Raw genomic sequence first — 57671 nt, 5'->3', positions numbered from 1 at the left:
CCTACTTTTCAGCGGCGCCATTCATCGGCGCGGCGATTTCTCTACTGTTCTTGCATGATGCCGTGAGTCCCCTGTTCTGGCTCGCCGCCGGATTAATGGTGCTTGGCATCTGGCTGCATCTCAGCGAAAAGCACCAGCATGAACATACGCACGAGGAAACCGAACACGGCCATAGCCACAGCCACGACCTGCACCATCAGCATCAACACGATTTCGACTGGGATGGCCGCGAGCCACATAGTCACTCGCACCGTCATTTTCCGATTAGCCATAGTCACGCGCACTATCCGGATATTCATCATCAGCACAGCCATTGAAGAGTTGATGGATCAGAGCTGAGGGATTCTCGAAGCCAAAGAAAATGGACCGGATAATCTACGCAGCAAAACTGCGTGAATTAACCGGTCCACATATACTTCAGCAAGACCGCGCCAAGGCAAGGGCCTTACTTAAACCATCTTCAGCCTATTGATTTATTGATTCTTTGCGCTCAACACCCGGCGCGCGAAGACCCAGGCTACCGCCACAAACACGATCAGACCCAGCCATTGCGCCGTGCCTTCAAACGCCGGACCGACCAATGCCAGCGGCGAATCGCTGCCGCTGAAACCGATAACTCCCGCCAGCACCACGCCAACAAGGCTCTCTCCGACGATCAGGCCGGAGGCCAGCAACACGCCGCGGCGGTTGGGGGCTTCGGCAAACTGCTCGTAAGCCACGCCCTGCTTTGCCGCGCGCTTCTTGAGAATGCGTTCGATACCCCATGCCAGCAAAGTACCCAGCACCAGCGTCGACGCCACGGTTGGCGGCAGATAGATGCCGATACCGACAGCCAGCACCGGCAAACGTGCGAAGCCGCCGCGATGACGCAGAATCTCATCGATAATCACCAGCACCACACCCAGCCCGAGGCCGATCAGGATCATGTCCCAGTTCAGCTGGTGGGTGAAAATACCGGTGGCGATCGCTGTCATCAGCGTCGCTTGCGGCGCCGACAAGGCATGCGCCACATCCATGTCCGCACGCGGCATGGCGCCGGCAAAACCATAGGCGTTGTACAGCAGTTCCAGCACCGGTGGAATCACCACGGCGCCGACTACGCAGCCGATCAGCAAGGCCACCTGCTGACGCCATGGCGTAGCGCCAACCAGCCAGCCGGTTTTCAAATCTTGCAGGTTATCGTTCGAAATGGTCGCCACGGCGATCACTGCCGAGGTAGTGAAGATCGCCAGCGCAATTCCCAGCTTGTTGCCGGTTTCGGTCGCCAGCAGGCCGTCAGCGCTGCCAACCAGCAGGATCAGCAGCGATACCAGCACCACGGCAACGATACCGACGCCGGAAATCGGGCTGGCGGAAGAACCGATCAGACCCGCCATGTAACCGCAGGCAGCCGCGATCAGGAAACCGAAGATCACGGCAAACAGGACGCTGTAAGCCACCAGCCCCCACATGACGCTCGAACTCAACGGCGCGGCGCTCAGGAAGCTGCCGAAGGTCGCTACCAGGATCGCCACCAGCACCAGTGTGATGCCGATGATCCAGGCCGGCGACATATCTTGCTCGGTGCGCGGAATATTGATCCGTCCCTTGCCGCCACTCAGCGCCTGGAAGGATGTCTTGACACCTTCCAGCATAGGCTTGAATAAAGTAATCAGCGTCCATACCGCAGCCACGCCGATGGTACCCGCGCCGATGAAGCGCACGTCCTTGCTCCACAAGCCAGTCGCATATTTAGCCAGAGTCATGCCGTCCGGGATCGTGTGCATGGAAGTCAGCACCGGCACCGCGACACCCCATGCAATCAGCAAGCCGATCAGCATGGCGATACCGGCGACGATGCCGATCAGGTAGCCGGCGCCTAGCAAGGCCAGCGAAAAGCCGCTGGAAATCCGCAACACCGCAGGTCCTGCCGCAAACCACAGGCTGATGCCTTCGCTGAGAACGCGGAAACCAGAGGATGCCAATGTGACGACTGCCGCCACCAGGCCGCCGGCCATGATGTCGACAATGCCGGTTTCGGTTTTTGCGCCGGGCTTGCCATTGGCGTCCAGCTCGACGTCGGCGCTGCCGACACGCAGGATTTCAGCCGCCGCCACACCCTCTGGATAAGGCAGATCGCTCTGCACCACCATGGCGTGCCGCAACGGGATGGTAAACATCACCCCCAGCATGCCTCCGGCGGCGCAGATCGCCAGCGTTTGCCAGTAAGGAAAGCCTTGCCAGTAGCCGATCATGACCAGGCCCGGCAGGATAAAGATAATCGAAGACAAGGTGCCGGCCGCGGAAGCCTGGGTCTGCACCATATTGTTTTCAAGGATATTGGCGCTCTTGAACATGCGCAGCACGGCCATGGAAATCACGGCGGCAGGAATCGCGGAAGAAAAAGTCAGACCGACTTTCAGGCCCAGGTAGACATTGGAGGCGGTGAAGATGACGGTTATCAAAGCGCCAAGAATGATGCCCCGCACCGTCAGTTCGGGCAGAGAAACATTATCGGCAATACGACCTGTTTTGTTAAAAACTGCGGACATCGGAACTCCATCACTAAAAATTGCAATGCGCTAATTATCCTCGAAACAGTTGCTTTCCATCCAAAAATTTGACTTCGGTCTACAATGCCCCGATGCAAGGCTGCCCCGCCGGAATCAAAACCGGATGTGGAAATTGATGTTATCAATTCAGCCACGCAATGACGAATAAACGCCATCATTAGGTTATCAACCCCAAGCTGGAAAGGTAGAAACACCATGACAAGCCTGAACATCAACGGCAAGCAACACGAGATCAACCTCCCCGAAGACACCCCGTTGCTATGGGCGCTGCGCGACGATGTCGGTCTCACCGGCACCAAATTCGGTTGTGGCATGGCGCTGTGCGGCGCTTGTACGGTACATCTGGACGGCGACCCGATCCGTTCCTGCATCACGCCGATCAGCGCCGCCGCAGGCAAGAAAGTCACCACCATCGAAGCCATGGCCGAAGACAAGGTCGGCCATGCGGTGCAGGAAGCGTGGATCGCGCTGGGCGTGCCGCAATGCGGTTATTGCCAGGCTGGCCAGATCATGTCTGCTACCGCGCTGCTGAAAACCACGGCCAAGCCGACCGACAAGGAAATCGACGACGCCATGAGCGGCAATATCTGCCGTTGCGGCACTTACACCCGCATCCGCGCGGCGATCAAACAAGTTGCGGATAAAGGAGTCGCCAAATGAGCGCCGCTTTTGATTTCGATAAAGATAGCGCTAACACTGAAGCCTCGCCAACAGTGGCTTCTGTGAGTCGCCGTACCTGGCTCAAGGGCGTCGGGGCATTCACCGGCCTGGCACTGACAGTCGGCGTGAATGGCCTGGTGCGCGCCGCAGACGCAGCCGCTCCCGCGAAAAAATACGGCGGCGCCGGTATGCCCGGCGGCACCGTCAACGATCCGCTGGTTTTCGTCACCATAGGCGCCGACGGCATCGTCACCATCATCGCCCACCGCTCAGAAATGGGCCAGGGTATCCGCACCAGTCTGCCGCTAGTCGTCGCGGACGAGCTCGACGCCGATTGGGGCCGCGTGCGCGTAGTGCAAGCCAATGCCGATGAAAGCCGCTACGGCAACCAGAATACCGACGGCTCGCGCAGCATGCGCCACTTCTTCACGCCGATGCGTCAGGTTGGCGCAACTGCGCGCCTGATGCTTGTGTCGGCGGCGGCGGCGCGCTGGTCCGTGCCGGCCGCTGAAATCACGACAAAAAACCATGAGGTGTGGCACGCCAAGAGCGGCCGCAAGCTAGGTTACGGGGAACTGGCGGTCGACGCCTCCAAGCTGCAAGTGCCGGTCCAGGCACCGCTAAAAGATCCGGCGCAATTTCGCTATATCGGCAAAGATGCCTTCAACAGCGTCGATTTCCGCGACATTGTCACCGGCAACACGCACTACGGCATCGACACCCGTCTCGACGGCATGCTGTATGCAGTAGTCGCGCGGCCGCCGGTATACGGCGGCAAAGTAACAAGCTTCGATGCCGCCGAAGCGCTGAAAATACCTGGCGTAGTGCGCGTGATCGAACTCAAAGGCAGTCCGCCGCCTGCCAAATTTAATCCGCTAGGTGGCGTTGCCGTGATTGCGCGCAACACCTGGGCCGCGATCAAGGGCCGTGAAGCCTTGAAGATTACCTGGGACAACGGTCCGCATGCCGGCTACGACTCCACCGCGTTCAAGACCACCTTGCAGGAAGCCGCGCGCAAACCGGCCAAGGTAGTACGCAACAACGGCGACACCATGGCCGCGCTGGCGCAAGCCGGTAAAAAAATTGAGGCGGAATACTACATCCCGCACCTGGCGCATGCCACCATGGAGCCGCCTGCGGCAACCGCCCGCACTGCCAACGGCAAATGCGAAGTCTGGGCGTGTGTGCAAGATCCACAGGCTACGCGTGATACCGTCGCCGGAAAACTGGGCTGGAAAACCGACGACGTCAAAATCAACGTCACCTTGCTTGGTGGCGGTTTCGGCCGCAAATCGAAGCCTGACTTCGCAGCTGAAGCTGCATTACTGTCACAGGCGATGGATGGCGTGCCGGTCAAGGTCACCTGGACACGAGAAGACGATCTGCGTCACGACTATTTCCATACCGTTTCGCTGGAACACTTGGAAAGCACGCTCGACGCCAAGGGCAAACCTGTCGCCTGGCTGCATCGCAGCGCGGCGCCAACCATTGCTTCCACCTTTGTGGCTGGCGCCAAGGGTGAACAGCCGGGCGAGCTCGGCATGGGCGCGATCAATATTCCGTTCATGATCCCGAATATCCGCATCGAAGCGCCTGAAGTCGAGGCGCACACACGGATCGGCTGGTTCCGATCGGTCTACAACATCCCGCACGCGTTCGCGGTGCAGTCGTTTGTCGCCGAACTGGCGGCGGAAGCCAAGCGCGACCATCGGGAGTTCCTGCTGGAGCTGATCGGACCGGCGCGCCAAATCAATCCGCAAGACATGTCGGACACCACCAACTATGGCGAATCGCCGGTGTTGTACCCGCTCGACACCGGACGCATGCGGCAAGTGCTCGAACTGGCCACCAAGGAAGCCGGCTGGGGCCGCAAGCTGCCCAAGGGACATGGACTTGGCCTGGCGGTTGCCTACAGTTTCATGTCGTATGTGGCGGCGGTGATCGAAGTGGTGGTCGGCGCTGACGGCGAGATCAGCATTCCGCGGGTCGACATGGCGATCGATTGTGGTCCGCAGATCACGCCGGACCGCATCCGCTCGCAAGTGGAAGGTGCCTGCATCATGGGCTTGAGCCTGGCGATGACGGGGGAAATCACTTTCAAGAACGGCAGCGCGGAGCAAGGCAACTTCCACGAGTACGAAGTGCTGCGCGCCTTCAGCGCCCCGCGTGACTTGCGGGTGCACATGGTGCCCCACAAGTACGACATGCCGCTGGGCGGTGTCGGCGAGCCCGGCACACCGCCGATCGCGCCGGCCTTGTGCAACGCCATCTTTGCAGCGACTGGCAAACGTATCCGTAACCTGCCGATCAGAGACCAGTTGAAGAAGAGTTAAACAGAAAACCGGAGTTATGCAAAAACGGCCATGCGACTTATCGTGCATGGCCGTTTTTATTCAACGGTTTATATTGAATATGTTGAATATGCCGGTAGTGCGCCAGTTCTGTGACTCAGGCCGTGTTTGCCAGTTTCTCGCTAGCCACCAGCACGCCATCGGCATCTGCATAGATCCAGGCGCCGGGCGCTATAGTCACGCCGGCGATCGAAACGCTGATATCGCGCTCCCCTACACCTTTGCGAACACTGCGCTGCGGATGCAGGGCCAGCGCGCGGACGCCGATATCGCAGGCATTCAGCTCCGCCGAATCACGCACGCAGCCATTCACGACAATGCCGGCCCAGCCGTTCTTTTGCGCCAGGACGCCGAGATTACCTCCGACCAGAGCGCAGCGCAGGCTGCCGCCGCCGTCGACCACCAGCACCTGGCCATCGCCGGCAGTTTCCAGCGTGCTACGGACCAATACGTTATCTTCATGTACTTTGAGAGTACGCGCCGGGCCGCTAAATACCTGGCGCTTGCCGAAAGAAATAAACACCGGCGGCAAGACGGCCAATGCCGCAGTACCGAGCTTGTCTTCGTTGGCGTCGCACAGATCGCAGGTTGCAAAAGTCATGACATCTCCATCGCAGGCAGTATTGTTCAAGATGCGTCTTCAGGCGGAGGCGACGAAAACGTCATTCCGCCAAATTTCTTGACACTATACATCCGCTTGTCAGCCACTTTCAACAAGGTTTCCAGATCGAGCCCGTCGGCTGGATATAAGGCACCGCCAATCGACGCGCCAATCTGGCAGTGGTCGCCATTGGTCATCAGGATCGGCTTGTTCAGCACAGCATAGATTTTCTCCGCAATCGCCAGCGCCGATTCCTCGTCAGCCACGCCCGGCAGGTACACGATGAATTCGTCGCCACCGAAGCGCGCCACCTCGTCTTCTTTGCGCAAGGCGTTTTGCAAGCGCAGACCGACTTCGATCAAGACCTGGTCGCCTTCATCGTGACCATAGTGGTCGTTGACCTGCTTGAATTTATCGAGATCGACGAACAGCACTGCAAACCGGAACAACTGTGGCTCTACGTCCGTACGCCGTCGGAATTCGATTTGCGCTATCAGGGAATCTCGGTTCAACAGGCTGGTCAGGCGGTCTGTACGCAGATGGCGCTCCATCTCCTGGAAGCTCTCCGCCAGTTCGCCGATTTCATCCTTACGGTCGATATTCAGCTTGGCAAACGGTCGGCCGCTGCCGATGCTGCGTACCGCCAGCGTCAGTTTGCGGATATCGCGCAAAGCCCAGCGCAATATCGCGTAGCCGACCAGCAAGGCCAGCAAGATCACCAGCAAGCCGAGGTACAAACTTTTGTAGACGCTGGAATTGATCGCTCCCCAGAAATCAGAGCGCGGCAAAGCCACCACTGCGACCCATTCCAGACCAGCGGCGTCGCGATGGAGCTGTGCGGCCACCTCGATCTGTCCGTGACTGCTGGGAAAGGCGCCGATGATCAGTTTGCCGGGCTTGGGCGGATTAATGGTCGACGGGATCACCGGGTCGGTAATCGGCACTACGTCGGGATGCTTTTGCAGATAGGCTTGCACCAGTTGCCAGCTTTGCTGCATGAATGGCGAAGCGGCGTTTGAGAGCGTATTCCTGACATGCTCCGTCTTTCCTCCCGGGCCAACATCGGGACCCTGAATGAAAACATTTTCGCTGTTGGAAGAAGCGACCAGCCCGCCATTGCGCTCGGCAATATAGGCGACGCCATTTCTATCCATGGACAGCGCCTGCAAATATTCTCGCAGCGGCTTTAATGACAGTTCCCTGGCCACCACGCCGAGCACATCCTTGTCGGCGCCAAACACTGGCCGCGCCAGCATCAGTACCGGCTCATTGCTGCTGCCCTCCAAAAACACCGGCGACCAAGTGTCTTTTTTCCGGCTGAGAGCGTTGAGGTACCAGTTTTGTGCGCGTGGATCGTACTCTTCCGACTCCAGGAAAGTCATTTCAGCTGCCGGACCGCGGCTGCGATAAAGATGACTAGGCCCGTCGCCGGCGCCTCTCAGACGGACCCGGAACTCATTGGCTGCGGTACGACGAATCCCGACGAAATGACCGTCAGTGCCGGCGAAACCGATAAAACCACCGACGGCAGGAAACAAGCCGCTGGCGATCCACATACGCTCTTCGAGCCGGCGCACGTTGACAGGAAAGGGAATAGGCGTCGGCGGCTTGTCGCCGGTATCTGCGACTTGATCAGGCGCGACTACGCGCAACGCCGCGCCGGCGTCGAAAAGTTGCCTGTTAATTGCACTGTTAATGCCCCCCATCATGTCTGCCAGGACTTTTTGCGACAACGCATCGGTCGCGTCCTGGCCAGCCTGATAAAGAAGCCAGCCGACTGAAACGGCCAGACATAGCAATAGCGCTGCAAACGGCAAAATGAATAAGCGTTGCAGTGAAGTTCGCTTCAAAATTGCCTCGAAATAACACAAGAATCGGCAATATCCGACTTAAGGACACTATTCCAGTATCTTGGCGTGCAGAAAAATGGATCGTTGCTTTACGTCAAATTCAATGCACAATGCACAACAATCAATCTTTACCGCAGCGAAATAATAGTTTAACCCGCATAAATCCGAAAAAAGGCCACATAGCAGCGCCATGTGACCTTTAACCCATCAATCGACACGATCAAGCTTGCCGCGATTCTACCTGTTTGCGACTGTGAATCTGTGTTTAGCTTGCCACTTTAAACACTATCTCACCATTGTTAACATTTACATGAACAATGTCCTTCGGTCCAAACCGCCCTTCCAGAATCAATTTTGACAGCGGATTTTCGATCTGCTGCTGAATTGCCCGCTTCAACGGCCTTGCGCCATACACCGGATCAAAACCGGCTTCAGCGATTTTTTGCAGACCGGCTTCTGAAATTTCCAGTCCCATATCCATCTTCGCCAGGCGCTGTTCAAGAATTTTCAGCTGGATCTTGGCGATCGAACCGATGTTTTTCTCATCAAGCGCATGGAACACCACGATTTCATCGATACGGTTGATAAACTCCGGACGGAAATGGCTCCTTACTTCTGCCATGACTTCCATCTTCACTACCGCCGGGTCACTGCCTTCCATCGCCTGGATCCGGTGCGAGCCAAGATTCGAGGTCATCACAATCACCGTATTCTTGAAATCCACGGTACGGCCCTGGCCATCGGTCATGCGGCCGTCATCCAGCACCTGCAACAATACGTTGAATACATCCGGATGGGCTTTTTCAATTTCATCCAGCAATATCACGCTGTAGGGTTTACGCCGCACCAGCTCGGTCAGGTATCCGCCCTCCTCATAGCCGACGTAGCCCGGCGGCGCGCCGATCAGGCGGGCTACAGAATGCTTTTCCATGAATTCGCTCATGTCGATGCGAATCATCGAATCGGCGCTATCGAACAAGAAGGTGGCCAACGCTTTGCATAACTCGGTCTTCCCAACACCCGTCGGGCCAAGGAACATGAATGAGCCATACGGCCGGTCAGGATCGCTCAGGCCGGCACGCGAACGGCGAATGGCGTCCGAAACCGCGACGATGGCTTCGTCCTGCCCCACCACGCGGCGATGCAACTCGGCTTCCATGTTCACCAGCTTCTCGCGCTCGCCTTGCAGCATCTTCGACACTGGAATGCCCGTGATGCGCGAGACGATTTCAGCGATTTCATCGGCGCCGACCTGGGTCCGCACCAGCTGTGGCTTGCCTTCGGGATCGGGATTTTGCGCTGTCAGCGCGTCCTGCTTGGACTGGCTCTCAAGCGCCTTTTCAAGCTCGTTCAGCTTGCCGTACTTCAGCTCAGACACTTTCTGCCAATCACTGTTGCGGGTAGCCTCATCGATTTGCAGGCGCAGCTTCTCAATTTCCTCTTTCAGATGCTTGCTGCCTTGCGCGCTGGCTTTTTCCGATTTCCAGATTTCTTCCAGATCGGCGTACTCGCGCGACAGTTTCTCGATTTCCTCTTCAATCAGAGCGAAGCGTTTTTGCGATGCCTCGTCTTTTTCGCGACGCACAGCTTCGCGCTCGATCTTGAGCTGGATCAGACGACGATCAAGCTTGTCCATCACTTCTGGCTTGGAGTCGATTTCAATCTTGATTTTGGCTGCGGCTTCGTCGATCAGGTCAATCGCCTTGTCAGGCAAGAACCTGTCTGTGATGTAACGATGCGACAATTCCGCCGCAGCGACAATCGCCGGATCAGTAATCTCGACGCCATGATGGACTTCATATTTCTCTTGCAAACCGCGCAGGATTGCAATGGTCGCCTCGACGCTAGGCTCATCCACCAGGATCTTTTGGAAACGGCGTTCCAGCGCAGCATCTTTTTCGATGTACTTGCGGTATTCGTCCAACGTGGTGGCGCCGACGCAATGCAACTCGCCGCGGGCCAACGCCGGTTTCAGCATATTGCCCGCATCCATCGCGCCTTCGGCCTTGCCGGCGCCAACCATGGTATGCAGCTCGTCGATGAACACGATTGTCTGACCTTCGTCCTGGGCAATCTCCTTGAGTACGGCTTTCAAGCGTTCTTCGAATTCACCGCGGAATTTTGCACCGGCCAGCAAGGAGGCCATATCGAGCGACAAAACGCGCTTCGATTTCAGGCTATCTGGCACCTCCCCATTGACGATACGCTGCGCCAAGCCTTCAACGATGGCAGTCTTGCCGACACCGGGTTCACCGATCAGCACCGGATTGTTCTTGCTGCGGCGTTGCAGGATCTGGATCGCGCGACGGATTTCATCATCGCGGCCGATCACAGGATCGAGCTTGCCGAGACGTGCTCTTTCGGTCAGATCCAACGTGTATTTTTTTAGCGCTTCGCGTTGTCCTTCGCCATCCTGCGAAGCGACATTGGCGCCGCCACGCACGGCAGTGATGGCAGCTTCCAGGGCCTTGCGCGTAAGGCCGTTTTCGCGCGCCAGGCGGCCCGCATCGGACTTGTCGTCGAGCAGAGCCAGCAATAGCATTTCGCTGGCGATAAATTGGTCGCCGCGCTTTTGCGCTTCTTTGTCTGCCAGGTTGAGCAAAGCCAGCAGTTCGCGGCCAATCTGCACTTCCCCGCCGCTACCGCTAACCTTTGGCAAGCGTTCCAGGGCAGCCTTGAGACCGGCTTCCAGAGCAGCGACATTGACGCCGGCGCGCTGTAAAAGCGAAGTGGCGCTACCGTCGTCCTGGTTCAACAGGGCGATCAAGGCATGCACCGGATCTATATATTGATTATCGTTACCGACCGCCTGACTTTGTGCGTCGGCAATCGCTTCCTGCAACTTCGTGGTTAATTTATCGAAACGCATGGTTCCTCCAAAATATCTAATGAATAGAAAATTGGGACATGCCGGTTAATTTCAAGCACGTGTTGACAAACTATGCTCAGGATAAACCGCATCCTGTTTCACGAAATTAAAAATCCCTCACCGAGCAAAGTACGAGGACGCCCATCCACAAAACGATCTGATCGACAGCAGAACCACATACGAACGTTGTCAGCCGCCAGGCTCGATGCCGTCTCCTTGCACATTTCAGCGCGATGGCTACTCGCCAAAAATCATTGTTTTTTAATAACATTTAAACTGCTTGGCGCGACTATCACCGAGGAAACTCTCAAACCAGCCTACTTTTTACTTTTTACTTTCGCGCATCGGCAACGGCAATCCGTCCTGCTCCCATTTGGCAAGCGCCTCGTCATCGCTGCTGCGAGCATCGACCCATCGCGCACCCTGATCGGTATGCTCTTTTTTCCAGAATGGCGCTTCGGTTTTAAGATAATCGATAATGTATTCGCAAGCGGCGAAGGCGTCGCCGCGGTGCGCCGAGGTAACCGCCACCAGCACAATCTGGTCCAGCGGCAGCAAAGGGCCGATCCGGTGAATCACCAGGGCATCGAATATCTCCCAGCGCTGCTTGGCCTGGGCGACGATGGCCGCCAATGCCTTCTCGGTCATGCCGGGATAATGCTCCAGCTCCATCTGTGCGACGCTGCTGCCGTCGTTCAAATCGCGCACTGTACCCAGGAAACTGACAACTGCACCGATTTTGGGATTGGCAAGCCGTAGCTGCGCCAGTTCGGCGGCGAAATCGAAATCTTCAGTCTGAACACGAATTGGCATAGTCGGAGTCTCATTGCCGGCAACAAAATCAGCCGCCGGTCACCGGTGGAAAAAATGCGACTTCGCCACCATCGGTCAAGACGGTGTCGGCGTTCGCCAACTCTTGGTTGAAAGCCATCCGCAATGCACGGCCGTCTGCCAGCGCATCGGCCCATACGCCGCCGCGTGCGCGCAGATAGCTGCGCACATCGCCAACTGTCGTCACGGTTTCCGGCAGCTCCAGCACCTCCTGCGACAGCTTGAGCGCCTCGCGCAGGCTGGCAAAAAAACGTAGTTCGATTTTCATTGCATTCTCGTGTTCAATCAAGCTCAAGCTGCTGCCTAGCCCAGCAGCGCAGAAAACGGCAAAAACCGCAGCAATTCACCGCTGGCGATGGTTTTCCCAGCTGGATTGTCTACCAGGCCATCGCCCCACACGGCGGAGGTCAATACACCCGAGCCTTGATGCGGGAAAAGATCCAGGCCACCGCGGTCATTGATTTTGACGCGCAGGAATTCCTGGCGGCGGTCGGCTTTGGACCAGTCGAAATCAGCGCGCATGGCCAGCGCTTGCGGCATCAGAGCGCTCGCAGCGACACCTTGCTGATGTAAGATGAAAGGCCGCACGAAAATCAGGAAAGTGACAAAGCTGGACACCGGATTGCCGGGCAAACCGATAAAGAAAGCGTTGCCGCCGGAAGCTCGGCGCACTTCACCAAAAGCCAGCGGCTTGCCTGGTTTCATGGCGATTTGCCACATATTCAGGCGACCTTCGGCTTCGACTGCCGGCTTGACGTGATCCTCTTCGCCGACAGAAACGCCGCCCGACGTCAGGATCAGATCATGCTCTTGCGCAGCGCGGCGCAGGGCTTCACGGGTGGCTTCCCGGTTATCCGGCACGATGCCGTAATCGGTAATCTCGCAATCCAGGTTTTCCAGCAAACCGCGCAGAACGAAGCGGTTGGAGTTATAAATCGCACCAGGTTTCAAGGGCTGGCCGGGCATGGCCAGTTCGTCGCCGGTAAAAAACATCGCCACCCGCAACTTGCGCAGTACCGGTAACGTTTCCAGTCCGACCGATGCCGCCAGGCCGAGATCCTGCGGCCGCAGGCGTGTGCCGGCGGCAAGGATGACGCTGCCGCTGCGAATGTCTTCTCCGCTACGGCGCACCCACTCACCGGATTTCGGCACGTGCCGGATCCATACTGCATCGCCGTCGGCTTCGCACATTTCCTGCATGACCACGGCGTCTGCGCCGGCCGGAATCATCGCGCCGGTAAAAATCCGGGCCGCGGTGCCGGCTTGCAGCAGTGCGCCAACGTGTCCTGCCGGAATCCGTTGCGATACCGGCAAGCGCGCCGCGCCGCTGGTGCAGTCGACAGCGCGTACCGCGTAGCCGTCCATTTGCGTGTTGTCCGCCGGCGGCACGTTGAGCTGCGAAGTCTGTGCGCTTGCCAATACCCGGCCATTGGCCTCTAGCGTCGGAATCAGCTCAATCGAGCCGTCATCAACCAGCGGACGATCAGTATCCAGCAGCACCGCCAAGGCGTCGGCGACAGTTAACATCGGTGGCTTTTGCATCATTTTCTCTACAGCTTTCGTTGCAACTTATAAGCCGGTGTGAGTGGCAATGTAGGTTTTAACCTGCGCGACATCGGCCGCCATCACTTCAAACCGCTGCGGCAGCGCTTCGATATTTTCAAAACCGGCAGGCCGTTGCGCATCGCGTCCCAGCGCTTCGCGGATGGTTTCGTTGAACTTGGCCGGCAAGGCGGTTTCCAGCACGATCATCGGTACGCCGGGGACCATGTATTCACGCGCGACCTTGACGCCATCGGCGGTGTGGGTATCGATGGTGACGTTGTAACGCTGCTGGATATCACGGATGGTGGCCAGCCGATCCTCATGGGTGGATTTACCGGACTGGAAACCGAAACGGGCGATCTTGGCGAACTCGTCGCCATCGCTTCCCGGGCCGCCAGCCAGGCTGAACCCACCTTCAGTCTCGACCTTGTGGAACAAGGCGCGCACACGATCGCTGTCGCCATCCAGCAAATCATGGATGAAGCGCTCGAAATTCGACGCTTTACTGATGTCCATGCTTGGGCTGCTGGTGTGATAGGTCTCGGCGGACTTGCGCACGCGATAGATGCCCGTACGGAAAAATTCGTCCAGCACGTCGTTTTCGTTCGTGGCGGCGACCAACTTATCGATCGGTAAGCCCATCATGCGCGCGATATGGCCGGCGCAAATATTGCCGAAATTGCCCGACGGCACAGTGAACGATACTTTCTGGTCGTTACTGGTGGTGGCGCTCAGGTAGCCTCGGAAGTAGTACACCACTTGCGCCACGACGCGCGCCCAGTTGATCGAATTGACCGTGCCGATTTTCTGGCTGGCCTTGAAGGCGTGGTCATTGGAGACCGCTTTCACCATATCCTGACAATCGTCGAACACGCCTTCGACTGCGATATTGAAGATGTTCGGATCTTGCAGGCTGAACATCTGCGCGGTCTGGAATGCGCTCATTTTCTTGTGCGGCGACAGCATGAACACGCGAATGCCCTTTTTGCCGCGCATCGCATATTCCGCGGCGCTGCCGGTATCGCCGGAAGTCGCGCCAAAAATGTTCAGCTTGGCGTCGTTCTTGGCCAAGGTATATTCAAACAGATTGCCTAGCAACTGCATCGCCATGTCCTTGAACGCCAGCGTCGGACCGTTTGACAAGGCTTGCAGCAGCAGTTTGCTGCCGTCCTTTTCTTCAAGCACGCTCAGCGGCGTAATCCGGCTGGCGTCTTCCCCGGCCCGGACGTTACGATACACATCAGCGGTATATGTCTTGTGCGTCAAGGCCCGCAAATCGGCTTCCGGAACATCGGTAGCGAATTTCTTCAGCACTTCGAACGCCAGGTCGGCATACGACAGGCTGCGCCATTGATCCAGTTCGATTGAGGTGACTTGCGGATATTCTGCCGGCAAATATAAACCGCCGTCCGGCGCCAGGCCGCCTAGCAGGATTTCAGAGAAATTTTGCGCAGCTGCGTGGCCGCGAGTAGAAACATAATGCATATGTGTGGATGGCGTTGGTGAGTGGCGGGTGAAGATGAGACTGTTGATGATGCTGTTATATGCATTATAGCGTCCGCTACCCTGCTGCTGTCAGCTTTGGCGGAACAGTCCTGACTAGGCGGTGCTTAGAGGCTATTGCAAGCACAGTTGGCTAGGCGCTCCGACGAAGACAGTACGAGTAGTACGGCGAGGAGAAGCAACAACGCCAGGTGTGTTTGCAACAGCCTCTTATTTTTTCTTCCAGTAATCGCCGGTTTCTTCATAGCATTCGACGGCCAGATCTGAAACTTTCGCTTCCATATGCGCCTGCGCATCGGCAATCGCCTGGTTATAAATGCCAGGGCCAATCACTCGCAGGCAAAAATCAAGCAGCATGCCGGCCTTGAGGTCGCCTATCGGCTCCTCCATGTTTTCTTTAAAGTAACGCTGGATAGATCCAATCAGGTCCTTTTGTTGAGCTGGCTGCAATTTGATCGCCATAGCGTCCTTCCTTGTCTGTTGTACATCATCAAAACGCTTGGTCAATGCCAGCATTTTTTTGGAAACCCATAAATGTACACCATGCATCGACCTATCGTTATCACTCCACCAATATACTTCCTGTTTGCGCCCTGCATAAATATGCAAATCCTCTCTGCAGCCTTATTGCCACGCTGATACAATGTCACACTTAGCCAATCAGGTATTTTGCATACCTGACGGCCTGCACATCTTTCAATCGTTATGACACCTCCACTAATACCAATTTCTTCGGCAGAGCTGGCGAACAGCTCGGCAATGCCAGACGAGCACCCGATGTCGGGCAGCTTGTTCATGGTGGTCGCACCTTCCGGCGCCGGAAAATCTACGCTGGTGAATGCGCTGCTGGCGCAGGAACAGGCGATCAAACTGTCGATTTCCTTCACCACGCGGCCGCCGCGACCAGGTGAGCAAAACGGCCGTGAATACCATTTCACTACGGTGGAAGACTTCCGCGCCCGCCACAAACAGGGCGAATTCCTGGAGTGGGCTGAAGTCCACGGCAATTACTACGGCACATCACGACTGACGATCGCTGAGCAAATGCTGTCCGGCACCGATGTTTTGCTGGAAATCGACTGGCAAGGCGCGCAGCAGGTCAAGAAGCAGTTTCCGCATGCAGTCGGGATTTTTATCCTGCCGCCATCCATCGCAGCGCTGGAAGAACGCTTGAAAAAGCGCGGCCAGGATGAACCGCAAGTCATCACGCGCCGGATCCTTGCCGCCGGCGGCGAAATCGCGCACGCCCCCGAGTTTGAATATGTTATTATTAATCAAGAGTTTGCGACTGCTCTGTCGGAATTAACTGCAATTGTCAAAGCGACACGCTGCCGCTTTTCACAGCAGGCAGTACGCAACGCTTCTTTATTTGCCCAATTGGGCATTCATGCAAATTTAAGTTAATATTTGGCTAACTGGTGCTAAGGCGCTACTTAGCTTGTACTGCATTCTGGAGAAATAAATGGCCCGCATCACTATCGAAGATTGTTTGAAACAGATCCCTAACCGTTTTCAGCTGACCCTGTCCGCGACCTATCGTGCGCGCCAGCTGTTGCAAGGCCACACCGCAAAAATCGACGCAAAGGACAAGCCAACCGTGGTTGCCCTGCGCGAAATCGCTGCCGGCAAGATCGGCATTGAAATGCTCAAGAAGGTACCTGGTTAATTTTTTAATTGGAGGACAGAATAGGTATGCGTCACGACTGCGTGACTTATCGATCCTGTCCTGCAATTGGTAAAACTCATGCGGCTGCTACCGACCCAGTATGAACCTGACATCTCCAGATTCAAGCATGTCATTAGCCGCAACCACAAAGAAACGGGCGGCCTCCCCCCGCTCAGCCAGAAAATCCGCTAATACCCCCACCTTGCCAGATCCTCAGCCCGCCCTCCAGCCCGGCGTCGCCTCGATTACGCACCTGACCACCAAGCTTGCCGAATACCTGACCCCAGCCGAGCTGAAGAAGGTCAAGGAAGCCTATCGCTTTTCGGATGAAATGCATCTGGGTCAGATGCGCAAATCCGGCGAACCCTATATTTCCCATCCGATCGCGGTCGCCGAAATCTGCGCCGATTGGAAACTTGATGCGCAAGCCATCATGGCCGCCCTGCTGCACGACGTCATGGAAGATCAGGACGTCAAGAAAGATGAATTGATCGAGCGCTTCGGCGCGCCGGTGGCGACCTTGGTAGATGGTCTGTCGAAGCTGGACAAGATCGAATTTCAGAGCCAGATCGAAGCGCAGGCAGAGAATTTCCGCAAGATGCTGCTGGCCATGGCGCGCGACGTTCGCGTCATCCTGGTCAAGCTAGCCGACCGCCTGCACAATATGCGCACGCTGGGCGTGATGATTCCGGAAAAGAAACGCCGCATCGCGCGCGAGACGATGGAAGTCTATATTCCGATTGCGCATCGGCTCGGACTTAATAATATCTATCGCGAACTGCAGGAACTGGCGTTTTCTCACCTGTATCCGCTGCGTCACCGCACCCTGGCGAAAGCGGTCAAGGCAGCACGCGGCAATCGCCGCGAAGTGGTCAGCAAGATCCTGGAATCGGTCAGCACCACGCTCGCGGCTACCGGCATTAATGCGCAAATTGACGGCCGCGAGAAGAGCCTGTTCGGCATTTACCGCAAGATGCACAACAAGCACCTGTCGTTTTCGCAGGTGCTCGACGTTTACGGCTTCCGCATCGTGGTCGACACCTTTGCCAATTGCTATCTGGCGCTGGGCACCCTGCACGCGCTGTACAAGCCGATGCCGGGCAAGTTCAAGGATTACATCGCGATTCCCAAGCTGAACGGCTACCAGTCACTGCATACCACCCTGATTGGCCCTTACGGCACGCCGGTAGAATTCCAGATCCGTACCCAGGACATGCATCGCGTCGCCGAATCCGGCGTTGCCGCGCATTGGCTGTACAAGGATGAAGAAGGCAATCTCAGCGATTTGCAGCAACGCACGCATGCCTGGCTGCAGTCCTTGCTGGATATCCAGAAACAGACAGGCGATTCTGCCGAGTTCCTGGAACACGTCAAGGTCGACCTGTTCCCCGACTCGGTTTACGTGTTCACGCCGAAATCGAAAATCATCGCCCTGCCGCGTGGCGCAACTGCGCTCGATTTCGCCTACACCATCCATACCGATGTCGGCGACCAGACCATCGCCGCTAAAATCAATCACGAACCGGCGCCGCTTCGCACCGAATTGCATAATGGCGACATCGTCGAAATCATTACCTCGGCCAGTTCGCGGCCTAGCCCTAACTGGCTCAGCTTTGTGCGTACCGGCAAAGCACGCTCGGCGATCAGGCACCACCTGCGCACGATCAACCTGGGTGAGTCGGTAGAACTGGGCAAACGCTTGCTGTCGCAGGCCCTGGCGACGCTCAATCTCAATCCGGCGCTGGCGCCGATCGTGGTTGACCGCTTGCTGAATGAATCGAGCGCCAAATCGCTGGAAGAAATCTACGCTGACATCGGCGTCGGCAAGCGCATGGCGACGCTGGTGGCGCGCCATATCATGGGCTTGCTGGAAAACGAAGCGCTGCAGACGCCGCTGCTCGACATGGAAGGTATGGCCACTCCCGTAAAAATGGATCCGGTAGTGATCTACGGCAGCGAAGGCATCTCGGTGCAGTTGTCGCCGTGCTGCCAGCCGATTCCGGGCGACCATATCACCGGCCAGCTCAAGCGCGATCAGGGTCTTGTGGTGCATGCGGAAGACTGCAATATCGCCAAGCGCCAGCGCAACAAAGATCCTGACCGTTGGATTGAAGTGCTGTGGGGTGAAGAGCTGAATCGCCGCTTCGATTGCCGCATCAAGGTGCTGGTGCATAACGATAAAGGCATATTGGCGCGGGTTGCCGCTGAAATCGGCGATTCTGATGCCAACATCATCTATGTCAACATGGATGACGACAAGGATCAGCTAATGACACAACTAGTGTTTACAATCCAGGTCGAGGACCGGGTTCATCTGGCCCGTTTGATGCGCAATGTGCGCCGTATCCGTGGCGTCACCAGGATTTTACGCGACCGCAACTAGGATACACTGATGCACGCCCGAAGCCGCTGCGACGGCTTCTAAAGCGTGCTATTGAAACCGCCTATTGAAGCGTCGGCTTGCCCGTTGCAGGTAGCGGCAGTTGAAAAACCTCGATGCCCTCTTCAGCCAACTCGTCGCGCTGCTCTGCCGACGCGATGCCGCGTATGCCGTGCTCAGGTACTTCCTTGTAGTGAATCCGGCGCGCCTCTTCGGCAAAATTTTCGCCGACATCTTCCGTGTTTTCCATGACATGACGCGCCATGTCCATCAGTTGTTTTTTCATCTGCGCCACTGCCGGCGAATGCGAGCCAGTAGTGTCACGGCCACCGGCAGTTGGCCTGGCGGCAGAAAGATTCAGATGCGGCGCGGACGGCAGCTTGTCCACCTTGCTGCTCTCGCATATCGGGCAGACGATCAGTTGCCTGGCCGATTGCGACAGAAAGTCCTCCTCCGAGCCAAACCAGCCCTCGAAGCGATGATTCTGTTCACAAGCTAAATTGTAGACTTTCATGATGCGGCATTCTTCGGCGCGAAAAAACAAGGATCTTACACTAAGCGGTGGTTTCAAACACAGCTGGCTAGGCGCGCCGACGAAGACAGTACGAGTAGTACGGCTAGGAGGGTGCAGCAGGGGTTTCAGACGACATTGTCGTCTGCCTGCGAAACGGCCCAGGCTTGCAAGCCTGGGCGCGCCCTGCAAGGGCAACAACGCCAGATGTGTTTGAAGCCGCCTCTATGCAGCATAGAACTTAATCCAGTGTTGTGCAGCTTAAAGCTTGCTAGCGGCGTGCAACATTTCGCCAATCTGGCGTGTGCCGATTGCCTGATTGCCGTAGGAAAATGTCCCATGCTCGCGCATCTCCTCGGCGGCGCGCAGGAACGCTCCAAGTGCCGCACGCGCCAGGGAACCGCCGACGCTTACACGCTTGACGCCAATTTGCGCCAGTTCTTTCAAGCTTAGCTGCACACCCTGCAAACCCATGACGACATTCACCGGCTTGTCCAACGCACTGACTATTGCGGTTATCTCTTCCCTGGTTTTCAAGCCCGGCGCGTAAAGCACATCTGCACCTGCGTCTTGATAAGCCTGGAGCCGCTTGATGGTATCGGTCAGATCGCTTCTACCGTGCAGATAGTTTTCCGCTCGCGCGGTGAGCATGAACGGAAAATCCAACTCAGCCACCGCCTCCACTGCAGCACGCACGCGTTCGACCGCCAGCTCCAGAGGGTAAATTGGTGCGTCGCGCTGGCCGCTGGCATCTTCAATAGAGCCGCCGACGATACCAGTCAGTGCGGCCAAGCGGATGGTTTCCGCCACGATTTCCGGCGCGTCGCCAAAGCCATTTTCCAGATCGGCGCTGAGCGGCAAATCGGTGGCAGCTGCCAATTCGGTCAGATGCGTCATCATCTGCTCGCGTCCGATGGCACCATCTTGCAGGCCTCTGGAAAACGCATAGCCGGCGCTGGTGCTAGCCAACGCTTCGAATCCGAGCAAAGCCAGTAGCCTGGCGCTACCGATATCCCATGGATTAGGAATGATGAAAGCGCCTTCGCGCCCGTGCAATTGCTGGAAAATCCGAGCCTTCTCGATCTGGGCATGCATGTAATATCTCCAATTATCAAATCGTTTCTGCGGGATTTTCCACAAGAAAAATCCAAGCTTGCCATTGATGCAATATAGCAATTTTATAACCGTCAGACGATAAAACATTGCCACCAGCAACTAATTCACGCAGTGGATTGCCCTAGATACTCAAAACCCCGGTTTCGCAGCGATTCTCTATTAGCTTAGCTGCGCTTTGTTTCCTAGAATGAAATCCGAAAGACGCGCATGCAACACTTCACTGCCATCTATTTTTCGGATGGGCTGGTCAAGCGGGAGGCCATATGAAAAAGATACTTCTTGTATTACTACTAGGCACAATTGCGGCAGGACTTCCTGGCCAGGCTATCGCCGACAGCGGCACGGGCATCGGGGGCCAAGCGCCAATTTTTGCACCACCTGCGCTGTATGGCGCGGAAACGCATCCGGCGCCATTATTCCTCGCGCCGCCGGCGATGACGATTGCTCCGGTCTGGCGTCAACGCAATGAATGGGAAAAACGCCGCGTTGATCAATGGAGCGAACTCGAATGGCAACGCCAGCAGTGGCGCGAGACCCACAACGACAGTACTGTCGGTAACCGGCTCAACACCAGCACCAGCCAAGGCCCGGCATCTTCCAACAGTTTCTAAGCGGCTTGATGTGTATTAAAAGCGCGGCAAGTCGGCCAGGGTGCGCCCGGATGTATCGCGCTCCGCGATGCCGATCCCTTCTATGCCATGTTCGTGGATCACCAGTGCAATGCTGGGACCGCGCACGATTTTTCCGTCAACGGAAAACGCCGTCGCCACTTCGTCGCCAAAGTGCAGTGCGTCGACAACCAGACTAACGTCCTGCTCCGACGTTTTATGCTCCCATCCGATAGAACCATCATCCTGCGGCTTCGCCCGCCCCCAGCGCACTTCCTCGACCCGGTCACCTTCGACATTAAAACGCACTGCTTCAATCATATGAATTGACATGTATTTCTCCGGGATAGAAAGTCGAATGAACCAGGCACCATGTTACCCGCCATGTTTGCCGGCAGCAAGATAGGCAACCAAAATTTGGACTGTGCTTTCTGTCTCGCCAAACAAAAAACGCTATCCGGCGGATAGCGTTTTTCGTCAATAGCGATCAGTTGGATCTGCTCAAACCTAATAGGCAGGATCACCCGGAACCACGCGCAGCCAACCGCCCGGGCAACTTGGCACTTGAGGATAGTATCCTGCAGGATTGTAGCAATAGTAGCTGTAGTCGCCGTCAGGTGCGACATACGCCGGGCCGGCCGGATAAAGCGCAGGATCGTAGTAATAAGGATCCCAGAAAAAAGGCCCGCCGATCACTATCACCCCGCGGCCGTGGAAATCGCGGAACCGACGATAACCGTGATTTGCTTGTGGGCCGCCGCCATGAAAACCGCCACCGCCGTGGAATCCTCCGCCATGGAATCCTCCGCCATGAGATTCACCGTTGCGGGCAAACGCCGAGCCCGTGGCGCCGGACAACATCAGCGCAACCGCGGCCAGCCAAAGAATCAATAACTTTTTCATACAAGACCTCAAACTTCCAATGTCGCCGCGCACGCAGCGGCACAACCGTGTCTCCCTGTATTCAATATAGATTGCGCATCAGGAATGGTCGATACAAATCAGTAATGATTGCAACAACATGTATCAAATGAAATGCTTCTTTCGGCAAAAAAATAGTCGAAGAAAAATGGTGGTGAAATTTCTGCCGAAAATGGCATCGCTATAGCCAGGCGTTTAATGCGGCGCTCTGGTTACGGTATACTTACTCGTCCAAAACGCAGAAAGAAAGCAATAGAAATGACGACCTACAAAGAGCTGCAAGCACAAATCGAACAATTGAGGAAACAGGCAGAAGAATTGCGTCAAGCTGAGATTGCTGACGTCATCATCGAGATTAAAACAAAAATGCAGGAATACGGCATTACCGGAGCGGACCTGGGTCTCATGGGCAAGAAACGCATCATGAAAACCTCGCCGGCGATGGAAGCAGAAACGCCGGCGATGACACCTGTCGTTGAAGATGCGTCGGCTGGCGGCGAAATGTAATTGCAAGCAGCGATTGATATCGAACGGTTGCCATTGACGGCTCGGATTGCTGAGCCAACTTAAAAAAACAGATTTCGATGGCAACCGTCGAAAATATTGATCCAGTTGATCCAGTTGATCCAATCAATCCAATCCAAACCGCAACCCCAGCGCCAGCACATTATTGCGCAGGCCACCGCCACCCAGTTGCGCGTCGTAGTTGAAATACCAGCCCCAGCGCTTATCCACCGCCGTATTCAAGCCCAGCCCGAGCCAGCCCGTGCTGCGCGCCAAACCGATCCCCTGCACCGTAAATCCCGCCGCCGGCGCACCGACGTAAGCCGCGTTGAAATCCAGGCTGCCATCGTTGAATCCATGCTGCCATGCAGCGTAGGCTTGCAATACGCTGGTCCCGCCAGCCCATTGGAAGCTGGTGTCGCCCCGCACCCCCAGCAACCCCGCCGTTTGCTGGTACGCCTGGCTAGCTGCAGTCAAGCCGAAGACGCCGCCGCTTTCCGTAAAGCCGCCACGTTTGAGCCGGTCATAGGCCACGCCCGCATACGGCGTCAGCCGGGTGCTGCCGGATAAGGGCAAGACATAGCCGCTTTCAGCATAAGCTGACCATAGATTATCGGTATGCCCCGCCCCCAGCTTCTGCGTGCCATTACCGATCACGGCCTCGCGCGTCACCGTGCTGTTGACCGTCGCTGCGCCCAGCCGCCCCGAGACATACCAGCCCTGCTCACCAAAGGCATGCCGGCCATACAGCGAGACGCCGGTATCGTGACTCTTCGATTGCCCACCCAGCCGGTCGAAACTGGCCTTGCTGTCCGAATAGGCGAGCGCGGCGCCGACGATGGTGCCGTCGCCGAGCCGGGTATCGACGCCGAACTGGCCGCCCCACAAGGACGTATCGCCCGTGGCAAATCCGCTCTGCTCCAGCTTGCCGGAAGCGCCGATGGTGCTGACCCAGAGGCCGGTGCCGTCCGGGTCGCCGGGCTGACTGCCCAGCATCGCCAGGCGGTTCGCCAGGTCGCGGTTGATCGCCTGCGACTGCTGGAAGGTCAAGGCTTGCGCCGAGGCATGGATCTGGCCGGATAGGCTGTCCAGCACCTGCCCTGCTACCGCCACGCTGGCGCTCTTCTGGATCGCTGCGGCGCTGGCCAGGAATTCCCCATTGGTCCCGCCAGTGTTGCCGCTGGCGACCATCTGGTCTGCCGCTTTCAGGCCGGTTTCCAGGTTGACGGCGGCGTTGTTGCGGGTCGCATCGCTGCCGAAGGCTTGCGCCGCCACGACAGCGACATTGGTGCGGCTGATCTGCAAATCCACTTCCTTGGCCTGATACGACAAGCTCGCAGCAATGAACACGCCCGGCGTAAAGCTGACGCCATCGGCTTCAAAGCTGAGATCGCTGAACTGGCCGCTGACGCCGCCGGTGGCTGTGAGAATCTTGCTGGGGGTGCCTGCTTGCTGCGTCACATAGCCGGAAGGATTGCTGTTGCCGGCTGGCGTGGTGGCGATCAGATGAGAATTGCCGAGGATCGCCGCACCACCCACCGCCAAGGTCGTATTGAGCTGGTTGGCCAGCACCGCGTTCGGCGTCGCCACATAATTGCCGCCGATAGCGAGGCCAGCGCCGCTATTGGTGAAGCGGCCGCTGTTGTTGACATTGCCGTGGACGGTGCCGCCATCGCCGGCCAGATTGCCGAGGCTGCCGATATTCACATTGGCGGCCACGGCGCCGGTGATATTCAGGGTGCCGCCGAGGATATTGCTATCGCCCAGGTAAGTATTGTTGCCGGCCAGCGTCAACTGGCCGCTGCCGCTCTTGTTCAAGCCGGCATCGCCACCGATATTGTTCTTGAACACCGACGCGGCGTTATCGAACTGGACATTGACGTTGGGACCCAGCGCCAGGCTCTGCGCAAACAATCCGGGGCCATTGACTGCCTTGCTGGCATTGAGCAAACCCCAGCCATAGGTCGCCGTATCGTGCATGTCAGTCGCGGTCGAGAGGATGGTCTGGCGGATCAGGTCGGCGTTCATCCAGGGAAAGGCCTGCTGCACCAGCGCCGCCGCGCCGGTGACGGCGGGTGCGGCAAAGGAGGTGCCGAAGACACGGCCACCGCTGCTGCTGGAAATGAAATCCCCCGGTGCAGCCAGGCACCAGTTGGCGGCGACGCCGCAGCGGTTGGCGTAGCTGGAAATCATGCCTGGCACCGTGTCGCTGCTGGAATAGCCGTTGCCGCCGCCGGCGGCGTTGACGGCCGTCACGGCTAGCCAGCCGGTTTGCAGGTCGGCAAACATGGACGGCAGGCTAGCGTTCAGGTTCGGCTGGGCCGCGCCGTCGTTACCCGTGGACCAAATGAACAATCCATGCTGGGCAACGAACGGCTGATACAGGTTATGCAAGGCCAGCGCCTGACCTACCGTAGCACCGACTGCACTGATGCCATTGGACTGGTTGAAAATACGCACGCCTTTGGCGAACAGGTCCTGGTATATCTGGCTATTAAGCAGCACATTATCGCCGGTGGTACCGGCAGCCGCAGCCTGTATCTGCACGCCCGGGGCCACCCCCAGCGTATTGCCCGCCAACGCTTCGACCACTTCCGTTCCGTGCATATTGCCATCGGTGCCGGTAGAACTATAGACAGTCTTGCTGATACGCCCTGCAAACTGTGGATCGCTCACATCGAAATCGGTATCGACCACGCCCACCGTCACTCCCGTCCCAGTCAAGCCCTGCGCGTGAGCGGTTGCGGTATTGCTCGGATCTTGTACATTTAACATGGCGGGCGTCGGTGTCACCACCGGCGGTGGCGGTACCGAACTAGTATTACCGGGTGGAGCGGGGGTAGTTACTGGCGGAGTGGGAGTCGTAGCAGGCGGCGGAGCGCTTGGCACTGGAGTGGAGGCTGGATTCGGGTTGCTGCTGCCACCGCCCCCTCCTCCGCAACCCGACATTACTGATACGGCAACAATAGAGATGATCGACAACAATCCCCGGCGAGATATTTCTTTTGCCATAACGCCTCCCCCATATGTGCTTTAACTTCAATCCGATCAATGATCGGCATATCGGCCTATTGCATTCACATACTCAGTCGTGCATCTATAATGACAATCTCAAACATTTCTTTGTGGCAATTTAGTATGCGCGCGTTTTGCGCGAATTAACCTTTCTTAACAAAATATTTCCCAATGGATATATTTTCACAGTCGTATAACCACGCGAAAATCACATTGCAAATAGGGTTTAGCAAGAGATGACGGGGATAAGACGGCAAATCGGTAGTGTTGCAATATGCACACATTTGCGACAGACCAACATTTTTATAGGAATCGCTGTAGCTTTTGCTATTATTACCGTCTGGTAACCATATCAAAATCCATGGCTAATCCTGCTGTCACCAACAACGGGGGCAGTCATGCCGGCACAATTTCAGGGGGATAGAAATGACATTCATAGAATCGATCAAAGTCTGCTTTTCCAAGTACATCGATTTCAACGGCAGGGCTTCACGCTCCGAATACTGGTGGTTCGTACTTTTTATAGTGCTGGCGACCATTGTGGCCGATGCCATCAGCTATAAGCTGAGCGGACTTTTTTCACTTGCTACCCTGCTCCCTTCCATCGCAGTGGCCACACGGCGCTTGCACGATACTGATCGAAGCGGCTGGTGGCAGCTGATAGCACTGATCCCCGTCCTGGGCTGGATCGCCATCATCTATTTCCTGGTGCAGGAACCAAAAGAGCCAAACAGATTCGGCGCAGCACCAACCAGCGAAGCGCTTTCGGAAACCTGAGCATCAGGCGCACAACGGCGCCTGCCTTGCCTCGAGGCGAGCGCCGTATAATGGGAAACCAGCGGAGCGATCCGCCCATCACCAGCAGGATAACAATGAAATCCGCCCTTCTTGTCATCGACGTCCAGCATGGACTTTTCGAGGAAACCCCGCGGCCGTTCGAAGCCGATACCGTAATTGAGCGCATCAACACCCTGGCCACCAAAGCCCGCACTGTGGGCGCTCCGGTGGTTTTTATCCAGCATGAAACGCCGGACGATGAGCTTGCCTACAATTCCCCGAACTGGCAGTTGCAGCCCGGATTGCAGGTGAAGAATAGCGATATCAAGCTGCGCAAGAAGACATCGGATTCATTCCTCCGCACAGGATTGCAGGAACTGCTAGCGGCGCAAAACGTCGATCAGCTCGTCATCTGCGGCTACGCCTCGGAATTCTGCGTCGACACCACCGTCAGGAGCGCTGCCGCACTGGGATATCCAGTTACTCTCGCAGCCGATGCCCACACCACGCATGACAAGCCGCACGCCACCGGCCAGCAGATCAGGATCCACGAAAATGCGACGCTACAAAATGTCGATAGTTTTGACGGAAAAATCAAAGCCGTCGCCACCGTAGAGCTGCATTTCTGACAAAAATCAAGGCGCACGAGAAGATGGCCTTAGCCATAAGAACCTGTTAAAATTCGGCCCTGCCCAGTATCGCAAGCAATTAACGTCGATACTTTTTTGCAGATTTCTTCAAAACTGCAAACATGCCCGAGTGGTGAAATCGGTAGACACAAGAGACTTAAAATCTCTCGCTCGTAAGGGTGTGCCGGTTCAAGTCCGGCCTCGGGCACCAATATCTAAAAGGCTCTCAGCGATGAGAGCTTTTTTTTATCTTTTCCGCAAAATAGAAAGTTTCCGCAAAACGTACTTCTGTCTTTTTGGATTAAGCGCGTGAATTTCAAACTTTCGGCTTAAATTGTTTATCGCTAATACGGAATTTTCGACGGCGATCCCCTATCAGCGCGCGCAACTCACTTATAGTTAAATCACTGATTTCGTGCATTCTAATGAGCAACGATGCACCGACTGGCAAACGGCGATGGCGGATTTTGCTAATCACAGGCGGCGCCACTTCGAGCGATCGCGACAGTGCCGCATCATTTTTCAATTTCAATTTTTCAATCAGTGCATCAAGCAAATTGTTTGGATCATACGTAGTCTGATGATCGAGCTTGTTACTTGTGGACGTATCGGAGGAAATGTTCTTTATCATATCTTTATTGATTTCGTTATAAATCTAATATTTTTTATACAACTTCATTTTGTACTAGTTAAATCCATCGCAGAATGCTATTCCGACCACCCCACGGCGTCCTTATCAGACGCGCCACGATGCCACTTACAAGCTAAGTAGCAGAAATCGGTCAACGCTGTGCAATTACATTCCCATCTATTCCGTAAAGCTCACATTCATCTCCTTGCACCTTTGCCAAAAGCACTCGAGCTATTGACGACATTTTTGCAATTATTTCTGGGCTTGGGTTCTTTGCCACCACACTACCCCTCCTGAAATCGAACCAAGCCATATTTCCGTCCTTACCATGCTTTGAGTAAGCAATCCAGACCGCAAGTCCTGCACTTTCAACTCTAAGCATTTTCCCCTGACCTACTTCGGCCTCTGCATATCCATCTAGCCGCATTTCTGGGTCACTCCCCACAAACGCAATCCATTCAGAAAGGGTAATTTCCGATCCCAATTTGTCAAACCAATTTTCTTTTCTTGTAATGTAAATATCGTAACCCATAGGCCCCCTATTACTCAGCGCTCGACTTGAAATTAGGCACAGCAAACACATTGCCAACTGGTCCAGGCTGCAGACGATCGTAACCTTGTCCGGTGCGGGAAAAACGTTGCAATCGAAGTACTCTTTAAAGAGTGCTCGACGTGTTCGCATATGCGTTACTCGATTTACCTTGCGGATAGTGCTTTTTAAATTGCGGAAAATAGCCTAGAGCATTCATTTAAAAAAACGATAGTGATTATCGTAATGTGTGAGCGGTTCCATCGGTATCCATTCGGTTGGAATGAACGTCGAATCCACCTTGACCTGATAACCATGTCGCCAAGCGTTTTTTGCGCAAATGACTGCCAAAGTGGAAATCAAATCCGCCGTATAGCCACTGTCACTATCGCTGCGCGCATGCACCACCTTGGGTGTGACTAGCTGCACTAATACCTCTTGCATTTCGCCGATATTGCCCCGGCCAACGCAAGGTAAAACTGATGATCAACCTGATATTTTTTAAGACGCTGGTTCCGTACCGTTCAAGAGGCTACGCAACGCGTTGAGACTCATTCCCGTGGTGTGACACATCCGCACTAGCAGTGAGACACCTATCCTCTTATGACCACAACGAATGTGACTGATAATTGGTCCCGCAACCCCCAGTTTGTAACTGAGACCGGTATCTGTTGTTACACATAACAGATCCTTCAATGCGTCTAGCAGTCGATTGACTTCCTCTGTCGTTTCGCCCACGACAGGCAATCTCACCGCCGGCAACATTTTTTTGAACTGCCCAGGTTTGTTTTCACGCGATTCCGTGTCCGGCGAAGCGCAAACAGGCCGTCCCTGTAACAAGGTGTAGAGCTCATCAAATTTCAGGCCACTTGCCACATGCATCCTCATCAGCAGCGATGCCCTGACGGGGAGCCTGCCGTGACGGATTTTACTCATGGTCGGTCGCTGCACACCCAGCAGGCGACACAGATCCGCGTCATATGTCAAATGCAATTTGGCCATGAGTGCATTCAACAGGAAAGTGGGATCAGCATTCGCAGAAGAATTGCCTGTCGTTTCAGCAGAGATCTTTAGCTTTGCTTTAGTGCGCTCGCTCAACATAGTTCTGGATATTCATATCGTTGTGACGCATGCGAATAAATTCTTTCATGCTCCGCGTCAGACTGCGTTTGGGAGATCTAAATATTGCACTTTCAGATTACCCAAAAATCAAATGTTGAAGATTGTCAAAGCTAATTTATTTATTTTTTTTGATGCTGAAATTATCGCTAAACCATCTTCTAAAAATTCTTCAAAATGCCACACAGTTACTGTGCAGAAATGGTTCAATTCCGCTGAGCAATGGGAATTCAAAAGCGAGACTGGCTGGCCGGTCACAGTTCCGACAAGCCGTAACTATGCAGGCCGGATAAATCGACAACCCGGATCGACTGGTAGGAAATGCTGATCAGCTGCAAATCGGCCAGGTGGCGCAGAGCCTGGTTCACGCGCTGCCGCGATAAACCGGTGAGCAAACCGATCTCTTCCTGCGACAGCTCCAGCACCGCCGAAGTACGCGGATACAGCATGGGATGGAACAATTGCGCGATTGCTTGCGCTACCTGGGCATCGACGCCCAGCAGCCGCTCGTTTTGGATCATCGCGATAAACTGGCCCATACGCTCATTCAACTGGCGGATCACGAAGGCGGTAAAGGGCAAGCTTTCCGCCAGCAATACGTGAAAAATCTCCGTCGGCACCAGCATGACATCTGACTCTCTAACCGCAATCACGTCGTACCTGCGCAGTTCGCGCTTGATGACGCTCCCTTCACCGCACCAGCCACCCTCTGGCACGCCGGAAAACGTCGCACCGCGCCCCTCGATGCTGTACACCGCGAGTTTGATCAAACCACTGTGAACCCCGATCCAATATTGCGATGGCTGTCCGCGATGCGCAATGAATTCGCCGGCAGAGAAACGTTGCAATACGGCGCCCGACTGCACCAGCGACTGGTGAGCAGGAGTAAGTGCAGTAAACCAGTCATAAGTCACTAGCTGTCCGACACTGATGCTCATCTGAATAATCTCCAATGCTGTCATCGAAACGACAAACCGTTTTAGTAGTAAGTGATAGGCTAGGCCCAATACATCCCGTAATAAACGGGAGAATGTTTATTTCCTCAGGAGACACACATCATGACGGTTGACTACGATTCCGGGCTCGGCAAGAATGCTGCCAATTTTGCGCCATTGAGCCCGATTGACTTTATCGCACGCGCCGCCGAAGTATACGGCAATCGCCTGGCAATCGTGCACGGTCCTGTGCGTCAGAACTGGCGCGAGACCTATCAGCGCGCCTGCAGGCTGGCCAGCGGCCTGCGCAAACTGGGTGTGGAAAACGGCGATACCGTGGCGGTCATGTTGCCGAATACGCCGGCCATGGTGGAGGCGCATTTCGGCGTGCCGATGGCCGGTGCGGTGCTGAACGCCCTGAATATCCGGCTCAATCTGGCCTCGCTGGCGTTCATGCTGCGCCATGGCGAAGCCAAGGTGCTGCTGGCCGATAGCGAATTCGCCGATGCCGCGCGACAGCTTGCACAACAGATTCACGGTCTGTACGTGGTGGCGGTCAACGATATCCTGGGGCCAGACGATCCTGCATTCGGCAATACCGATTACGAAAGCCTGCTGGCCGGCGGCGATCCCTGTTTCCAGTGGCGGCTTCCCTCCGATGAATGGAACGCGATCGCTCTCAACTATACCTCTGGCACCACCGGCGATCCCAAGGGTGTGGTGTATCACCATCGCGGCGCCGCACTGAATGCGATCTCGAATATCTTGGAATGGGACCTGCCTAAACATGCCGTCTATCTCTGGACGTTGCCGATGTTCCACTGCAACGGCTGGTGTTTTCCATGGACGATTGCAGCGCGCGCTGGCGTCAATGTCTGCCTGCGCAAGTTCGAACCGAAACTGGTGTTCGACCTGATCCGGGAACACAAGATCACCCACTATTGTGCAGCGCCGATTGTCCATGCCGCGCTGGCCAACGCACCGGAAAGCTGGCGCCAGGGGATACGAGACAAAGTACGCGGCATGGTTGCCGGCGCCCCGCCGCCACCGGCGGTACTCACTAAAATGGAAGCCATGGGCTTCGACCTGGTGCATGTCTATGGCCTGACCGAAGTGTACGGACCGGCCTCAGTCTGCGCTGAACAGGTTGAATGGAGCACGCTGACAGCGGATGAGCGCGCCCAAAAGAAATCGCATCAGGGAGTCCGCTATCACTTGCAAACCGCAATAACTGTACTTGATCCCGACACCATGCAGCCGGTCGCCGCCGATGGCAAAGAAATCGGTGAGATCATGTTTCGCGGCAACATCTGCATGAAAGGTTATTTGAAGAATCCGCAAGCCACCCACAACGCCTTTGCCGGCGGCTGGTTCCATACCGGCGATCTTGGCGTGATCGCCGAAAACGGCTACATCAAGCTCAAGGACCGCAGCAAGGACATCATCATTTCCGGTGGCGAAAATATCTCCAGCGTCGAAGTCGAAGACGCTTTGTACCGGCATCCCGACGTGCTGGCCGCCGCCGTAGTCGCCAAACCGGACGAAAAGTGGGGCGAAACGCCGTGCGCCTTTGTTGAACTGAAAGAAGGCAGCACGCTTACCGAAGAAGCCTTGATTGCCTTTTGCAGAAATATCCTGGCCGGATTCAAGACGCCCAAGGCGATCTATTTCGGGCCGTTGCCGAAAACTTCCACCGGCAAGATCCAGAAATTCGAATTGCGCAAGCGGATACGTTCAAGCTCTGCGATTGATGAGAACAACGGGTAAGTTCGCGCTCAGGGAAGTACGGATCTGATCGCCATGTGTAACCGACTGCGGCTCCCTCAGCCAGCCGCAGTTGTAGCCGGCGCTGATCCGCTCCTGAGCGCGCCCAGCGACAACAGTCGTTGCGCCATGCAAAAGACAAACAGCAGCACGCCAATGACAATCTTGGTCCACCACGAACTCAGCGTGCCATCGAATGCGATCAAAGTCTGGATCAGCCCCAGGATCAGCACTCCGGTCAGGGTCCCGGCGACATAACCGTAACCTCCCGTGAGCAAGGTACCACCGATTACCACTGCCGCGATTGCATCCAGTTCAGTGCCCTGTGCGTGCAAGCCGTAGCCGGACAACATGTAGAACGAGAACAAGACCCCAGCCAGCGCGGCGCAAAAACCGCTGAAAGCGTAGACCATCACCTTTGTGCGGCCGACCGGCAAGCCCATCAGCAACGCCGATTGTTCGTTGCCGCCGACGGCATAAACAGCACGCCCGAACCGAGTGTAGTGCGCAAGGTAAATCGCCAAGGCCAGCATCAACACGGCGATCAGTACGCTGGGCGAGACGAAAGCGCCGAATATGCCTATCCTGCCTTGCGACAGCGCCACATACATAGGTTGATCGATGGCGATGGAATTGATGCTGATCAGATAGCACAAACCACGCGCCAGAAACATACCGGCCAATGTCACAATGAACGCTTGCAGTTTAAAAAAATGAATCAGTGCTCCCATCGCGGCGCCAAAGCCACTGCCGACCAACAGCACGCAGCCAATCACCAGCAATGGCGGCCAATGCCAGGATTGCAGCAGATAGGCGGAAATCATGGTGGTCAGGGCCAGCACCGAACCCACCGAAAGATCGATGCCGCCGGACAGGATCACGAATGTCATGCCGATCGCAATCACCAGCAAGAACGCGTTATCGATCAACAGATTAAGCACAACCTGCAAAGAAAAGAAGCCGGTATAGGCAACAGAACCCAGGCCGAACATGATCACCAGCAAGGCAACGGTCACCAGTGAAGTGAAATACGGGGACGCAAGCAAGGAGCGCGGTGTTTTCATCATTTTTTTTCGCCTGGCATTCTGGCCTTGAGTCGGCTCTTGAATCGAACCTTGGATGCGCCACCAAATAGGCGTGGCATCAAGTGACGGAATTCCTTCGATTGCGACAGGCAGACCGCAAACACCACCACCGCTTTCACCACCATATTGACTTCCGGCGGCACGCCCATCGAATAAATCGTATAGGTCAATGCCTGAATGATCAACGCACCAATGACGCTGCCAACCAAGCTGAACTTGCCGCCGCCTAAAGAGGTGCCGCCCAAGGTTACCGCCAGAATCGCGTCCAGTTCCATCAGCAGCCCGGCGTTATTGGCGTCCGCGCTTTTGATATTCGAACTGATCATCAGCCCGGCGACGCCCGCGCAAGCACTGCAAAACATATAGACGAAAAAAATCAGTGCGGCGGTTCGGATGCCAGCCAACCGCGACGCTACCGGATTGATGCCGACCGCCTGGATAAACAAGCCCAATGCCGTCTTGCGCATCAACATGGTCACCACCAGAAAAACGCCGATGGAGATAAACAAAGAAAAAGGCAAGCCAAACAGATAGCCGCTGCCGAGATAGAAAAATGGCTTGTAATACACCGTGATGATCTGGCCATCCGTCAGCAACTGCGCCAGGCCGCGGCCGCCGACCATCAGGATCAAGGTGGCGATAATCGGTTGCAATCCCAGCGTGGCGACCAGGAAACCGTTCCAGACACCACACAAGATGGCCGCGCCGAGCGCCGCAAGGATGGCCCATCCCATCGGAATACGACTGACATATTCCGGCACACCATTATGTATCTGCATTGTGCCGCCAATCAGTAATGCGGCGACCGTGCCTGATATCGCCACCACTGCCCCCACCGAAATATCGATGCCGCGTGTGGCGATCACTAGGGTCATGCCAAGCGCAGTCAACATCAATGGTGCGGCGCGGTTGACGATATCGATCAAGCTGCCGTAGAGATGCCCATCCTTCCACTCCAGCCGAAAAAAACCAGGGACCAGGAAAAAATCCACAGCCAGCAACAACGCCAGCGCCGCCAACGGCCTAAACAAGGGGTGCCGTAAAAGCATCGATAGCTGTCCCATTGGTGCGTGGCCTGTAATTTCCATTCTCGCCGGCCCGGTTTCTTTAATGGCTTCAGGATGCAATGGCATACTCACTCGCACTCTCCTGCGATCACCTGCAATACTGAATCGTCATCCAGCTCCCCGCGTTTATATTCACCGCAAGCTTTACGGTCACGCAACACCAGCATCCGATCGCTGACCCTCAACACCTCTGGAATTTCAGACGAGATGAACAGGATCGCCATGCCTTTGCGGCACAGCGCGATCACATGATCCATGATTTCCTGCTTGGCGCGGACATCGATACCGCGCGTCGGCTCGTCCAGGATCAGTATTGCCGGATCGGTGGCAAGCCAGCGCGCCAGCAAGGTTTTCTGCTGGTTGCCGCCCGATAGCGAACTGATCGGCGTTTCGATGTCCGGGACTTTGATCCCCAGCCATTTCACATAATCGTTGGCCAGCATGAGTTGCCGTTTGCGCGGGATAACGCGCAGCAATCCGGCGCGTGCCTGCAACGCCAGGATAATGTTTTCCCGTACCGACAGCTCCAGTATGGCGCCCTCTTTTTTTCGATCTTCAGAACAAAAACCGATTCCGGCCGCGATAGCGTCACGCGGCGAATGGAATTTTTCAGCTTTGCCTTTCACCTGGATGCTACCGCTATCGGCCTTGTCGGCGCCGAACAACAGCCTCGCCGCTTCGGTACGGCCCGAACCCAGCAAACCGCACAGGCCAAACACCTCGCCGCCACGCAGATCCAGATCCAGCGGTGCCAGCACGCCATTGCGCCCCAACCCTCGCGCCTGCAACACGCTGGGCTGATTATCCTGGACGCCAGCGGCGACTGGCCCGGCATGGCCGGCAGCAATGCCTGAATCCACTGGCGGTTGCGCTTGCAAGCCAACCATCTTGTTCACCAGATCGAGGCGACTGAGCTGCGATGCCGGATACTCGCCTTCGCGCACGCCATTCCGCAATACCGTGATGCGATCGGAAATGTCGTAAGTCTGTTCCAGAAAATGTGTAACGAACAAGATCGCCATGCCTTGCCCGCGCAGCTTGCGCAAGACATCGAACAACAGCTTGACTTCGGCATCGTCGAGACTGGAGGTGGGCTCATCGAGAATCAGCACCTTGGCGGAAATGCTTAGCGCCCGCGAGATCGCCACCATTTGCTGGATCGCCAATGGATATCTGGACAACGGCGCGGCAACGTCCAGCTTGATTTGCAGGTCGTCCAGCAAGCGTTGCGCTTGCCGCTGCATAGTCTTCCAGTCGATCGCCCCGTATTTTTTCGGATAACGGCCGATAAAAATATTCTCGGCTACCGATAGATTGGGGCACAGATTGACTTCTTGATACACCGTACTGATACCAAGGTTTTGTGCCCCCAGAGTTGAAGACGGCCGCACCTGCTCGCCATGTAACAGAATCTGACCACCATCAGGTTCGTAAACTCCGGTCAATACCTTGATGAGCGTCGACTTGCCCGCGCCATTCTGCCCCATCAGCGTGTGTACCTCGCCGGGGAAAAGCCGCAGAGCGACGTCGCTGAGCGCCTTTACGCCGCCAAACGCCTTGGAGATGCCACTGAGTTCTAACGTTGGGGCGACGCTGTCCGGCGCTGTACCGGCAGCGTTTATTGCCATTGTATCCATGCGCTTGCGATCCCAGGTTTCTCACGCAAGATGGCGGCATCTACCTGTCCGCCACCGAATCCAATACCGCAGCGCGGAAGTCCAGCTCCAACCACTGCGCCGCGACTAGCATCCGCTATCAGTATTTGCGGTTCGGGAACTCCTTGGCGGCGACTTCAGCCGGAAACACGCTTTCTTCCGTCGTGATGCGCTTAGGTACGGTCTCGCCGGCGACAACCTGTTTGGCCACCTTCATCAACTGCGGTCCAAGCAACGGGCTGCACTCTACCGTCACGTTCAGCTTGCCCGCCATCATCGCTTCAAACGCGCCCTTGACACCATCCACCGAGATCACTAGGATATCCTTGCCCGGTTTCAGGCCGGCCTCTTCGATGGCCTGGATCGCGCCTATGGCCATGTCGTCATTGTGGGCGTACAGCACGTTGATTTTCTTGCCGTCGGTCTTGAGGAAGGCCTCCATCACTTCTTTGCCTTTGGCGCGGGTGAAGTCGCCGGTCTGCGAACGGATAATCTTCAGATTCGGGTTGGCGGCGATGGTTTCTGCAAAACCGGTCTTGCGATCGATCGCCGGCGCTGAACCAACCGTACCTTGCAATTCAACAATATTAATATCGCCGGCCGGCATGGTCTTGGCGCGCTCCAGCAACCAGCGCCCGGCGCGGCGGCCTTCTTCAACGAAGTCAGAACCGATGAATGTGACGTACAGCGATTTATCCTTGGCGTCCACCGCACGGTCGGTCAAGATCACCGGGATTTTGGCGGCTTTCGCTTCGCCCAACACGGTATCCCAGCCCGATTCGACGACCGGGGAAAAGGCAATGACATCGACTTTTTGCGCAATGAACGAACGAATCGCCTTCACCTGGTTTTCTTGCTTTTGCTGGGCGTCGGCAAATTTCAATGTCACGCCGGCCTGCTTCGCCGCATCCTTGATCGACGCGGTATTCGCAGTGCGCCATTCACTTTCAGCACCAACCTGCGAAAAACCAAGGACCAAGGGCTTGTCGGCATAAGCACTGGCTGCAATTCCGAATCCCAATCCCAGGCTCAAGCTTAAATTCAGGGCCGCGCTCAGCACCGTTCTGCGTGTCATTTTCATTGCTTGTCTCCGTTAATTTATCGGCATTTTTGTGCGACGCAGATCGCTATGTTGAGCCGCGCAGCCCAGCCATTCCCTGTCTTATTTTTAATCATATAAAGAGTTTTTCAGGAGATGGCGCGCACCATACTAGGACGGAAATCGAAGACTAGCTAATGAATTTTTTTGCCTGTCAGATACATTTTTGAGTATCTATTTGCTGGAAATGCTAATTAATCACTGAACAAATCAAATTAGACGGTGTTTTATGTGAGAAACGCACATTCAGTCAAACGCGGTAACGCCGCCAACAAAATGCCGAACAAAAAAAAGCCCGCTAACTTTCGTTGCGGGCTTGAATCCAAACCTTATGAGGTGTTGGAGGAGACAGAAGCACTATATCGCACTGCAGCATATCAGTCTGCTTGATTGTTGTGATACCAGATATTCACCATACAAATAATAGCAATCAGATAGATTTTGCAATTTTTTCCAATTAGGCAATTCACTTACTGAGGTTGCACCATTGCAGCGTCAGTCTGCTGCAAACTTCAAAAGCGTATGGCGGACCAGCGACAGAACAAACTAGATCGCACGATCTTCATCAAAGGGCCTAGTTGTAACCAAGACTTACGCAAAATCGTCCTGACAAGACGCTTCGACGAAGACAGTACGAATGGTCGGCTAGGAGATGCAACGCGATCAGGGCGGTTTTGCGTAAGTCCTGGTAACAAGAAAAATGCAATTCTATTGATGACGGCAACAACTACCCTACTTGTTCGGACGTTCCTGCGGGACATCTGTCGCAGCGATCAATTCGTTATCGAACAATTCGAATTTAAGCGGATCATCGGCCGATAACGACTTCTTGGCCACGACCCGGCGCCAGTTCGCATCAATCGTGGCATCCCTGAAAAACACGGCTACCGCAACATACTGGGTGTCTGCTTGCATCGACTGCGAAAGGCTGGCAGCGCCTCCGGGATTGAGCACCAGGCCGTGCGAATCCAGCAAATCCTGCGCCAGCACTGTTTTGTCATTTTTCAGCAGATCGTTGTAGGTTGCCGTGTCAAACGCCTTGCGGTCCTTCAGTTGATAGACGCGCACAACTACCGACAACGGTTTTTGCTTTTCGTCCGGATTGAGCGAATCGCGCGCCTTGAAATCAACGTTGAGTACCTTGACCTGCTTGTAGAACACCGCTTTAGTCGCGTTGACAGTGGTATCTGATACTGCCTGCCAGGCGCCGCAGCCGGACAATATCAAGCTGGTGCAGACGGCAACGATAGAAGTAAAACGCATGGAATTCCCCTGATTTATGCTGCCAGACCGCTATAGCGGCCCAGCGAAATGGTAACGATGCGATCACTCGCCGGTTTTAATAATGTGGTCCAGGCCAGCCGTGGTCTTGCCTGCGGTATACCATCGGCATCAGGCGCTTTGCCTAATGTCAGTTGTGGCGCAGTCATGGCTGACACCTCCATGCGCAGCTCCGCGTCAACCTTGTAGCCGAGGTAGACCCGTAATAGATTCATCAGGTCTTGATGAAGAATCGCTCCGGGCAATATATCGTTCGACTGTCCTGCGTCGGCCGGACGGATAGTGACTTGCACGGTCTGGGTACGGTCCATGACACCGCGGCCTATGACATGGCCATCACCCAGTCCGCGCGGCTTGACGCCGTCTACGGTCTTGGTGCCTAGCACTTGCAGATGTTCCAGCCGCACCCAGATCGGATGAAACTCCTTCACTGTCACGTCGGCCCCGGGCAAGATCTGGCTGATCACGCCGGCCAGGCCATCGGCGGTACGCGTGCGTTGCGTCAATAAACCGAGCAAGGCTAGCAACCGCGCCGGCGACAAGCCTTGCTTGCGTGCCGCGTTGCCGATCCCGAAACCTGCCAGACACAGCAGATACCCCGACATCTCGTCCTCGCCGCCGGGTCGAAAGCCGACCGGATACCGGTACTTGCGCCAGCTGCGGTAAAACAACGTCGCAATCCGGTGATTGAACATGTCAAGAAACGCCGCCACTTCCTCGCTGCCCTCGCGCCGCAACACGATGTCTTCGATGAAATGATGCGGCATGGCGGCATTGACGCCATACAACCCCAGAAAGGTGGTGCGTACCGATGGCGGTGCTTGCGGCCGATCGTCATCGAATTCAACGGCTGCCATTTCCGTGCCGGGAAAGCCGACTTTGGGCAGCGGCCGGAAGCGCACCGCCTCAGACTCTGGCGTGTCCTGACTGCCGAGTAGCGCTTGCTGCGGCGCATGCAATTCCAGTAACTGACAGAACTGGAAGAAATTCATGCGCGGCGCACGCCCTAGCAACTCGCGCATGAAAGGCGACAACGCAGCGACTGCGAGCGGATGTTGCCTGGTCAGGCCTTCGCTAATGATCATAGCGGTGCGGCCTCGCTTTTACTCGCCGGCCAGGAGATCCGTTCGCCGGACGGCAAACTGACCAGGACCAATTGGGTAAACAAATTCATGTCGGCGTATAGAGCGAAGAAGCGCTGCAGCAACTCTCCGAACAGGTACATGTCCCCTTCCCCGGAAAATGCGTGGCTGTCCAGCGTCACCGCAATCTGTACGCCGCGTTCTAACGCACCGCCAGTGACCTGCCTCAAGGCCTTGTGAGTCACTTGCTGGATGCCTGCCAGACGTCGGCGGTTCAGTTCGTCGTCAGTCCAGTCGTAGAGCGCCAATGCGCCACGTAAGACTTCGGCATCCATCAACGACAGGAAATTAGGGGCCAGATGCGACAGCACGCGCCATTGAAAGCGATCGCCGGTCGGCGGATACAAGGGCAATGTTGGCGCTGCCAGGTTGCGCACCGCGCTGACATTCGGCGCACTGCCGGTCAATTCATTGATGCCGGCTTCACGCAATCCTTTGCGCGGCAGCATGCCGTTGGTCCCCGTTACCTGCAGCGACAGCGTTTCTTCCGGCATTTCCTCGATGGTTTCCCAGGCATGACCGCCAAGAATCACCCAGGTATCGAACAGTCCTTTTGCACCTTGTCTCACCCTGGTATGGAAGAATCGTTCCGGCGCTTCATGGCGCAGCATCCCGCCACGGTGACGGAAAGTGGAGAACGGCACGTAGGCATAGCGCTCGCCGGTCAGATGATCCAGCGCGTCGATCGATTCCACTGAATAGGTTTCGACATTTCTGCCGTGATGCAATACCGGCAAAACCCGATACTCGGTTTCATGATGGTTCACGCGTATCGGTTCGGCGTCGAGATTGAATAAATTGATGATGGGTGTGCAGAACAGGCGGATGTTGTCCGCCGAGAAACGCAAATCGGCAGGATATGTTTTATCCAGCACCGCTTCGATTTCGACAAAATCGCAGCCCACCGGCAGCTTCGTCAGGTCAATCCCGAACAAGTCGACAAACAGGAATTTCTCCGGAAACGTGAAATATTCGAGCAACAATTGATAGCCGCCAAACGCATTGTCAGCCTTGGGCCACAAACGTTCGTCGGCCGCAAAGCCGACCGGTGCAAAGCGACCTCCCGGCAAAGGTTGCAAGGCGCCGTCGCGCACGCCGGGAATCCGGATCTGGATTTCCCTGACCTGACGCGTCAATGCCAGATGAAGAGCAGACGCCACCGGCCGGTCTGCATTCAGATACAGCCGGAGCTTCGGCGCCGCCAGCGCTTCCCTTCGAGCTTGCGGAGCGATGCTAAACCGTATCCTGATCGCCGAACGGCCATCGTGCATGGTGGTGGCACCGGCTTCGCTCACGGTGATCGGAAGCAATTGCACAGCTTGCGTGGTGCGGTAAGTGCAGCGCGTATCCTCGGCCCCGATCGCATCCGAGCGTACTTCGATCCCCGGCGGCAGTTCCTCCAGTTTTTGCAAGGTGCCCAGATCTGGCTTCATTTCCAGAATCGACAGCGACGGAATCATCCGCAGGTAATGCGGCCATAAAAGGCTCACCAGCCCTTCGGTTAGCTCCGGCAACTCATCGTCCAGCTTTTGCCGCAGCCGCGCGGTCAGGAATGCAAAGCCTTCAAACAAGCGCTCCACATAGGGATCACGGTCTCCTACCCGATCCAGATTCAGCAGGCGGGCGCGGTCCGGATGGGCTTCGGAGAACTCCTTGCCGGCTTCGCGCAGATAGCGCATTTCGGCTTCGTAATAGCGCAGGATATCGTCGTTCATGGCATTCTCATCAGGTAAGTCCCAAGGCCTGAGCCGGATCGAGCACGATCAGCTCGGCTTGCAATTGTTCGGTGCGGCGCAGCAGCGCCGGCTTATCGGCATCCTTGCGGTTGGCGCTTTGCTTCAACACACGCAACAGATGATGTTTGATTTCGAAAACAAGCGCGGGCTCCCATCGGGCCAGCTGCAAACTGTGCGTCAGGCTGTCGAGCTGGTTCAGCAGATGCAAGGCGGTTTCCGGCTTGCCAGCGTGATCGGCCAGCCTGGCCATCAGCCAGCGCTGTAAAAACTGCTGGCGTTCCGATTGCACGCCGGGCAGGCGCTGCAACCAGCCAAAAGCGGCCTCCAGGCCATCGCTGTTCAGCAAGTCGCGCGCCTGCGCTTCCATTTCCTGCCAGTGGCCGGCATCGGTGGCAGTCCCTTCGCCAGACAGCGCCAGCGGCGCCATGGCTTCGCCGGCCTCGAGATCGCGCACCACGGCGTGGCGGGCAATCCAGTCCAGCGTGGTGTCGTCGGCAAATGGCGTACCGTCGCTAAAGGCTAACCGTTCAATACCGGTCAACCGTTCCAGCATCAAGGCAAAATCGGTGCGCAGCAGATCGCCCCAGCCGGCATAAGGCGCTCCCGCCTGTTCCAGCGCCGTATGCTGAAAATACTGCAAATCGAACCACAGGTGATTGGCGCCTTCGGTGAATGCCCCCTCCACCCGCTCCAGCAGCTCGTGCCACTGCTTTTGCAGCACCAGACGTTTGAATTGCTGACGCAACTCGGCCCGTGGCGGCAGCAAGCGGGTGCGCGATTGCTGGTCGCAGGGCGGCAGATCGTGCAGGGTATCCCAGCGCACGCAGCGGATCAGGCGCGTCGAAGATAGATAGCCGCGTTCCTGGTTGCGCAAAAATTGCGCCATGACACGCGCTTGCTCCAGCAAGTCGCGGGTCGAACCGACGACCGACACCGGCATGGCTGGCGATGCAGGCGATACAGACGTGCCGCCGGCTGTTACTGCCTGCGCTGCCGGCAACGGCGTCACTTCACCTTGTTCGAAGCGCGAGACCAAAGGTTGCAGATTAGGACGGGCGGCTTCAGCCCATAAGCCGGTGCGGTTGATCAAGAGATTCAATGCCGCCATCGCCCGCTCCAGATCTACCGGAGAAAAATCTTCATAGCGCGACATCTGGTCGAGCAGGCGCGAATTGGCCAGCCATTCCATGGCTCCTTTGCGCGCTTCCGGCCGGCTCGGCAGCACAGCATCGCCAAAACGGTCGACCAGCGCCGCTGTCAGCTCGATACCGTCGGCAAAGCCGGTGCTGCCATCCAGACGCAAGCGGGCAAATGTGTAATACGCCGCCAGCCGCAGATCCTTGCCGACTTCCTTCAGCAATTGTTCACAGGAACGAGCGATCAGGTTGTCATCGACATTCGACAACTTGGTCACTTCGTCCTTGATGGTAAAGAATGCATCTTCGTAGCCAGGGTCGCGGCCAACGCCGCTGGCATTGTCCGACGGCAAAGGCTGCAACCAGGCATCCCAGGCGCTCATGCGCTCGCGCACCAGTTCATCCGGGTTACGGCTGCCAAACAGCTTGGTTAAAAATGGGGCGAACATATCAGATTCCTTGCCTGGTCAATACGAAGGGCAACGCGCCACTCAGTGTTTTCATGTCGTAGCTCATTCCGTGAATCGCGATGCTTTTTTATTTCCCACAGCAGAAGCTGGTGCCGAGGCTGCGTTCGCCATCTGTTTGGTAGCGGCGGCACTCGCCTTCCCTGACACAAAAACCTGCGTCGGCAAAACAAAATGCCGTAACGACAGCATATCGAGCGGCCCGGCGCCGGCTTCGCTGCGCAGTAGCATGCGCAGCGGCACGCCACTACTACCGTCTGCTTTCCAGGTCAGCAGATACTGCGCATTGTCGATTTGCGTCACTTGGGCCTTACCCAACAAGCGAATCAAGCCAAAGCGACCATCCGCCCCCAATTCGGACCGAAGTCCACTTTGCTCGGTACGCCATTCAATGCGTGAGTCGCCGGTCAGCGCATCACTTGGCCAGATCATCGGCTGCCATTCTTCACGCTGGTTAAAATAATGCAGGGACTGGCTGCCGCTCTTCAATACCATGTCGGTAACGCCGCCGGTACCGACCGGCTTCAGCTCAAACCGTACCTTGGCGTCGGCTTGCGGAAACAGGCGGTTACTGATGCGCGTGAGACGATTCAGGCCATCTATAAAATTCGGGTCCAAGGTCAACGTATTGCCAGAGCCTTGCGTCGGCACCCATTGATCGCCCTGTCGTTCCAGCATGCCGGCCAGCTGCGTGGCGACAAACTGTGGAATCAAGCCGCCGTCGCTACGCAGGAATCGCGCCATTTCAGGCAGGGAGGCGTCATTGTCCGAGTCGGCAAACGGATAGCGGCCGCCGAAAGAACTATTCCAGGCCGTGACGATGGCGCTGCGCCAGGTATCGTTGAGGCTGGCCGCCGCCGGCCGCAACACCACGCCCCAGGTCTGCTCCAATGGCCGCTCGAACACCGCGCTGCCGAAACCGCTCCATTGCTCGCCCAGGCTGGCGCCGACGCGGCTAGCGTAGTCGCGGCTGTCAGCAATATCGGACGTTTTACCCTGCAGGATCGCCTGCGCAGTGATTCGCGATACGGCGTCAGGATCGCTGCTCATCATGATTTGCTGAAGTTTCAGGCGTACCGCGGTGACGCGTTCCAGGTAACGCGCCAGGCTCATGTCGGCGCTTTGTCCAGCCGCGCCATTGGCAGCGGCCCCACCGCTATTACCCAGGCGCAGCAACGGACCGAAGGCATCCGCCAGCGGCGATTCATCCGGTGCAGCGACAATCGCCTTTGAAGGATCGGCGTCGACGCCCTTGACCAGTTGCTGTGCCCTATTGACCAGATTGTCGGACAACGACTTGCTGAGCGTGCCGGCTCCTGCCTGATAGGAAATCGCCTTGAACAATGCCGATAGCGGCGAACGCTGAGCATCTGCCAGCAACGTCAGCTGATCGATGGTGCCAGACAGAGAGCTGTCAGATTGCCACTGCACGCTGTTCAGAAAGGTTTGCCAGGCGCGCGCATAGTCAGAAAAATAGCGATTGCGCAATTCTGTCTTGAGTTCCCGGCCGGTTGCCTGTGGTTGGCTGCCACCGGCAGATTCAGACAATACCCAATCGTGGTCAACATTGCGCTGCTGGTCGGCATCGTCAATCGCTTTGCTGATCCTTTCATCCCATGCCGCCCGGGTATAGATACCAGGGATGGTCGCATCGGTGCTAAACAAGCCGCGGCTGCTGGTGCCACCCAGCAAAGTCTGCAATGACACTGGCGGATATTTACTGCTGTTTTCGTCAAGAATCGATTGATACAAGACATCGGTAGAGTTTTGCAGTCCGATCACCGCAATCAACGATTGCCGCGCCGATCCGACCAGAGCGGCATCCGGGGTAATGGCCCATTCTTTATGCGCCGCCAGATGATTGGCATGGAAGCTAATCAAGCGCTGACTCAGATCGCGCCAGCCGCCCTGCGTCATCTGCGATTGCGACGGCATCGCCGGCTGGCCGCTATCCTGCCAATGCGGAATCAGGAAAGCCGCTTCAGTATGTTTGGGTTCAGCCAGCATCAGGTAGGTCTTGAGGTCGCCATAGGCCGCTTTGACCTGTGCCTCACCGCCGCTGGCCAATTCCCGGTCGGACATGCCATTGCGTTGCAGCAGATTGGCTTCGAGCTGCCGGCGTAACGGATCGGTCAGGATGCGATTGCTGGCAGCCTGATAGTGCGGCCACAGAGCCGCTAACAGCGAGTCGTCGTGGTTGAGGCCAAAACGGCTGTACCAGGGAGCGCCCTCTTGTTTGCGGATTTCAAGCGTATCGATCTGCTTTTGCAATTCGTCCAGATCCAGTGCCGCCGCTATCGGTTTTTGCACTTTTTGCAGCCGGTCGGCGGTTTCCTCGGCATTGGCTATCGTGCTGCGGTTGGAGGCGGCCGCAATCATACTGCCGGCGCACCACAGGCCCAGTAAGGCCATGACACACCAGGCCGCAACGACCGAAGGTGAAAAACCAACCCGGCGGCCGCCGATCAGGCGGCTATGGCTAGCGATTGCTTTCCAGTTAATCAATAGCCACGGTGAAGACAAGCCATAGGTGCTGCCACTTGTCACTTCGGAGGCAGCGACTGTCTGCTGCGCGTCGAACAAGGGGGCAAACAACAAACCATGCACTGCGTTCTTGCGTTTGCGCGAGTTACTGATGTAGGCGACAAGGTCCAGCAGCGCCGTACGCTGTGCTGCAATCCGTCGCGACAGCTGCGCAAGGCCCGGCTGCGACAGCTGTTGCGCCAGACGGTCAACGCCACGTTCGGCCAGGCGATTGCTCAAGATACCCAGGCCGTTGTCCAGCGGCCGCAAATCGCCGCCACGGACCGACCAGGTGCAGCCGATCTCCTCCAGTGCATGCGGTTGCGCATGTTCCAGCTCGGTCGCATTCAGCAAATAGGTGGGCGCAGCCCAGCCGAGCGCACTGCTTTGAATGTATAGCTTGCGAGCGAGCATATCTTTATCGGCCGTCAATGCACCTTTACCACTGCTTATTACTACCACCATGGCATCCACCGGCCGCCGCGGACGTAGACGGGCAATTTGCTTGAGCCATGCAACATCGGGCACGGCGCCTTTGTCGTCTTCATCGGCGGCCTTACCGCTATAGAGCAGCACGGCATCGGGCGTGATCGCCCAGCCAGTATGGCGCAACGTCGGCGCCAACAGGTCAATGGCGCTGTTGTCGCCACACAGCAGCAACCAGCGATCGCAATAACGCCAACGCCAGCCGTGCTGTTCCTTCAGATAGTCCTTGAGGTCCTGGATACGTTGCGACAACGGGTCGGTGAGCTCGACTTTGTCGGTGCTGGCACGAGCAGCCGGGTCGCGTTTGAATTGCTGGCGACCGGGAGCATGGCTGGAGAGCCAGCCAATGGCAGCTCTGGTTAATGGCCCGAACCATGTGAGCACCGAGCAGATTAACAACACCAGCGTCATGCGATGCCAGGTCACTGGATCGTATTTTGCACCCCAGTAATACGCCGCGATCAGACCGATTATCGTCAGTGTTGCGACTAACAACATATGGCCGGATATTTTTGCAAATAAATTCTTCATGCACTCTTCTTCGCTTGTTCGCCAATCGGTTGTACTACTGCCAGGTCCAAACTGTCATGGCGGCAGATAATCATCTGCGGATGTTTGCTTTGCTGGGCATGTTCTATGGCCAGTGCTACAGTCAGCCAGCCGGCCGCCGCACCGGCATTGCCCAAAGCACGGTCGACATCGTGAACACCCGAGAAATCCTCGCTACGGGCGACTCCCAGCTTGATGCCGAACGCCGCCTCGCCAAACGCCGCCTTATCTTCCTTGCCCATACCTGTCTGCCAGATATCGTTGATATCGTCCAGCTCCGCTTTTCCCCACAGCAGCGCGACGGGAATATCCTCTTTCAGATCGGCCTGACTGGTTGCCAGGGGACGGTGCAGCATTGCCAGTGTCGGCAATTTCTTGCGTGCGGCGACCAAAGGCCAGCCCAGCAACAAAGCGACGCCTGCTTCTGCGCTGCGCGCCGGTGGATCCTCGTGCAGTTGTACCGCAACAAATAACACCAGTTTCTGCAATGTCTGACCACCATAGACATCCAACCATTCATCCAGCGCAGCCATGCTTTGGTCGGCAGCAAGAAGGCTGACCGGTACAGAACGCAAACCAAGCTCTTTCCACGACGTGTCCCACAGGGCTTTCAAGTCTTCATGAGAGCTTTCCTGGGGCAATAGCAGCTGTACCTCAAACGGGATCCCGTTCGGCAATTGCTGCAAGACAGCCTGTAATGACTTCAGCAAGTCGGCGAACAAAACCTGGTAGCGGCTGCGGCCAAGTTCGTCTCCCCGTAAACCCAATGCGGTATGCAGCACCGTTTCCTTACGCAGCCAAGGTTTTTGCGACTTTAGCGTTATCACACCTTGCGCGACAGAAGCACTCACGCCTTTATCGCTGCCCGCAGCGCACTGATAGGCCACGCCAATCACCGCCAGCGGTTCACTGCCAAATTCAATCGCCTCGGCACGCACGTCTTGCGCCACTTTTTCGTCAGCGTCCAGCCGCATCACAATACGGTCGTAGACGGTCTTGCGTACGCCCAACGCAATGCACCAGGCGATCGCCGGAAAAACCAGCAGACGCAGCCAAAACAAAGGCACAGCAGTACTCTCTCCGGTTGGCCAGGTCAACAAAGTGATGGCACCGCCGCCCAACATGAACAGCACGAACAAAAGCAGCCAGACGACGCCGTCGGGTGGCGACGGGCGTTCAACAGCGTTATCGGCAATGGGGAGCTTTACCGGCATCTCACACCAGGCTCGATATCAGACGGCAACCGCAGGCCGCGCGATGGCCATGCCGCGCTATCGGCACACCGCCATCCATCATGGTCTCATCGCCTTCGATGATCGGATTCGGATGCAGGCTGCATTTCGGGCAGGTGATCAGATCGCCCTTGCGCGCTACCGCACGACCATCAAAGAACATGCAACCGGAAGCAGTAATCACAACGCTGCCGGGGTGATCGCCCTTGTCGCCCAATAAAATAAAATTAATCATTGAAATCGTCTTTCAAACTGAATTGTTGCAACGCTGTTATATCGAGAGATGTCAGTAGCCTGGAGGATGATCATTGCGTAGCTGCCTTTTCTGCGCGTTCGACCGCGCGCTGCATGATCGCTGGGTTTTCTGCGGCAAACTGCCCGCTCGTTTCCGGTATCGGCCAGACATTCGGATCGTTGGCTTCCACCACGCATTCCGCTTCAATCTCCGGTGGGAACACAGGAACCTTGCAGGTCTTGAAGATCAACCAGCGAGTCGCCGTGGACAGCGCTACCAAAGGCAAGCTGATAACCTGCGTGAAAGGTGTATCTGCACCGTAGAATATTCTGCTCATGATCAGGCAGTTTTTAAAGCTACCGGTTACGGACAAACCGACGTAACGATCCAGGGGATTTTCCGCTACCGCCTCTGGACCTTCTTCCATATAACGACGAATGAACTCCCACATTTCAAGCACTGGTTGCGGACGCTCAAAGAAATGCCCCAAAGCGAATGTGTCTTTCACTATGTCGCCATCCAAAATTTCACCGCGAATATCGCAAAGATTTGGTGTTTTTTGACTATGCCCGATGTGGAAGAACGCATCGTCCCATGGCACCGTCAATACGCCATTGGGGCCATTGCCGCGAAAGACGTGAATTTTTCTGGTTATGCGATTAAAGCGAATTGGAAAATGCGTATAAGTAAAAAATTCGAAACGAATGCATAGAAAATAAAAAGCTATTAAAAACATCAAACTCAAGAAAGAACAACACAGCGCTCCGATTTTATCTACTTCACGGTTTGCAAAAAACAAAGCGTAGCCAATAAGGAATACAAAACATCCAGTGAAAAATATATATCCGACGAAAAGAAATGTAGTATTCAGCATTCCACGTACTGAAAAACGACGATCTATCCAATCAATATAAGTAGAATTAATGCGTATCAACCCGCCTCGATCATTCGCATCTATGTCTAGAGATTTGGTATATAGAAGTTGTTCGTCACGTTCAGTTTGAACAAGATTACGATTGAGACTAAAAGTGGTCCACCATCCTGTATACATTTTTATTCCCCCTTGCCCATTTTTTCCAGCGCGCTGCATACGCCGCCGCAAATTGTTGCAACGTAGTTGTACTGAGGGGACGCAGCGGCCTGGAGATTGATCATCGAGTTGCTGCCTTTTCTGCGCGTTCGACAGCCCGCGCCATAATTGCCGGATTTTCTGCGGCAAACTGCCCGCTCGATTCCGGTATTGGCCAGACATTCGGATCGTTGGCTTCCACCACGCACTCAGATTCAATCTCTGGTGGGAACACCGGAACTTTGCAGGTCTTTAAAATCAGCCAACGGGTCACCGCGGACAGTGCCACCAAAGGCAAACTGATAGCTTGTGCAAAAGGACTATCCGCACCATAGAATATTCTGCTCATGATCAGGCAGTTCTTGAAACTGCCGGTCACTGACAAGCTGACGTAACGATCCAACGGATGTTCACCAACAGCTTCCGGACCTTCTTCCATATAACGACGAATGAATTCCCACATTTCAAGCACTGGTTGAGGACGTTCAAAGAAATGCCCCAGTGCGAAAGTATCTTTCACCGTTTCACCTTCCAGCACCTCCCCACGTATGTCGCAAAGATTTGGTGTTTTTTGACTATGCCCGATGTGAAAAAAAACTTCGTCCCATGCAACGGTCAGCACCCCTTCTGGTCCGTTATGGCGAAAAACATAAATTTTTCTGGTTACGCGATTGAAGCGAATTGGAAAGTGCGTATAAGTAAAAAACTCACGCTTGAGAAGTAGAAAATAAAATAAAACAATTATTGCAATTAGCATTCCCGACGCATAGTAATAAATAAAATTATTATCTGGCTCAACAAACAATGTGCCATATACAGAGAACCAAATAGCAAAGAAAAATATCACGACACACATCAAAAACATGATGCAAGTATTCATCATTCCACGTACTAGAAAGCGACGATCTATCCAATCGATGAATGTCGAATTCAACTTAACCAAACCGCCTCGCTCATTAGATTCAGCCTTGGCTTTTTTTTCACGCGATAGTGCCTCGTTGTGTTCGGTTTGGGTCAAAGAGCGTTGAACAGGGAAAGAGGTGAACCAGCCGGTATACATATTTTCATTCTCCCTTGCCAAGAGCTTCAAGCCCCAATCTTTGTGCCACAAGGCCGTCAAATTTCTGTCCATCTTTATGCACACCAAAATCCCAGATTGGTTCAACCAATTTCCGAGTGCATCGACCAGCCGGGAAACCCATGAGCTCCCGTTTCTCGCCGTCGATGATGCTGCCCCACAACCGCCGTCAACATTGCCTGCTACAGCTGAGTTGTTGGGAGAGATAGCCGTAGCCTGATGACCATTCATCGACTAGCAGCCTTTTTTGAACGTTTGACAGCGCGCTGCATGATCGCGGGATTTTCTGCGGCAAACTGCCCGCTCGATTCCGGTATCGGCCAGACATTCGGGTCGTTAGCTTCCACCACACATTCCGCTTCAATCTCTCGCGGGAATACCGGAACTTTGCAAGTCTTGAAAATCAGCCAGCGGGTCACCGTGGACAGTGCCACCAAAGGCAAACTGATAGCTTGTGCGAAAGGGCTATCCGCGCCATAGAATATTCTGCTCATGATCATGCAGTTCTTGAAACTGCCAGTCACGGACAAACTAACGTAACGATCCAATGGATTTTCTGCTACCGCTTCCGGTCCCTCTTCCATATAACGACGGATGAATTCCCACATTTCAAGCACTGGTTGCGGACGCTCAAAGAAATGCCCCAAGGCGAATGTGTCTTTCACTATGTCGCCATCTAAAATTTCACCGCGAATATCGCGCAAGGTAACAGGATCGGTCCCATGTCCGAGATGAAAGAAAATCTCGTCCCAAGGTATACTTAGCACCCCGTTTTTCCCGTTGCGGCGAAAAACATGCACCATGCGGGTTTTTCTATTTAGACGGATCGGATAATGGGTGTACGCAAAGAATTCATAACGAAGGAAGAACCAGTATGGAAATATGGACGCCAATAAACCAACAAATGCCACGCAGGGCCAAAACCACCATACAACTTCAGGATCCTGCAGCATCCAGTTCACAACAAAAAATCCAGTAAGCAACAAAAAAAAGAACCAAATTATGGTAGCCATCACGGTTTTGAGCATTCCGCGGGTGGAAAACTGCCGATCAATCCAGTCGATATAGGTTGAATTAAAACTTATCAATCCGCTTCGCTCATTGACATCAACTCCCGGTTGACGAGTACGGGAAAGTGCTTCGGTATGTTCCAGTTCGGTCAGTTCGCGATTGCGAGGAAAACGAGGAATTAGGCCTGTGTACATTTTTATTCCCCTTTACCTAAAGATCCAAGTGTCAACATCTGCGGAACCAAGCCGAGAAATTTTTCGTCCCCTTCATGTTTCCCCAAAATGCCTGACTGATTGAACCAATCCTGCAAAACATTAGGTGTGAGGTAAGAAATAGCTGCAAAAATTATGACGATGCTCCCCCACAACCGCCCGTCAACATTGTCTGCTGCAGCTGAGTTGTTGGGAGAGATAACCGTAGCCCGATGACCATTCATCGACTAGCAGCCTTTTCTGCACGTTCGACAGCGCGCTGCATGATCGCCGGGTTTTCTGCGGCAAACTGCCCGCTCGTTTCCGGTATTGGCCAAACATTCGGATCGTTGGCTTCCACCACGCACTCGGCTTCAATCTCTGGTGGGAACACCGGAACCTTGCAGGTCTTGAAGATCAACCAGCGTGTCACCGCCGACAGCACGACCAAAGGCAAGCTAATAGCCTGCGTGAAAGGAGTCTCCGCACCATAGAATATTCTGCTCATGATCAGGCAGTTTTTGAAACGGTCGGTCACGGACAAACTGACGTAACGATCCAACGGATGTTCACCAACAGCTTCCGGACCTTCTTCCATATAACGACGAATGAATTCCCACATTTCAAGCACTGGTTGAGGACGTTCAAAGAAATGTCCCAATGCGAATGTGTCCGTCACCATATCGCCGTCCAAAATTTCACCGCGAATATCGCGTAAGGAAACTGGATCGGTTCCATGTCCGAGATGAAAGAAAATCTCATCCCAAGGTCTACTCAGCACCCCGCCCGAACCGTTGTGGCGAAAGACATGCACCATACGCGTCTTTCTATTGAAGCGAATGGGATAATAAACGTAGCTAAAAAATTCAAATCGGAGAAACGCATAATAGATTGCCGCGACTCCCAAGAATGCAACTGGAAATGGAATCAGATATCCTATCCTCTCCACATCTCCGGGGAAAATTAATCCTTTGACTATAAAGAGAAACATACATAACAATATTAACCATCCCACTAATAACAGAAAGGTTTTTAACATTCCGCGTAAGAAGAATCGCCGATCTATCCAATCGATATACGTTGAATTGAAGCGAATAAGTCCGCTTCTTTCATTCGGCTCAACATCAAGGCGACTGGAGTGAGGAAGAACTTCAGCGCGGTCATCTTGAGTAAGCGGGCGATTAATACTAAAAGGGGTCCACCAACCTGAATACATAATTAGTCTCCCTTACTCAAAGCTTCCAGCGCCAACATTTGTGGAATAGGACCGACATATTTTTCGCCCCCTTCGTGTTTCCCAAAGATTCCAGACTGATTCAACCAATCCTGCAAGGCATTTGGTGTTAACCATCCAACAACCCCAAGTATTATGGCAATCAATATGCCTAGAACAAAGCCCATACCTGCGGTTGCAGTTCCAAGGAGTAACATAGCAGCGACTACCGATCCGATCCCTAATGCCATAGTGACACCTCCAAGTACAGGCCTTTTATTTAGCATTTCAACTCCCTCAAAGAACGTCACAACTCCCGCAATTACTCCTCCAACAACCCCAAGCAGCTTACCTCCACCGGTCAGCCAACTAGCTCTAGTCTCCATCTTGATCGCCATAAATTTTATCTGCGTAGCCGTCCTCGCTCCCCCCCAGGACGTGGCCGTCAGAGCGTGACCCGTCGTCTCAGTAATGCCTCCCGCCAGCGTTGTTACTGCCGCCGCAAAATTGAACGTCTTGCCACCAAAGTAATTTCCCTTGGCCTGCTCTTTCGTCATCTCGCCAAAGGCACTGCACATCAGCACCAGCGACAATAGCGACTGCACCGTACCGCCCTTGACTTCTATATTGCCCAGCTTACTGATCCGGCTTTCCATCAGGTTTTCCAGTTGGTCCGGCTTCAGCACCATGCTGCCCACGGCCTCTGTGCGCGCATTGCCACTCAGGCCGGTGAGCTTGCCTGCTTCCGTTTTATCGAGCAGCATCACGCCTTTATACGGATACACCTTGCCTTCGGCATTGCCCATTTTTGCCAGCGCGTTGCGTACGCCGCTGCGGTAAGCTTGTTCGTCGCCGCCGCCGAGCTTTGCCACCATCGCCGACAGCGTGCGCACGGCGTCCTTGCGCGTCAGTTCGCCGCGCAGGTCGACCATGATCATATGAGGGTTTTCCGCCAGCGCTACATTACCAAGCATCGTCACCAGTCTTTTCGCCGACGGCGGCATCTTGCCGGCAGCGGCGGCAGGGACACTGTTGAATGCTTTGTTCAGGTTTTCCATGGCCGGACCGAACAACTGGTACACATAACGGTTCACCGGGCCGGCCAGGAAACCCTTGAGTTCGCGTTTCTCGCCGTCGACGATGACATCCTTGAATTTGTCATGCAGGGTGGCGATGATATCGCTCAGCTTTGATGAGGGGGACGTTCCCTTTTCTGCCGCTGCATCAATCCAGGCTTGCACCAGCTTGTCCTGATTGAAGGCGAAGGCGCGCATGACCCAGGCTTCCGGCTTGCCAGGGTCTTGCTGGAGGCATTGGGCCAGGTAGTCGCCGACAGCGGTACGGCCGCTGGTGTTGTGGATCACCATCGTCACCAGCGCCAGGTAGGCTTCGCCGCTGGAGAGGTTTTTAGAGTCGAAGTTATGCGTCAGACAGGCCTGGAAGGTTTTGCTCTTGAGCCAGGCCAGATAGCTGAGATCGAGCGGTGCAATATTTTTTTCTGCAAAGCTGTGCAGCTCTGCCGGATAGGTAACGTTCAGATATTTCTGTTGCGCCGGTTCGTCGAAATATTTTCCGTATTTTTTCCAGCCGTCGGCCTTGATCGCGTCGCCTTGCGCCGTGCGCTGGTCGGCGATGTCGTCATGCGTCTTTTTGATGCGCGCCTGCTCCGATGCGCTTTGCAGCTTCATGACGTAGCTCATGCCCATATCGGCGTCCATGGCATGGGCCATGCCATCCATCATGTCGCTCGCGCCCTGGTTGCTGGCGATATCGTCCTTGAGCGCGCCGTTGCCTACCGCGTCTTTCAATGCATTGATGGTCAGCGCTGTTTCGTACTGCCATTTGCGTTGGGGCTCTTCGGTAAATTCGGCGCTGAACTGCATCGCCAGTCCGCTGAGCTCCATGGCGATGCCGGTGGGATCATCCAGCGCCAGCATCACAGGACGATACGGCGCGGCTGCCTTGTCCCCCCAAATAGCCATGGGCTGCGCATCGGTCGACTGCAGGTAAAACGGTTGCGTCGAAAAGGCCCAGGCTGCGGACTCCATACGGGTAAGCTCTGGCGTGACCGTGCTGATCGAACGCGGCCACAGCTCCAGGATCAATCTGGAAAGCAGCGTCAGGGCCTTTTTGTCTTCTGCCTTGTTGCCATTGAGCTGTTCTGGCTTGGTATAGGGCTTAGGCAAGTACTTGGTCACGTAGACCACCGTTTCGTGCTGCAAGCCGGCTGGGTCGACCGTATATTCGGCCACGTACCTGGAGAGCTTGCTGAAATCGGCTGCATGCGCCTGCGACGCGCCGCTGCGCCAGGCGGCCATGTCCAGGCACTGCATGTGGGCTTTGCGGTAATCGGCGCTGTCGTGCTTCTTCAGTACTTCTTCGGTCCAGGTCACATCTGAAAACCCCAACCAGACCTTGGTCGCAAGCGGGGCGTCCTTGACTGTGATGCAGCGGGCGATCATCGCATCGCCCTCGCGCTTGCAGGCGAAATCCACCTTGCCCCAGCCACCCGGCGGCGCTTTGGCACGGATGTCGAATTCGAACAGGTAGGCGCCATCCATCACCATGTAGGCGCTCCACTCGCTGCGCTTTTCATCGAACACGTACAGATAGCCCGGCCGCAATAGCCGCAGCGTGTAGTGCGCCAGCTTCTCCGGCAGCGCCAGGCTCTTGCCAAGGTCAGTTTCTTTGTCGCCGACCACAAACGGCGCCGACAGCTTCGGTGCATTGCCCATGCCCTCCCGTGCCACCGCGTAACGCAAAGGCAGCACCGGCAAGCCCTTCTTGTTACAGAACTGGCAGGTTTTTGGCGGGGTTGGGGACGTTTGTGCTGCGTTCATGTACGATCCTTAGAAATGCGTAGCTCTTCAGCGAAACGATGCATGGCCGGCTCATCCAGTTCGGCGCAGGCGCCGACGTAGCTGATAGCTTCTGCGTGAACTTGCTCCAGCCGCTTGCGCATGAATGGATGCTGATGAATATCCGGGTGAAAACGAAGTGCTTGAATCGCGTAAAGCTGACGATCTGTTTGATCGGCAAGCAGGTGCGTATGCCAGGCTTCGGCAAGCAGTATGTCAATGCGCCGTGCAAGCGCGTCATCGTCATGTAAGTTCGGCGCAACACGGGTGAGATGCTGCAATGTGGCATTCACCTCCCCCAGGCGCAGTAATTGATGCTGCTGCTGCAGTGACAATTGAAAAACCGTCGCAGAGCGGGTGGTATTGCGGTGGTTGCGCCATTGCCCATTTGGCTCGCGCCAGCTCCAGGTGTTAACCGGCCCGAGCAAAGCTGCCAATTGCTGCTCATCCAGCAGCCAACGTAAATGACGGAATGTCCGCGGATCGTGGATACGTATCAGATCTACCTCCCCGGTAAGCTGGTGCAGCTCCATGCAACTCGCAAGATGCTGCTGAATCTGTTCCGCCGGAGCGGGAGTATCTAGCAGCGCCGAAAACCAGGGGTAATCACTTCCATGTTCCCATGTTTCGGCGCGGCTCAGCAACGCTATCCGCACCGCAGGTTCAAGATCGTTAAGTTTCAGCAGCACCGGAAATAACTCTGGCTGGCTCTGGAAGGATGCAGGCACAACCGGGATAGTCGGCAAATCTTGCCAGTTAGCTGGATCTACTTGCAGAGGGTTGATCAGCGCATAGGCATGCGTCTCAAGCATATCTTGATTTAATCCGCTCATATCAGGCAGCTCCGCGAATCATACCGGCGCCTTCTGCATCCGCTGCGGACGCAGTGAATTCACATAGTTTGAGCTGGCCTTTTGGCAATGCGGGAGCAGGCATGCGCATGGAGGCCGCGCCCGGTTTGTTCCATACCGCACATCGCTCCAGGATGTCGCCGGGCGTACCATTCTCAATCGATTCCGGTGTGATTTTGATATAAGAGCCACCGGCGCCGATCCAGACTTCTTTCTGGGAAGATAGAATCAGCCTTCCATCAACACTGACGATTTTCAAATCCTTCAAGGCTGTCAGCGCCATTTCATCGCTCTGCGCCTGAATGTCGACCTTGCCTTTGGCCGCAAAAATCTTGATGCCGAGCGCCTGTGCAAACAGCGATATCGCATCCCCAGCGGCGACGGTGAATTTCTTCAATACGCTCACATCGGCATTACCGCCGGCAGTAGCGATCAGATTTTGTGCTGCGGACAGTTGCAAGTGGCCGCCCGAGGCGAGGCCGATGCCCGCAGGGGCGCTCACCAGAATGCCGGCCTGCTTGAGTTGCTTCAAGGTGTTTTCGAGTAGCGCCTTCTGTTTGTCGTAGTCGGCGCTAATTGCTTGCGCAGCTTTTGCTGCGCCGCCCAACGCTTGAGATTGCTGCAGCGCCTGATCAAGCAAATCCTGCGCTGCCTGCATATCAAGATGCTGGCCACTGGCCTTGGGCTGGGCATCGGCAGACAGGAACAATCCCTTGGCGGCGCGCAGACTTCCCCAAAAATCGGTGCGCATTTCCATGCCCTCACCGCGTTTCTGCTTCTTGGCATCAACCAGATGGCCAAGATTGAGCTGGCTCTTGCCGTATTCTGTGGCCAATTTGACGTGCTCTTCGCCCTCCCAGTCTTCGAGGCGAAGCTTGTTGTTACTCTGCGTCCGGATTTCGTTGCGGCTCATCCAGCGATTTTGATTGGTGATCAGGTCGCTGTTTTGGCTGTCATGCAGCGCATGGGCAATAAACGGGCGGTCCGGATCGGAATCGTGGAAGGCCACGGCGACTTCGGTACCATCCAGCAACGGAAAGTGAAAGCCGGTCTGCAACCCACCTGCGAACGGCTTGGCGAGGCGCATCCAGCAGCTGTTGAGCCCGCTTTGACGCGGATCGCGGTCGAAATCGAATTGCACCATGTAGTCGCCGGCCTGGTTCATGTAGGCATAGGGATAGCGGTTTGGCGAAGCAATGCGGGCGCTCAAGGTGCCGCTGATTTTCGGCCATTCCTCTTCATGTAGCGGCAGACGATAAATCCGGTCGGAAGGGATGGCGGAATAACTGTTGTGGTACGCAGTATCGCGCGCGCCGTGATGCGTGATGCTGGTGATCAGTTGACCGTATTCGGCATCCGGCAAGACCTTGTTGGTGAATTTGAAAACAGCGCCGGGAACCAGGTCGAGGACGTTGCTTTTTCCCTGGTAGACGATTTGTTCGCACAGCGCCGCCTCATGGCGCAGCTGCCCTTCCCATTCGGCCTGCTCGGTATCCAGATGCAGTGGCGCCCAGGAATACGATTGGCCATAAGTGGTTTTATCGTTACGCGCCAGATTGACTTCGGTTTCGATGGTCGGCGGTGCGCTCAGCCGGTTGTAATCCCGGACGATAAACGATTGCGGAATGCTTTTGTAATGGGTCTCGAATGCATGTACCGCTTCAGCGCCGACGCTTTCAAGTCCGGCGTTGGCGGACAACGGTGCAGTCAACGCCGGTTTGCGCTTGTAGTGGGTGAAGTCATCACCAAAATGGGTAACCTCGCCCCACTCGCCGGCATCCATCCGGAACCAGATACCGCATCGGCGGCACAGGCGCTGGATAAAAGCCAGGTCCGTTTC

General features: G+C 55.6%; 48 protein-coding genes and 1 tRNA gene (2 of these 49 running past the window's edge). 12 read left to right on the top strand and 37 right to left on the bottom strand.

Annotated elements, in window-relative coordinates; genetic code table 11:
* Nucleotides 1-317: the 3' end of a DMT family transporter gene (locus LT85_RS11780; RefSeq protein ID WP_038488930.1), read on the top strand. The gene continues 733 nt to the left of window position 1, outside the view; only the last 317 of its 1050 coding nucleotides appear in the window; the start codon falls outside the window, past its left edge; it ends in the stop codon at nucleotides 315-317.
* Nucleotides 318-473: 156 nt separating this feature from the next.
* Here LT85_RS11780 and LT85_RS11775 read toward each other — a convergent pair whose 3' ends face one another.
* Complete coding sequence (locus LT85_RS11775) at nucleotides 474-2531, bottom strand: OPT family oligopeptide transporter (RefSeq protein ID WP_038488927.1); 2058 nt, start codon at nucleotides 2529-2531, stop codon at nucleotides 474-476.
* Nucleotides 2532-2747: 216 nt separating this feature from the next.
* Here LT85_RS11775 and LT85_RS11770 point away from each other — a divergent pair, with 216 nt between their 5' ends.
* Both LT85_RS11770 and LT85_RS11765 read left to right on the top strand, forming a co-directional pair.
* Entirely contained in the window at nucleotides 2748-3212 is a 465-nt protein-coding gene (locus LT85_RS11770; RefSeq protein WP_038488925.1) for a (2Fe-2S)-binding protein, read from the top strand.
* Complete coding sequence (locus LT85_RS11765) at nucleotides 3209-5545, top strand: xanthine dehydrogenase family protein molybdopterin-binding subunit (protein WP_038488920.1); 2337 nt, start codon at nucleotides 3209-3211, stop codon at nucleotides 5543-5545. The genes LT85_RS11770 and LT85_RS11765 overlap by 4 nt, the downstream gene beginning before the upstream one ends.
* Nucleotides 5546-5660: 115 nt before the next feature.
* Here LT85_RS11765 and rraA read toward each other — a convergent pair whose 3' ends face one another.
* The 8 genes from rraA to LT85_RS11725 all read right to left on the bottom strand — a co-directional run bounded on the left by rraA (nucleotide 5661) and on the right by LT85_RS11725 (nucleotide 15224).
* Complete coding sequence (gene rraA, locus LT85_RS11760; protein ID WP_038488917.1) at nucleotides 5661-6164, bottom strand: ribonuclease E activity regulator RraA; 504 nt, start codon at nucleotides 6162-6164, stop codon at nucleotides 5661-5663.
* Between the two features lie 26 nt (nucleotides 6165-6190).
* Complete coding sequence (locus LT85_RS11755) at nucleotides 6191-8014, bottom strand: sensor domain-containing diguanylate cyclase (RefSeq protein ID WP_253273720.1); 1824 nt, start codon at nucleotides 8012-8014, stop codon at nucleotides 6191-6193.
* Between the two features lie 265 nt (nucleotides 8015-8279).
* Entirely contained in the window at nucleotides 8280-10883 is a 2604-nt protein-coding gene (gene clpB / locus LT85_RS11750) for an ATP-dependent chaperone ClpB (protein WP_038488914.1), read from the bottom strand.
* A gap of 324 nt (nucleotides 10884-11207) precedes the next feature.
* Nucleotides 11208-11696 (bottom strand): molybdopterin synthase catalytic subunit MoaE, encoded by a 489-nt coding sequence (gene moaE / locus LT85_RS11745; RefSeq protein WP_038488911.1) that lies wholly within the window; start codon nucleotides 11694-11696, stop codon nucleotides 11208-11210.
* Between the two features lie 28 nt (nucleotides 11697-11724).
* Nucleotides 11725-11982 carry a molybdopterin converting factor subunit 1 gene (moaD, locus tag LT85_RS11740; protein ID WP_038495959.1) on the bottom strand — a complete coding sequence of 86 codons (258 nt, stop codon included), beginning with the start codon at nucleotides 11980-11982 and terminating at the stop codon, nucleotides 11725-11727.
* 35 nt (nucleotides 11983-12017) lie between these two features.
* Nucleotides 12018-13259, bottom strand: coding sequence for a molybdopterin molybdotransferase MoeA (locus LT85_RS11735; RefSeq protein WP_038488906.1), 1242 nt, complete (start codon nucleotides 13257-13259; stop codon nucleotides 12018-12020).
* A gap of 24 nt (nucleotides 13260-13283) precedes the next feature.
* Nucleotides 13284-14744: a threonine synthase gene (gene thrC, locus LT85_RS11730; RefSeq protein WP_038488902.1), complete on the bottom strand. Its 1461-nt coding sequence runs from the start codon at nucleotides 14742-14744 to the stop codon at nucleotides 13284-13286.
* Between the two features lie 228 nt (nucleotides 14745-14972).
* Nucleotides 14973-15224 carry a DUF2164 domain-containing protein gene (locus tag LT85_RS11725; RefSeq protein ID WP_038495957.1) on the bottom strand — a complete coding sequence of 84 codons (252 nt, stop codon included), beginning with the start codon at nucleotides 15222-15224 and terminating at the stop codon, nucleotides 14973-14975.
* Nucleotides 15225-15521: 297 nt separating this feature from the next.
* Between LT85_RS11725 and gmk the strand changes: the two genes are divergently transcribed.
* From gmk to LT85_RS11710, 3 genes are all read left to right on the top strand, one after another.
* Nucleotides 15522-16166: a guanylate kinase gene (gmk, locus tag LT85_RS11720; RefSeq protein WP_038488899.1), complete on the top strand. Its 645-nt coding sequence runs from the start codon at nucleotides 15522-15524 to the stop codon at nucleotides 16164-16166.
* Between the two features lie 58 nt (nucleotides 16167-16224).
* Nucleotides 16225-16428 carry a DNA-directed RNA polymerase subunit omega gene (gene rpoZ / locus LT85_RS11715; RefSeq protein WP_014006295.1) on the top strand — a complete coding sequence of 68 codons (204 nt, stop codon included), beginning with the start codon at nucleotides 16225-16227 and terminating at the stop codon, nucleotides 16426-16428.
* A 100-nt stretch (nucleotides 16429-16528) separates the two neighbouring features.
* Nucleotides 16529-18811: a RelA/SpoT family protein gene (locus LT85_RS11710; RefSeq protein WP_038488894.1), complete on the top strand. Its 2283-nt coding sequence runs from the start codon at nucleotides 16529-16531 to the stop codon at nucleotides 18809-18811.
* A 61-nt stretch (nucleotides 18812-18872) separates the two neighbouring features.
* On the opposite strand, the gene LT85_RS11705 is transcribed toward LT85_RS11710, so the two are convergent.
* Nucleotides 18873-19322: a DUF1178 family protein gene (locus LT85_RS11705; RefSeq protein WP_038495954.1), complete on the bottom strand. Its 450-nt coding sequence runs from the start codon at nucleotides 19320-19322 to the stop codon at nucleotides 18873-18875.
* Nucleotides 19323-19580: 258 nt separating this feature from the next.
* Nucleotides 19581-20414 carry an isocitrate lyase/PEP mutase family protein gene (locus LT85_RS11700; protein WP_038488892.1) on the bottom strand — a complete coding sequence of 278 codons (834 nt, stop codon included), beginning with the start codon at nucleotides 20412-20414 and terminating at the stop codon, nucleotides 19581-19583.
* A 284-nt stretch (nucleotides 20415-20698) separates the two neighbouring features.
* Between LT85_RS11700 and LT85_RS11695 the strand changes: the two genes are divergently transcribed.
* Nucleotides 20699-21046 carry a hypothetical protein gene (locus tag LT85_RS11695; protein ID WP_038488888.1) on the top strand — a complete coding sequence of 116 codons (348 nt, stop codon included), beginning with the start codon at nucleotides 20699-20701 and terminating at the stop codon, nucleotides 21044-21046.
* A gap of 15 nt (nucleotides 21047-21061) precedes the next feature.
* On the opposite strand, the gene LT85_RS11690 is transcribed toward LT85_RS11695, so the two are convergent.
* Nucleotides 21062-21376 (bottom strand): hypothetical protein, encoded by a 315-nt coding sequence (locus LT85_RS11690; protein ID WP_038488885.1) that lies wholly within the window; start codon nucleotides 21374-21376, stop codon nucleotides 21062-21064.
* A 174-nt stretch (nucleotides 21377-21550) separates the two neighbouring features.
* Nucleotides 21551-21946, bottom strand: coding sequence for a hypothetical protein (locus LT85_RS11685; RefSeq protein ID WP_038488882.1), 396 nt, complete (start codon nucleotides 21944-21946; stop codon nucleotides 21551-21553).
* Between the two features lie 276 nt (nucleotides 21947-22222).
* Between LT85_RS11685 and LT85_RS11680 the strand changes: the two genes are divergently transcribed.
* The gene (locus LT85_RS11680; protein WP_038488879.1) at nucleotides 22223-22471 is read left to right on the top strand and encodes an H-NS histone family protein; all 249 of its coding nucleotides are present in this window, start codon (nucleotides 22223-22225) and stop codon (nucleotides 22469-22471) included.
* A 123-nt stretch (nucleotides 22472-22594) separates the two neighbouring features.
* On the opposite strand, the gene LT85_RS11675 is transcribed toward LT85_RS11680, so the two are convergent.
* Entirely contained in the window at nucleotides 22595-25243 is a 2649-nt protein-coding gene (locus LT85_RS11675; protein ID WP_253273719.1) for an autotransporter family protein, read from the bottom strand.
* Nucleotides 25244-25909: 666 nt separating this feature from the next.
* Here LT85_RS11675 and LT85_RS11670 point away from each other — a divergent pair.
* From LT85_RS11670 to LT85_RS11660, 3 genes are all read left to right on the top strand, one after another.
* On the top strand, nucleotides 25910-26260 hold the full coding sequence (locus LT85_RS11670; RefSeq protein ID WP_038488873.1) for a DUF805 domain-containing protein: 351 nt from the start codon (nucleotides 25910-25912) through the stop codon (nucleotides 26258-26260).
* A gap of 95 nt (nucleotides 26261-26355) precedes the next feature.
* The gene (locus tag LT85_RS11665) at nucleotides 26356-26889 is read left to right on the top strand and encodes a cysteine hydrolase family protein (protein ID WP_038488870.1); all 534 of its coding nucleotides are present in this window, start codon (nucleotides 26356-26358) and stop codon (nucleotides 26887-26889) included.
* Between the two features lie 124 nt (nucleotides 26890-27013).
* A tRNA-Leu gene (locus LT85_RS11660) sits at nucleotides 27014-27100 on the top strand.
* Between the two features lie 105 nt (nucleotides 27101-27205).
* On the opposite strand, the gene LT85_RS11655 is transcribed toward LT85_RS11660, so the two are convergent.
* From LT85_RS11655 to LT85_RS11635, 4 genes are all read right to left on the bottom strand, one after another.
* Complete coding sequence (locus LT85_RS11655; RefSeq protein WP_038488867.1) at nucleotides 27206-27520, bottom strand: hypothetical protein; 315 nt, start codon at nucleotides 27518-27520, stop codon at nucleotides 27206-27208.
* 151 nt (nucleotides 27521-27671) lie between these two features.
* Nucleotides 27672-28052, bottom strand: coding sequence for a hypothetical protein (locus LT85_RS11650; protein WP_038488863.1), 381 nt, complete (start codon nucleotides 28050-28052; stop codon nucleotides 27672-27674).
* Nucleotides 28053-28550: 498 nt separating this feature from the next.
* The gene (locus LT85_RS27530; RefSeq protein WP_052135098.1) at nucleotides 28551-29150 is read right to left on the bottom strand and encodes a helix-turn-helix domain-containing protein; all 600 of its coding nucleotides are present in this window, start codon (nucleotides 29148-29150) and stop codon (nucleotides 28551-28553) included.
* Nucleotides 29151-29422: 272 nt separating this feature from the next.
* Complete coding sequence (locus LT85_RS11635; protein WP_038488860.1) at nucleotides 29423-30106, bottom strand: Crp/Fnr family transcriptional regulator; 684 nt, start codon at nucleotides 30104-30106, stop codon at nucleotides 29423-29425.
* A 120-nt stretch (nucleotides 30107-30226) separates the two neighbouring features.
* On the opposite strand from LT85_RS11635, the gene LT85_RS11630 reads away from it, so the two are divergent.
* Nucleotides 30227-31870: an acyl-CoA synthetase gene (locus LT85_RS11630; RefSeq protein WP_038488857.1), complete on the top strand. Its 1644-nt coding sequence runs from the start codon at nucleotides 30227-30229 to the stop codon at nucleotides 31868-31870.
* Between the two features lie 56 nt (nucleotides 31871-31926).
* Here LT85_RS11630 and yjfF read toward each other — a convergent pair whose 3' ends face one another.
* The 19 genes from yjfF to LT85_RS11535 all read right to left on the bottom strand — a co-directional run.
* Entirely contained in the window at nucleotides 31927-32934 is a 1008-nt protein-coding gene (yjfF, locus tag LT85_RS11625) for a galactofuranose ABC transporter, permease protein YjfF (protein ID WP_038488854.1), read from the bottom strand.
* Nucleotides 32931-34016, bottom strand: coding sequence for an ABC transporter permease (locus tag LT85_RS11620; RefSeq protein ID WP_437177298.1), 1086 nt, complete (start codon nucleotides 34014-34016; stop codon nucleotides 32931-32933). The genes yjfF and LT85_RS11620 overlap by 4 nt, the downstream gene beginning before the upstream one ends.
* A gap of 71 nt (nucleotides 34017-34087) precedes the next feature.
* On the bottom strand, nucleotides 34088-35647 hold the full coding sequence (locus LT85_RS11615) for a sugar ABC transporter ATP-binding protein (RefSeq protein ID WP_038488851.1): 1560 nt from the start codon (nucleotides 35645-35647) through the stop codon (nucleotides 34088-34090).
* A 127-nt stretch (nucleotides 35648-35774) separates the two neighbouring features.
* Nucleotides 35775-36755 carry an ABC transporter substrate-binding protein gene (locus LT85_RS11610; protein ID WP_038488849.1) on the bottom strand — a complete coding sequence of 327 codons (981 nt, stop codon included), beginning with the start codon at nucleotides 36753-36755 and terminating at the stop codon, nucleotides 35775-35777.
* Nucleotides 36756-37505: 750 nt separating this feature from the next.
* Nucleotides 37506-38036, bottom strand: coding sequence for a type VI secretion system lipoprotein TssJ (gene tssJ / locus LT85_RS11605; RefSeq protein WP_038488847.1), 531 nt, complete (start codon nucleotides 38034-38036; stop codon nucleotides 37506-37508).
* 14 nt (nucleotides 38037-38050) lie between these two features.
* A complete protein-coding gene (tssG, locus tag LT85_RS11600; RefSeq protein ID WP_052135097.1) occupies nucleotides 38051-39139 on the bottom strand; it encodes a type VI secretion system baseplate subunit TssG in 1089 nt (362 codons plus the stop codon).
* Entirely contained in the window at nucleotides 39136-40911 is a 1776-nt protein-coding gene (gene tssF, locus LT85_RS11595; RefSeq protein ID WP_038488844.1) for a type VI secretion system baseplate subunit TssF, read from the bottom strand. The genes tssG and tssF overlap by 4 nt, the downstream gene beginning before the upstream one ends.
* Before the next feature lie 10 nt (nucleotides 40912-40921).
* On the bottom strand, nucleotides 40922-42517 hold the full coding sequence (tssA, locus tag LT85_RS11590; protein ID WP_038488841.1) for a type VI secretion system protein TssA: 1596 nt from the start codon (nucleotides 42515-42517) through the stop codon (nucleotides 40922-40924).
* Nucleotides 42518-42580: 63 nt separating this feature from the next.
* Entirely contained in the window at nucleotides 42581-46075 is a 3495-nt protein-coding gene (locus LT85_RS11585) for an ImcF-related family protein (protein ID WP_052135096.1), read from the bottom strand.
* Nucleotides 46072-47307 carry a hypothetical protein gene (locus tag LT85_RS11580; RefSeq protein ID WP_038488838.1) on the bottom strand — a complete coding sequence of 412 codons (1236 nt, stop codon included), beginning with the start codon at nucleotides 47305-47307 and terminating at the stop codon, nucleotides 46072-46074. The genes LT85_RS11585 and LT85_RS11580 overlap by 4 nt, the downstream gene beginning before the upstream one ends.
* A 1-nt stretch (nucleotide 47308) precedes the next feature.
* Nucleotides 47309-47560 carry a PAAR domain-containing protein gene (locus tag LT85_RS11575; protein ID WP_038488836.1) on the bottom strand — a complete coding sequence of 84 codons (252 nt, stop codon included), beginning with the start codon at nucleotides 47558-47560 and terminating at the stop codon, nucleotides 47309-47311.
* 70 nt (nucleotides 47561-47630) lie between these two features.
* Entirely contained in the window at nucleotides 47631-48650 is a 1020-nt protein-coding gene (locus LT85_RS25935) for a DUF6708 domain-containing protein (RefSeq protein WP_156117500.1), read from the bottom strand.
* A gap of 61 nt (nucleotides 48651-48711) precedes the next feature.
* A complete protein-coding gene (locus tag LT85_RS11565) occupies nucleotides 48712-49938 on the bottom strand; it encodes a DUF6708 domain-containing protein (protein WP_156117499.1) in 1227 nt (408 codons plus the stop codon).
* Nucleotides 49935-50912 (bottom strand): DUF6708 domain-containing protein, encoded by a 978-nt coding sequence (locus LT85_RS11560; RefSeq protein WP_052135095.1) that lies wholly within the window; start codon nucleotides 50910-50912, stop codon nucleotides 49935-49937. Before LT85_RS11560 ends, LT85_RS11565 begins: the two co-directional genes overlap by 4 nt.
* Nucleotides 50913-50914: 2 nt before the next feature.
* The gene (locus tag LT85_RS11555) at nucleotides 50915-51154 is read right to left on the bottom strand and encodes a hypothetical protein (RefSeq protein WP_038488833.1); all 240 of its coding nucleotides are present in this window, start codon (nucleotides 51152-51154) and stop codon (nucleotides 50915-50917) included.
* Nucleotides 51151-52125 carry a DUF6708 domain-containing protein gene (locus LT85_RS11550; protein ID WP_081992283.1) on the bottom strand — a complete coding sequence of 325 codons (975 nt, stop codon included), beginning with the start codon at nucleotides 52123-52125 and terminating at the stop codon, nucleotides 51151-51153. The genes LT85_RS11555 and LT85_RS11550 overlap by 4 nt, the downstream gene beginning before the upstream one ends.
* Nucleotides 52126-52127: 2 nt before the next feature.
* On the bottom strand, nucleotides 52128-54962 hold the full coding sequence (locus LT85_RS11545; protein ID WP_038488830.1) for a T6SS effector BTH_I2691 family protein: 2835 nt from the start codon (nucleotides 54960-54962) through the stop codon (nucleotides 52128-52130).
* Nucleotides 54959-55813 (bottom strand): DUF4123 domain-containing protein, encoded by an 855-nt coding sequence (locus tag LT85_RS11540; protein ID WP_052135094.1) that lies wholly within the window; start codon nucleotides 55811-55813, stop codon nucleotides 54959-54961. The genes LT85_RS11545 and LT85_RS11540 overlap by 4 nt, the downstream gene beginning before the upstream one ends.
* Nucleotide 55814: 1 nt before the next feature.
* A protein-coding gene (locus tag LT85_RS11535) for a type VI secretion system Vgr family protein (RefSeq protein WP_156117498.1) crosses the window boundary here: on the bottom strand, nucleotides 55815-57671 show its 3' portion. The gene runs 519 nt beyond the window's last position; the window shows 1857 of its 2376 coding nt (coding positions 520-2376); the start codon falls outside the window, past its right edge; it ends in the stop codon at nucleotides 55815-55817.

The organism is Collimonas arenae (genome assembly GCF_000786695.1).
In the GTDB taxonomy this organism is placed as follows: Bacteria; Pseudomonadota; Gammaproteobacteria; order Burkholderiales; family Burkholderiaceae_D; genus Collimonas; species Collimonas arenae_A.
The sequence above is the reverse complement of the archived record's forward strand: the minus strand, read 5'-3'. Positions and strand labels throughout refer to the sequence as shown.

What these genes read in the sequence shown, in the direction of transcription:
- LT85_RS11550 (WP_081992283.1), bottom strand. Translation starts at nt 52,125, where the DNA reads ATGTATTCAGGTTGGTGGACCCCTTTTAGTATTAATCGCCCGCTTACT.
- moaD (WP_038495959.1), bottom strand. Translation starts at nt 11,982, where the DNA reads ATGAAAATCGAACTACGTTTTTTTGCCAGCCTGCGCGAGGCGCTCAAG.
- LT85_RS11575 (WP_038488836.1), bottom strand. Translation starts at nt 47,560, where the DNA reads ATGATTAATTTTATTTTATTGGGCGACAAGGGCGATCACCCCGGCAGC.
- LT85_RS11675 (WP_253273719.1), bottom strand. Translation starts at nt 25,243, where the DNA reads ATGTTAAATGTACAAGATCCGAGCAATACCGCAACCGCTCACGCGCAG.
- LT85_RS11555 (WP_038488833.1), bottom strand. Translation starts at nt 51,154, where the DNA reads ATGAATGGTCATCGGGCTACGGTTATCTCTCCCAACAACTCAGCTGCA.
- LT85_RS11725 (WP_038495957.1), bottom strand. Translation starts at nt 15,224, where the DNA reads ATGGCGATCAAATTGCAGCCAGCTCAACAAAAGGACCTGATTGGATCT.
- LT85_RS11630 (WP_038488857.1), top strand. Translation starts at nt 30,227, where the DNA reads ATGACGGTTGACTACGATTCCGGGCTCGGCAAGAATGCTGCCAATTTT.
- LT85_RS11685 (WP_038488882.1), bottom strand. Translation starts at nt 21,946, where the DNA reads ATGAAAAAGTTATTGATTCTTTGGCTGGCCGCGGTTGCGCTGATGTTG.
- LT85_RS11680 (WP_038488879.1), top strand. Translation starts at nt 22,223, where the DNA reads ATGACGACCTACAAAGAGCTGCAAGCACAAATCGAACAATTGAGGAAA.
- LT85_RS11585 (WP_052135096.1), bottom strand. Translation starts at nt 46,075, where the DNA reads ATGAAGAATTTATTTGCAAAAATATCCGGCCATATGTTGTTAGTCGCA.
- tssG (WP_052135097.1), bottom strand. Translation starts at nt 39,139, where the DNA reads ATGATCATTAGCGAAGGCCTGACCAGGCAACATCCGCTCGCAGTCGCT.
- LT85_RS27530 (WP_052135098.1), bottom strand. Translation starts at nt 29,150, where the DNA reads ATGTTGAGCGAGCGCACTAAAGCAAAGCTAAAGATCTCTGCTGAAACG.
- LT85_RS11610 (WP_038488849.1), bottom strand. Translation starts at nt 36,755, where the DNA reads ATGAAAATGACACGCAGAACGGTGCTGAGCGCGGCCCTGAATTTAAGC.
- moaE (WP_038488911.1), bottom strand. Translation starts at nt 11,696, where the DNA reads ATGCCAATTCGTGTTCAGACTGAAGATTTCGATTTCGCCGCCGAACTG.
- LT85_RS11670 (WP_038488873.1), top strand. Translation starts at nt 25,910, where the DNA reads ATGACATTCATAGAATCGATCAAAGTCTGCTTTTCCAAGTACATCGAT.
- LT85_RS11690 (WP_038488885.1), bottom strand. Translation starts at nt 21,376, where the DNA reads ATGTCAATTCATATGATTGAAGCAGTGCGTTTTAATGTCGAAGGTGAC.
- LT85_RS11565 (WP_156117499.1), bottom strand. Translation starts at nt 49,938, where the DNA reads ATGAATGGTCATCAGGCTACGGCTATCTCTCCCAACAACTCAGCTGTA.
- LT85_RS11540 (WP_052135094.1), bottom strand. Translation starts at nt 55,813, where the DNA reads ATGAGCGGATTAAATCAAGATATGCTTGAGACGCATGCCTATGCGCTG.
- LT85_RS11580 (WP_038488838.1), bottom strand. Translation starts at nt 47,307, where the DNA reads ATGCCGGTAAAGCTCCCCATTGCCGATAACGCTGTTGAACGCCCGTCG.
- thrC (WP_038488902.1), bottom strand. Translation starts at nt 14,744, where the DNA reads ATGCATTATGTTTCTACTCGCGGCCACGCAGCTGCGCAAAATTTCTCT.
- LT85_RS11705 (WP_038495954.1), bottom strand. Translation starts at nt 19,322, where the DNA reads ATGAAAGTCTACAATTTAGCTTGTGAACAGAATCATCGCTTCGAGGGC.
- LT85_RS11735 (WP_038488906.1), bottom strand. Translation starts at nt 13,259, where the DNA reads ATGATGCAAAAGCCACCGATGTTAACTGTCGCCGACGCCTTGGCGGTG.
- tssA (WP_038488841.1), bottom strand. Translation starts at nt 42,517, where the DNA reads ATGTTCGCCCCATTTTTAACCAAGCTGTTTGGCAGCCGTAACCCGGAT.
- LT85_RS11635 (WP_038488860.1), bottom strand. Translation starts at nt 30,106, where the DNA reads ATGAGCATCAGTGTCGGACAGCTAGTGACTTATGACTGGTTTACTGCA.
- rpoZ (WP_014006295.1), top strand. Translation starts at nt 16,225, where the DNA reads ATGGCCCGCATCACTATCGAAGATTGTTTGAAACAGATCCCTAACCGT.
- rraA (WP_038488917.1), bottom strand. Translation starts at nt 6,164, where the DNA reads ATGACTTTTGCAACCTGCGATCTGTGCGACGCCAACGAAGACAAGCTC.
- clpB (WP_038488914.1), bottom strand. Translation starts at nt 10,883, where the DNA reads ATGCGTTTCGATAAATTAACCACGAAGTTGCAGGAAGCGATTGCCGAC.
- LT85_RS11770 (WP_038488925.1), top strand. Translation starts at nt 2,748, where the DNA reads ATGACAAGCCTGAACATCAACGGCAAGCAACACGAGATCAACCTCCCC.
- LT85_RS11775 (WP_038488927.1), bottom strand. Translation starts at nt 2,531, where the DNA reads ATGTCCGCAGTTTTTAACAAAACAGGTCGTATTGCCGATAATGTTTCT.
- LT85_RS11765 (WP_038488920.1), top strand. Translation starts at nt 3,209, where the DNA reads ATGAGCGCCGCTTTTGATTTCGATAAAGATAGCGCTAACACTGAAGCC.
- LT85_RS11655 (WP_038488867.1), bottom strand. Translation starts at nt 27,520, where the DNA reads ATGATAAAGAACATTTCCTCCGATACGTCCACAAGTAACAAGCTCGAT.
- tssF (WP_038488844.1), bottom strand. Translation starts at nt 40,911, where the DNA reads ATGAACGACGATATCCTGCGCTATTACGAAGCCGAAATGCGCTATCTG.
- LT85_RS25935 (WP_156117500.1), bottom strand. Translation starts at nt 48,650, where the DNA reads ATGCAGCGCGCTGGAAAAAATGGGCAAGGGGGAATAAAAATGTATACA.
- LT85_RS11560 (WP_052135095.1), bottom strand. Translation starts at nt 50,912, where the DNA reads ATGTACACAGGCCTAATTCCTCGTTTTCCTCGCAATCGCGAACTGACC.
- LT85_RS11650 (WP_038488863.1), bottom strand. Translation starts at nt 28,052, where the DNA reads ATGGGTTACGATATTTACATTACAAGAAAAGAAAATTGGTTTGACAAA.
- tssJ (WP_038488847.1), bottom strand. Translation starts at nt 38,036, where the DNA reads ATGCGTTTTACTTCTATCGTTGCCGTCTGCACCAGCTTGATATTGTCC.
- LT85_RS11545 (WP_038488830.1), bottom strand. Translation starts at nt 54,962, where the DNA reads ATGAACGCAGCACAAACGTCCCCAACCCCGCCAAAAACCTGCCAGTTC.
- LT85_RS11710 (WP_038488894.1), top strand. Translation starts at nt 16,529, where the DNA reads ATGAACCTGACATCTCCAGATTCAAGCATGTCATTAGCCGCAACCACA.
- gmk (WP_038488899.1), top strand. Translation starts at nt 15,522, where the DNA reads ATGCCAGACGAGCACCCGATGTCGGGCAGCTTGTTCATGGTGGTCGCA.
- LT85_RS11700 (WP_038488892.1), bottom strand. Translation starts at nt 20,414, where the DNA reads ATGCATGCCCAGATCGAGAAGGCTCGGATTTTCCAGCAATTGCACGGG.
- LT85_RS11620 (WP_437177298.1), bottom strand. Translation starts at nt 34,016, where the DNA reads ATGGGACAGCTATCGATGCTTTTACGGCACCCCTTGTTTAGGCCGTTG.
- LT85_RS11665 (WP_038488870.1), top strand. Translation starts at nt 26,356, where the DNA reads ATGAAATCCGCCCTTCTTGTCATCGACGTCCAGCATGGACTTTTCGAG.
- LT85_RS11615 (WP_038488851.1), bottom strand. Translation starts at nt 35,647, where the DNA reads ATGGCAATAAACGCTGCCGGTACAGCGCCGGACAGCGTCGCCCCAACG.
- yjfF (WP_038488854.1), bottom strand. Translation starts at nt 32,934, where the DNA reads ATGATGAAAACACCGCGCTCCTTGCTTGCGTCCCCGTATTTCACTTCA.
- LT85_RS11695 (WP_038488888.1), top strand. Translation starts at nt 20,699, where the DNA reads ATGAAAAAGATACTTCTTGTATTACTACTAGGCACAATTGCGGCAGGA.